We start from the raw sequence: 57,671 nt of genomic DNA, 5'->3' as shown, positions 1-57,671 counted from the left end.
GCAGAGGCTTATGATCATGGCGTCAACTTCTTCGGTACTGCCGATGGTTATCAAAACGGCGAAAGCGAAAAGATGGTTGGCGCTTTTGTCAAACAACATCCGGATGTTCATTTTACGACCAAAATCGGCCGCAAAGAGGAGCCACTGACGGCCAAGCATTTTGACCCTGACCATGTGCGCCGTTATGTCGATGAATCACTGCAAATTATGAGCCTGGACAGCTTGGATATTGTTTTGTTACACTGCCCGCCAATGCAAGTCTACTAGCCGGAAACTTTCTTTGCGCTCGATGCTTTGCAAAAAGCCGGCAAGATTCGGCATTATGGTGTCAGCATTGAACGATCTGAGGAAGGCATCAAAGCCTTGGACTATGACACGGCGGTGGTGGAAGTCATTTTCAACATGTTCCGCTTGCGCCCGGCTGAAACGTTCTTCCCGCTGGCTAAGCAGCATAATGTTGGCATTCTCGCCCGTTTTCCATTGGTAAGTGGCTTGTTGACAGGCAAGTTTGATGAAAATACCAAGTTTGCGCCAACTGATCAACGCGCTAACAACCGCCATGGCGAACACTTTAGCAAAGGCGAAACCTTCTCCGGCGTTGATTATCTGACCGGCGTGAAAGCTGCGCGCGAGCTTAAAGAACGTCTTGGTTCAGACAATCTTGCCGCGACCGCCCTGCGTTTTATCCTGATGTATGACGCAGTTTCAGCCGTCATCCCCGGTGCCAGCAATCCGACCCAGATCGAACGCAATACCGTCGCCGCCGATGAGCTTGCACTAACACCTGAACAAATGGCGGTCGTCAAAGATGTTTATGATCGCCTCATCAAAAATCCGGTTGGGTATGAATGGTAAAATTGCCAGGGGTCTGATTAAGGTTGTCAAAACCACTGTCCCACCGATTTATATAGATGTAAGAGGACTTTTACAAGTTGTCCGGGTGTGATCAAGGCCAGATCACCCATTACCCAGACAACAACAGCTTCGTGCATCACGCCAATCGCTGCCGGCAGCTTTCTTCCGCAACAGCGCTATTGCAACCTAACGATTTGTTGCATTGCTAACAAATCAAATTATTCAAACAATCAATAAAACAACCCCATTTTGCTGGACGAAATGGGGTTGTTTTGCGTGCTACTTATTCAGTTAACAAACGCTCAGTCGCTTTGCCGCCACCGCGAATCCATGAGCAGGCGGGCCGTGAATAATCCCAGCGGTAAAAACATAATGATGAGTGCCGCGCGAGTCATCCATTCGGCACCGACCCCAATATTGTTGAGGCCGATATTATACACAGCGCGATAAATATACAGGCCTGGCACCATGATCACGATTGAAGGCACCGTCAGCGAAATGCGCGGATAGCCATCGACGCGATTAATCGCCGACGCAATTAGGCCTGCCACCAAGGCACCGATAAATGCTGCAGCAGCTGGCGGAATCGTGTTTAAGTCAACCAACTCAAGACGTAATGTGTTGGCCACGGCGCCAATCAAGCCTGCCTGCACCGCCATGCGTCGCGGACTATTGAACATCACAGAGAAACCGAACACCCCGCAGAAACTGGCTATGAGTCGGAAAACCAGCAGCAACACCGGATTAAGGCCTAAATTAACAAAATTCTCCGGACGTAAATGCACCACCATGGCCACTAACCAACCAACCAGCGACGCAACAATCGTGATCATCAACGCATACAACAATCGCTCCATGCCTGAACGCATATCCTGTTTAGAAATATCCAGCATACTGGTAATAAACGGAAAACCCGGAATCACGAACAGCATGGCGCCGATATACCCGGCTTCATGCCGCGCTGCAATCCCCAAGCTCATTTCCAAACCACGGAAAACGATAAAGTACACCAAACAGGCAACCGCGACGCTGACGCCAATACATGCCAGCAAGGTCCAATTACGCCGAATCATGATCTCACGTAGCCAGTTACCGATACCCGCACCGACAAAACAACAAATCATCTCACTCGGACCGCCTCCAAGCAGGAAAACGAAGGCACAACAGGCAAAAGCCGCTGCAAGACCTGCTCGAAGCGGATCATAGTTGCCAGACATTTTCTGAATCTGATCAAGCCTGTGATGAATATCTCGTACCGTTTCTTTAGCATACTGCGCATCAAACTCACGTACGAACCGTTCCAACGCATCCAACTTGTCCGTATTCACACCACTTTTCGGCAATGACAACACCTCGGAATAAGTGTGGTTATTGCTAAAACAGGTATACGACAACGAAATCAAACCAATGTCAGCCGAACACGACATCCTTAAGGCCCGCGCCACAGTGTTCATTGCTTCTCGAACGCGCCACGCCCCTGTTCCGCATGCCAACAACATAATGCCAACCCGGCCAACCAGTGATGCTCGCTCCTCCAGCGTGGCATGATCCGCCTGGCGTTCTTCGCTGACGATGACGTCATACCAAGGAATCTGCATATGATGTTTTTCTGAAAGCGGTGGATTCCCTTGCGCCGCCTGATCATTTTTTGACGTCATAACTTGTGCCAATCCTTCTTTTCATAGGAATATTTCGGTTTGAAAAATGAAACGAAACATTCATTATTTTAGCACAACTTCTGCTGATTTAATCCAAAAAGATTGGCACACTTGTCACTGCCGATTAAACATTTTATCCGCAAAATACTGCCAATAAGTCTTTGTTCCAGTAATGACGCTTGCTTCACCGCCGATACCATAATAAAGTGATCGACGCTGTGCTTTGGACAGATGCACCCGCGCCTGTACTTTAAAGAAGTTGCCGGTTTTAGGATTCACAGTCGGGGCCACGTCAACGGCATAAATTCGACCCGTCACGGCCATCGGTGTCGGCACGTTTCTGGCAATCCGCAAGCGAACGGTTTGTCCACGTTTCAAGCTCATGACTTCCGCTGGTGAAACCGCCAGCTTCAAATCAGCTTCTTGTTGCTTGGCCAAGTCCGGCAGAATCTGGGCCAAAACGGTGCCGGTCGGGATATACTTGTTGCCACTTAAAGCTGCCTCAAGATGTAGAACACCGCTAGCTGGGGCTTTGACCTGATATTGCTGGCGTCCGTCTTTAAGTGCCGTCAGTTTTGCTTCGCCTTCTTGAATGCCTTGTTGAATTTTCACTTGCTCCGCAGCAATGGTTTGCTGCAGCTCACTTTGCAACGAAGCCAGTTTTGCCTCGTTTTGACCCGTTTGCTGTGCCGAACCATCGGCTTGCTTCTGATTCGCACGTTGCGTGTTCAGTGAAGCCAGTGTCTCTTTTTCGGTTGCCAGCAGATTTTGCAGCTGGGATTGATACTGGCCCTTCAAACTGGCGAGATTGGCGGCATCCATATTTTTGACTTCAGCTTGATATTGCACATAAAGATAATGGTAAACATGATCGGCTTTTAACGGCTGATCAGTGCGGATAGCCTGTTGGGCGTCGCGAATCGCTGCTATTTTCGCTTCACTCGCCTGCATACTTGTCCGCAGCAACTGGTCGATTTCTTTGTTCTTAGCATCCGCTACACTTTGGGTTGCATGAACAACATCTGATTCCAGCTCAAAAACCCGCCGTTGATTGAGATAATCACGTACTTGTTGTTGGTAGCCGTACTTGTCCGCACTTTTAAACAGATCCTTATTGGCAGTAACACTCTGATTGAGGGTCTCCAACTGCGCTTTTTGATCCTTCAAAGTTGCCAATTGCTGCGTCAACACCTTCAACTGGGCAGGATTGGCGACATCGTGATAAACCAACAACGTGTCGCCTCGCCTGACCCGCCTGCCTTCCTTCATGTGATTCGTCACAATCCGATTTGCGGCTGTGCCTTGAATCTTCACCGCAGCTTTGACCGGCGCAATCTCGGCAACCGTCCGAACCGTCACCTCCCTTTTAGCAAATACCAAGAACAGTAACAGCAGCAAAAACAGAACCGCTGTCGGCAGAATGATCAGGGTTGAAAAGTTACGGTAGCGATGGTTATAAAACTCGGTTGTCGCTAATTTTTTTAGATCAATCATCGCCCCGCCTCCTCATTCACTCACCAGCCGCGCATAATAGCCTTGTTTGGCCAGCAGTTCTGCGTGATTGCCTTGCTCGACAATTTCGCCATGATTCATGACGACAATCTGTTCGGTTTTGGCCGCAATTGTGAGTCGATGGGCAACAAAAATAATGGTTCGATCTTCCATCGCCAACAACCGATCCACAATCCGCCGCTCCGTGATGGTATCCAGACTGCTAGTCGACTCATCAAAAATCAGCACTTTGGCCGGCGATAACAACGCCCGTGCAATCGCCAAGCGCTGCTTCTGACCGCCTGATAAAATGCTCCCGCTTTCCGTGAGCTTGGTCTGCCACATTTGCGGCAAATTCATAATATCCGTGGCAATCTCCGCAACGGCACATGCGTCTTCAAGTTGCGCCTGCGTCAAATCGGCACGACTGCCTAACGTTAAGTTTTCCATCACCGATCCGGAAAAAATAAACGGCTCTTGCGGCACATACTCGATATATTGCCGCAGCGTCGTGAGCGCCACATCATTAATCTGCGCGCCATTAAAGGTGATTTTTCCCTTGCCTGTATCGATCGGGTAAAAGCCGACTAATAATTTGGCCAACGTTGACTTGCCTGACCCACTCATCCCAACAATCGTGTATTTAGCGTTTGCGGGCACTTCAAGATGGACATGCTTCAAAATATCCTGACCAAACCCGTATTTAAAGGAAACATCATGCACGTTGATGGCACCATCGATCAGGCGGCGATCGGTCAGATGGCGCTGTTCTTTAAACTCAGATTCAACCAAATAAACCTCATTCAGCCGATTATTCGCCACCTTGGCCATTTGTAATTTAGGTTGCAAGTTAATGATACTTTCTAACGGATTGGTGAAATATGACAGCAAGGCATTGAACGTCAGCATCTGCCCCAAGCTCATCTTGTTCGCCATCACCAGACTCGCCCCAATCCACAACACCACCACATTCAAGACGAGTTTCAGCAACCCTTTGATAGCTTGTTGAAGCTGGTCGGCTTTCGTGTAATTGAATGACTTTTTTAAATACGTGACGAATTCACGGTCAACCCGCTCATAACTGACTTTTTCGCCTGTCAGCGACTTAATGGTCTCAATACCGTTTAGATCCTCAATAATTGATGAACTCAAAATGGCATTGCTTTCCATTGTCTCTTGATTCAGCCGATTGAAAGGACGTTGAAACGCGAAAACAATCACCAAGTAACAAGGCACCGCAATTAAGGACACCAGGAACAACGTGGTATTTTGAATGCCTAGAACAATGCCTAAAATAAGCACGATCCAAACGTCAAGAAACAGGGTCATGATCGTATTCGCCAAGGCATCGATAATTTTATTGGCATCCGAAAACCGCGACACAATCTCCCCTGTCCGGCGTGTTGCAAAAAAAGACATGGGTAATTCATACAGATGCCGAACGTAACCCAAAATAACGTCAATCGACAACCGCTGGCCTAAAACCGCCATCAAAAAGTTCTGACCATACGTCAAAACAGATTGAAGAATGTAAGCGAGAATCAGCCCACTGGCGATCATGCCCAAGGTTGTCCGCATGGCACTGGGAATATAGGTATCAATAATCGATTGCAAAAAATACGACCCGACAATACTAATCACCGTGAGCAACAAAGCCGCAACAATAATATTGGCAATGATCACTTTTTGCCGCGCAAGTAACGGCACGAAGGCAAACAAGCTGTCTTTGTCCTCTTTGCGCGGTTGATATTGTGGTTCAGGAGCAATAAAGATAGCCACCCCCGACCACTCCTTGGCAAACTCATCTTTTGAAAGCCAGGTCATTGCGACTGAAGGGTCAGGATCACCGATTAAGATATAATCCTTCGTCGCCTTAAACACGACATAATAATGCAACAACTCGCCACGCTTCAAAACATGCACCAAGATCGGATATGGCGCATCATTTAAATCAAACAACGTCATATCCGCCTTAACTGCCTTGGTTTCAAAATGAAGTTCCTGGGCGGCCCGAACAATGCCTAATGCTGTTGTTCCTTCCTGATCCGTCTTGGCTAATTGCCGTAAATGCGCAAGGGAATAGTCGGACCTATGAAACTTCAGTAACATATTAAGCGCCGCAACGCCGCAATCACGCTCATCCACCTGAGGCGTGTAATGACGTTTGTAGTATGTTGCTTGGCCTAGTTTGAATTTGTATTTGAACATCCACGGCCTCCCCTTATTGGATTTCAGATTGTAAAGACTGCAACGTCAACAGTTCGCAGAGAGATGCGACAAGTTTGCTCGGAGCTGAACCTTTTTCATAGAACTATAAAGTTAAGCATCTTAACTGCCACAAAAACAAATCTATGGTAATATGACTCTGCTACGAATCAATAGCATTCCAAGATAAATAATTTAATATTAAACAAAAATCACAATTTGCTTTTTATTTAATAAATAACGGTTTATCTGAGGCTTGCCTGTTTTTTTAAGGAGCAGATCAGCTTCTCGCACGACCTTTTCCCTATACTTCAATGCTTCCCCTGAAGAAGATCGGTTAGCCATCCCCTTAAACTTACAAATGCCTCTCCCACAATGCGATGATCTCCTCCGCGTATTTGTGCCAAGCTGAGATCTGAAATATTTGTTTTCTTCTGATCATTCTTCTTTTCAGTCATGTTAATTTCCCCCTATGACAACTTATCTTTGATAACACAAGACTACCATACATAACGTCTCTATTGTTCAACCAAAAATTAACGTCGTATTTTGGCCAATTAACGTCGTGTGATGACACGAACGCAAAAATAATTTGGCCTATTCTCAAGAAAATGGGAGTTTTTGATATGGTCATCCTTCAAAGTCATATATACTTTTTTATGAATTTGCCAACCTTTGTTTTTGGTATTGGCATTCTTTCTCATATCTTCTTTGGCCACATTCGTCCGCTATATGTCGCTTTATGGTCAATCACTGGCTCAACTCTCTCTTTGGCCACATTCGTCCGCTATATGTCGCTTTATGGTCAATCACTGGCTCAACTCTCTCTTTGGCCTTATCAACTTATGGAGAAATTGGTTTTTTCTTAATGTATGCGTGGTATATGTCCAGAACCAATGCAAGTTCTGACAAGTTTTGGATTTTCATATTTATGGAAGTTAATCTTATTATCATCACGATTCAAGCCTGCGTCATAAAAGCTTTTGCTGCAGCTGGTTCAAAACATCTGGCCTCAATTAGCGTGTGCACCGCGTTTCTCCTCACTTCAACATTTGCCGCAATTGTGATATGGCTTATAACCAAAAAGAAAAAACAACTTGACCAGTTTCGGACACTCATTAGAGAACAAAATCATCTACAGAAATCAATTATTCTTTACACGGGTGCCACATGCGTTTCGCTCTATTGCTTCGAGGCGATATCTAACCTAGTCAATATAGATGTCATGTTAGACTTGCTTCTCCTTGGTATCTATACGCTTTCAGTCATCATCAACCTATATTCACTTTTCTTGATTCTGAAGTCGTTTAGCTACTACGTCGAACTCACCTGGATCAAGCGGGCCGAGGCCTCTCAGCGGGCGTACTACACCACGTTGAGCCAACAGCAAAAAAACACGAACAAACTTCTACACGACTACAAAAATCTGTTAGCATCGCTTCAACTGTCTCTGCAGCAATCATCTGCGGCCATTTCACCGGATACCCAAGCCATCCTTTCGCGGGCACAAGCATCGCTAAATCAAGCAGAATTAGGCAAAAGTTCCTTCACATCAATTAAAAGTGATCCTTTAAAAAGCTTGCTTTATTTAAAATGGGCTGAATCAATGAATCACAATGTCATCATGAATGTCCAAACTGAGGGAGTCATTCACCCTCTAGAAAGTGCCCTTGGTTTTGCCATTATCAGAGCGCTTGGCATTTTGATCGACAATGCTCTAGAGGAAACGGTCAGAATTAAACATCATCGCTTCGACGTCACGTTAATTGCCTTAAAGCAAGGCCTAGAAGTCAGCGTCATGAACGATGTCGGTTCTGACTTCAATCCGACAGATCTTGAAAAGAAAGACTTTACGACTAAGGGCGACGGACATGGCAATGGCTTGTCCATCATCAATGAACTCATGCAACAAAACAAAAATATCCTTATCAGAAAATCGGTTATTAACCAACAGCTGAAAATCACTTTATTCATAGGAGATTCCTAATATGATCACTAATCGTACAACCTTGAAAATCTTCATTTTGGAAGACGATGCTGCCTTCCTTAGGTTCATCGAAAAAACGCTCAGAAACTACATTATGATTGAAGAATTGCATGCGGAAATTAAAATTGCCACCCAATCTGCTACAGAGCTGCTAAACGCCATTGATCTGCAGCAAATTAATGACAGCTTCTTTCTGCTGGACATTGATATTCCCGGATCCTCTATCAATGGCATTGATATTGCCAACATTGTCCGGAAACATTCCCTATATGCAGACATCATGTTCATTACCAGCCACACCGAACAAGCACTGGCCATTCTATCCCAGAAGATTCTGCCTTTAGACTTAGTGGATAAAAGTGTGCCTGCAGAAGTTGAAACGCGGCTGCGTACCAATCTTGTTCAAGGGATAAAGCGATTACGGTCACGTCAACTCGAATCCCCACGGCTATTCAGCTACCAGATTGGAGCCAATCTCTTTTCACTTCCCCTAGACGACGTGCTGTACATTCAAACCGTGCTTGGTACACCTAGCACGCTCGAATTGCACGCCAAACATGAAACCACGACTTTCCCGGGAAACTTAAAAGAAGTTGCAAGTCGATATCCAACCTTATTTCGGTGCCATCGAAGTTTTCTGATTAATCCCCTTCACGTTCATAAATTGAACGCTTCTGGTCGGTTCGTTTACATGGACAATCAGGATAAGCTTGACGTCAGTATTCGTAAAGTTTCGGCTTTACGCAGACTCATGGCAGCGGCTAATCGTTCACATGCTGAGGCTAACAATCTGGCGGATGACGCTTAAAAAAACGCCCGTCACCCTCGCGGCAAGTGTACAAAACGCCCAGAAATTCTTCCATTTTCGAAGGAATTTCTGAGCCTTTAGAAAGCTTGTTGATTTGAGCTGACGTTTCGCCGATTCTCGGGCTATTGGTCGCTGATTCAAAGAACAGCTGAAAAAAGCATATTAAGGAATACAACAGCCGTTCATTCACTTGCGATCCAATTATAGTTGCCTAATTGTTTGTACTCAAAGACAGCATCCCAAAGTGTTTTTTCTGCCTCACTGAAAGAAATACCGTCAGACAATTTGATAACCGGTACTGTGTTGAAAAAATATTGAAGCTTGTTGTGGAATGCAAGACCATCGCATGTTTTCAACACTTCTAATTCTCGGTCAACAAACAGTGCTGTTTCAGAGTTTTTATGACACATGCTCAACTTAATGGCTAGCTTCTCCATTGCAACAATTATCTCATCTTTAGATGGCATTTTTCTGCTCCTACTCGCAGTTGCGTGATTCTGCTGCCTTTATAAACACACTTTTAAATATGGTCATTTCTTGTTGTTTCGTTGTCGATCATACGCTCTTGTCATTGTGAACAGTTTTCTCAAAAAATCGTACGAATTGGATAGAATTGCAATGAGGATAATCGCATGCACCTGCCAACTCGCATCATTAGACATGATCCACAGTAGTGTGAACAAACAAATCTGGACTATCCACATAAAAAGCGGCTGTCTAAGTCGTTTATGATCAAATACAGCCATTTTTCGCATACATATAAGTGAATTCACCTTCGATTTCGCCAATAACTGCTCGTGCAACAGTGCCCACAAACCCAAAGAGAATCCGAGATATGGACCGGAAAGGAAACCCTAACAGCTCTTGCTTCTGCAGTGCCAGAGCCACATTTTCCTGAACGGTTATCATCCCGTCTCTCTTAAGAGCACGCCGATTATAAACCCGTTACGGGCTTTTTCTACAATGTTTAAAGCCGTCAATTTCCTAGTAAGTGTAATTTGCCGGAATGCCTAAAAGTGTGCTTAATAACGCGCATCACCATTGCAAGGGTTGCCCAAACTAATTGCAAAAACACTTCTCAAGCCTTTGAACTCTTTCGCTAATTATCGTCAGTGCTTTAAGTTCATCATTGAGTCGGAAAAAGTGTGGACTTTCAAGACCCGAAATTCAAGACAATTTGCGGTCATAAAGCTTTAAGCATAGGTAATAAACCAGATTGCATTTAAAACGTAAGCACGTATAAAAGATATTTCGTTATCACTATCGAGGTACTTATCATTCCAAACTCGATAATGTCCGTTTTTTTTGCTGAGTGTATATACAAGAACCCCTAATAGATACACCAATACAAAAATAACTAAAAGTAAAGTTTTTGTCATATTCATACGTACTTTCATCTCTAAATTTAGCGGTGTCCACGAATAAGTTGTCCGCCGACATCAAATCCCGCAGACACTGCACACCCACCTATGGCGTTTCCTCCGAAAGCAACACCTAGCAAAGCGCCTTTAGCGCATGAACCGATCACCGTTCCCCAATTGAATCCGCCAGTAATCGAACCTAACTTCTCATCATCTAAAGCTTTAAAACCGAGATTAACAACTTTGCACATATCAAAATATCCTCCTAAAATTAATGCTTATCCAACAACAATCCACCAATACAAACTGCACCGCCACCGATCGCGCCTAGATGAGCGCCGAGAAATGCTCCCGCTGCGGTCCCAATACCGACAGTAAAAGCAGTGCCAGCAACACCACCTTTAATAGCTCCAATGGCTGCACTGCCACCAATTGCCTTTAGACAATCCGAGCCAGAATACCCACCAAAAATAGCTGTTAGTTGTTCCTCAGAAAGAATTTGATTCTTCATAATTGATTTTCTACTTTATTTTGTAATTGTCATAATTATACACAGCTGATGCAACTTTATTTAATTCATTAATTGTGTGCTTTGCCCCAGCAAATCCAGCAACAACATTTTGACCGTGCACAACTGCAATAGTTGGCGTAGCAACAATAGTGAGATCCTTTAGATGAGACACTGCAGCTTGAACATCAGGATTGTCTTGATGTAATTCCAGTTGATGCAGGTCTAAATAATAAATTGTGGGTTTCAGTGTTGTCTGATCCTCATATTGTTTAATTACTGGAGAGAAAATTCGACACCATGCACACCCCTCTTTACCCAGATACAGAAGGAAAGGTACGTTGCTCTTTACCTTTTTATTAAATTCTGCGGCTGTCAAAGATGTGGTTCCATTTACATTGAATTGGTATTCGCTCTCACTTGGAATCATAATGGAACCAACATTAACATGTTCAGCTGCATTTACAGTTGTAGCTGAGTACGGCAGGCTAAGGATAACTATTGTTCCAAGCGAAAAGCCCTAAAAAACAATTTTGAACTTTTTTAAAAGTTGATACATTACATTTCCCTTCACTTTACTGTGCCAAAGAAGAAACTAGCTATACCCTCTTGCATATAGATCTAGGAGCCGTCAGCAAACTACACAAATCTTAACAATGTTTTAATCCCAATGCGTAAGAGAACTCAATTTTACAATCAGAAATACTCATTAATTCAATGGGAAACTGCAGACTTAGATTCACATCATTAATATCTGCAAGAAATTTTGTTTTTTGTGCATTCGACCATGATATGTCAAGAAATGTGCTAATTAACTTTGAACTACCCATATCAACAAAAATGCATAATTTCACCAATAGCACCAGTTTACGCCATTTTACACTTACCAAATACCGTCTTAATGTTTATGGTGAAAGCATTAATAGTAAGAAGGATCAATGTTCGACAAATCAACAGCTCTGCAGATCCAACAAATTTAGGCCAGTACTAGATCCACATTCTCTCAATATGACTTTGTTACGGCCTCTGCCAGCCTTGTTTAAAACCATCAATCAGCTGGTCAGCATGATTAAATGCATCTGTCGCCAGAATACCAAGAATCGTTGCTACCGGAATCGCGAACGGTAAGAAGCCACCTTTAATCTGGCAAAGTTCGGAATCTTTTAAGTTGGTCATGACGCTCATCCTTTCTTTTGACTCATCCTATGGCAGGTTTTCTTTTCGTTTGAGCTCGTTGAGTACATCGATGCTAAGGCTCATTGCAGGTGCTGCAAAACCACCTTGAGCCCAGCTTCGAGCAATCGCGCCAAGTCCCATGCCAATGTAAGTCCAAAAATTATCAGTGCTGCCACCACTAATCTGTTCCAAGCGGCTATCATCCAACGTTACGAATTGTTGCATGGCGTTTCCTCCGTTTCTTCGACCTATTCGCAGCCGATATATTTAAACTTTTCGGGCGCTAGCTTCCCTAAACACAATATACGATAGGCTTGAGTTCATCTGATCAATTAATTTTAAACGTCGGTATTTTTGAACTTTTCGTAGTGGTTTTAACCAAACACGACAAAATTCAACGAAAAAAGCCGATTTTGTGACGTTTATTTTTTGCTTGAATCATCTTTAGTCGCCGCCAGAGCATTGAGATAGCGGTGATTAATTCGATAGCCCAGTAACGCCGTGCTGGAATTAATCGCCACTTTCAACGGATATGTTGTTGGCGATAATGCTTCACTCAACCTTTTCAGGCAGGCAACTCCTATAAGTGCCTAAAAGTTAAGGAAAAATACGACTGTGTTGACAACTATGTGGGCAACAATCGATGCACTGATATCTGCCTTACCGCGATTACAGAAACTGAAAATCAACGCCATTAAAAAATACAGGATGATGAGTGGAGAAAGATATCCATGTAGCAAGGAAAAGCCAAGTGACGAAATGATGAGTCCTACCCCTGATCCGTTAAAGATCCTTTTGTTCAAAATGCCTCTAAACAAAACTTCTTCCCAAACCGCTCCACAAACACATGCGTATAGCGGAATAAACGATACCATGTTGGGACTCAATTGCGAACCTTGGATATTTGGAAACAGTTCAGAGAAGAACACCTCTAGGATTAGGACGAGTAAGCCGCCAAGCAATCCGATGAATATTTTCGAGAGCGAAGGCCTTAAATAAGATGCTGCATTGAGATACTTATATGAAACAACCATATAAAAGAAAGTGAGCACATACCAAATAACCAAAAAAATCGGATTATCCGGACGAATAAAGCCAATACCCCATAGCGCTACTTGCGGCAAAACTAGCCCAAACCATATTGGAAATCTTAAATTATTTACTGGCCCATGAGAATCTATCCTTGGATTCAACAACTCTTCACCTTCCATAAAAAAGCGTTCACATGTCGGCAGCCGGCATTGCGAACGCTTTTGTGGGTAAAAGCTTTCAAATTAGCTCTTCATTTTTCATCTTAGTATTTCCCTTTTTCTCGGCTTTAAAAATACCGTGATATAAAAATGAAATCCAAGTAAGATGAATCCGACGATCAAGCCAAAAGTTCCTAGATATTTGAAAAGATAAAACGGCACAATAAACATCGGCACTGCTAGTATTCGCGGAATCCCCACAGAAATGAATCTTCGCATCGAGAACAGCGCGAATGCAAAAAGCGACAGTCCGATCAGGAGCGATAACGGAGCAAGCAGTACGCCAATGGTATTGGCAACTAGCGCACAGATAAAATAAAGCAAAAACTCTGTCACAGCAACCTGTAGAAAGACACGCTTGCCGATCGGTAATCGCAAGTTCGCAAACGACCACATGCTACGCCAGTTTTTTAAATACCCGTTCAAGATTTCCATAAAAAATTCCCCAATCTAGCATTTATTCAGCAGAATATTACCGGTTCGTGACTGAACTTGGCAATTCGGCCGCTAACTCTCCTGTAAAATTGGATGAACAATTGGCAACCCGTATCTTTTCCCTGGCACATGGATTGGTTCTATTAAGGTCTTATTCCATAGTGGATCGTCAAATTTCATGAACGCATTGCCGCCCACAACTTTCTCAAGTGTATGCTGTGTTAGCGCATGAAATTGTTCACTGTTCAGTTTAGTCATTTAAATCATCCTTTCAAAAATCATAAAAGGGTTAATAAACATTAATTCTTATAAAGAGTTTTATGCCAATCGATTAAGACTATCCCGCTAACAACAAGGAAAATCATGACTATGGAAGGCCACTCAATTCGATTTGTCAAGAAGAAAAGCAAAGAAAGAAGCAGCCATATTCCTGTGCGTATCGCAAATCCCCGCTTATCGTTATTCAGCATGGATGAAATAAAGCTTTTGACCAGCTTGTTATCTTTAAAAACTAACAAAGCCGCAAGAAATGCAATCGATAAAGCATAATAAACATTCATAATTCTTCACACTCTCTCAAATTGCTTGGAAATTATTCATCAATAAGACGAATTTAAAATTCTTTAACAAATGTTAATCACGTATTTGAGTTTTAATTGAACGTGCTGGCTATTGATTGTTGTTAGGGCAGTACGCATTCGAGCAAACTTGATGTTCGCCAAAGTTCAAAGAGTCGCTTCTACAATTCATAGGCATAAATATGGCAATATATTGTAGCTGAAGTGGGATACAAGAATATCGCTATAAATCAAATTTTTAAATACCAAGCTGATTTGGAATCCCATTCATCATACGTGATTGGCACATTTTATAAAGTTAGTCCAAGCCGGATACTAATCAGCATACGTTAACTGAATGGGTTGAGGGTATCAATCACACCACGGAAAAAATTAGGAACGACAATGTCATTTCTCTTAATATCCGTATCATATATCGGAACCTGTCCCATACCGGTTTGATAAGTCCACCCAACAATCTTTCTACCGCCCATAACTTCAGCTAAATTCTTGGCAGACAACTGTCCAAATTCAGTGTTCATAAGAATATTCCGTCTCCTTAATATGGCTTAGTGCTTTAAAACCCATTTGAGAGCACGGGCTCCAGATACAGGCACAAAGAACTTTATAATATTACCAACAAGGACCCCGCCCTTATAAGCCTGGTCTGCATAATCACCCGATTTGCCACCTCTTATGCGAGATAGATCAGTGTTACTTAGAACAAATATCTTTTTATTCGACATAATTACCTTCCTTTTTTGATTCAACGTAGGTACAACAATGATAATTGACACCACTAACCAGCCAGTATAATTCAAGCTAATCTTTCCGCTGAAGAATTTTTATATCTTCAAATCCTAAACTAACTTGTCTTACAGTTTCTGGAAAGCTTCAGGTCGCTAGCTACCCTAAACACAATATACAACCCAAGGCGGACTTAGAGCTTTATATTTTTTAAACGTTGAAAATTAACATTTTTTCGTCGTCTTTTTTTCAAAAAACACCAAAAAACGACGAAAAAATCAGTTTTCACTGCGTTTACTTTATGACCGTGCTAATTGCCTGAAATTTTCAAACCTAGTCCATCTTCACAAGACATAGCTGCCGTAAAAGCCTAGAGCGAATAAAATCTAAGTTTGGCTGTTTGCTTCGATCGTCCGAAACTTGCCATACTAATCGGAATTCCTGCCCGGTCAGTCTCCCTCATTAGTAGTTCTAAACCGATCCTTAATCATTCCAATCCTTATTGGGGATGAGCTTTCTTTGACAGTTATGTGTTACGTCGACTGCGCGTATCTATACACTTTAATAAATAATCCCATATATTTAATTAACATTGTCTTGTGGTTAGATTCACTATACAGGCATGTTCATTCTTCCTTGTTGTGCTATTATACCCGTTGAGGAGCGACTGGCAGATTAAAGCCATGCATTATAATTATATTTGTTAGCAGCAACGTTAGAAAAGCCACTTTAAAGGTTTTAAGATGTTGTTTTTATATTTGAACTGCAGTCGGTGTTGATAAATAATTCAACGGTACATTTTGTCGGTTTACTTTTGAGAAGGAATGAAACAAGCTACCAGCCACTGTGGCCGCAGGAGGATCACATATGTCGAATCAAAACCTACTTCATGTTTACATTCTAGAGAATGACCCGGATTATCTCGCTTTTCTCTGTAACACGGTAAGACGTCATATTTCATTTGAAGAATGGCCTGCAAAAATTGAGATTACAACCACATCACCAGACGCATTAATTTCAAATATTGATCAACAAACTGCGAACGATAGCATTTTCTTCCTCGGCTTTGGCTTTACAAATTCATCCAAGGATGGTGTCGATGTCGCACTTGCGATTAGGAAAAGATCATTATACGCAGATATCATCTTCATTACTGGTCACATTGAGAAAGCATTAACGATTCTGTCTCATAAGATTGCCCCATTGGATCTGATCACAAAAGACAGTTTGGCTGCCGTAGATTCTCTCGTTCGAGATGACATTGCATACTCTCTTCAACGCCTTAGAGCTCGAAAGCTAATATCTCCAAGATTATTTAGCTATAGGAAAGGCTCAAAAATAATTTCGTTCTCGCTGAATGAAATCATCTATATACAAACGATCTCAGGAAAGAATCGAGCATTAGAACTTCACTTGGAGAGTGAAACAATCCACTTCTCGAGCAGCCTGAAAGACTTAACACTGAAATATCCTACTTTGTTTCGTTGTCACAAAAGTATTCTTCTCAACCCCTTACACGTCGTCAGTCTAAATACTTCAGAGCGATTTGCCTACATGGATAATCATGAGAGACTTGAAGTTAGTTTCCGCAAAATGGTGACATTGCGCCAGATTTTGCGGTAATCTATGGCATCTTCTGACTAATCGATAGATGTTACTTTGTCAGTATTGTCGTATTTTCAGACTTTTTCGCGATTTTCTGTTTGTAAAACAACGACGGTCTGAGCACATTAATCACTCGCATCAAACAACCGATGGCAGCAACAAGACACGAAAAGTACCACAGTCAATGAATTTCTTCGACTGTGGTACGCCACTGATTGGTCCGATACCATTCTATAATAGGCTGGTATTAGCCCCTTATTTTCTTTAGCCGCCGATAAGTGATCATCTCGGCACAAATAACCAGAAACATCCCACTGATCAATAAAAGGCTTTTTGTTGATAGAATCTGATTAACACCGCTCAGCTTAGCGAGGGTGACAAATCCGATCAATAAAAGTAAATTCAAAGGCAAGAGTACCCGATATTTTTTGGGGATCATCTCATTTTGTATAACTCATTGACAGCTTCTTTAAATGACGAATATCCATCGTTTGATTCACTGAGCTATACGTTCACCACCTCCTAGTGTCTTCATAATACCGTAAAAACAGAGCGATGAATTAAAAAGATTTAAACGTATGATTTTAACCAATTAACGTCAAATCGAGGCCAAAATAAGCTTTGATTCTTGCAAATCTTTCCTAATAAGAAACATTTTTCCCGTGGATCATCTAATAAAGACCACTCGTTTCAAATCTCAGGTAAAGCTCGAAGGAACATATTGTGTTGACGGCTCAACCTTATTTCTGACTCAAAAATTCATAAAGATACCCATTCACAACTTTATTCCGCTGATGCAACTGACTATGCTGCGCCCGATATCGTATTTCATGTTCCGCATATTCTTTGACCTGATCAGCCACAAGGTATCTTAGTGACTTGGCCGAGCCAATTGGTACTCGGCCATCGGAGCCGTCACCAAGATTGCCAAAGAGATTGAGCACCTCGGCTGTTTTTGGGAAAAATGGCGGTCGCGGTAAAAGTCGGCGTATTGCTTCGATATCTTCTGAAGCTGCCCCTTCGAATTTTTGGTGACTGTTTTACCGCTATTGGCTCCCATTCCCGGAATGGCGTTAAACGGGCCACCAACGGCCGCAAATTTTTTCAAACTTGGCATACCCGTCTTATTCGCTTGCGTTGCCCAGTATGTCCATGCCAATGAACCGGCAGAATGGCCAACCGCATTAAACTGCCTGACGCCATAACGAGTCTTCAGTTGTTTGAGAATTTTGCCTAGTGCAGACGCATCTTCCGGATTGCCACTCTCAAAAACAACCGCAATTAACGGATGCTTCACATTTGGCCGCCATTTTCCCTTGACCGCCAACCGGCCATCCCTCTTAATCAGATAATAAAGTACTTCCTGATAGCCGGCATACTGACTAAGCCCGTCAATCATTCCTTTTTCAGAGGCATAGCTGCCGCCAAAACCATGGACAAATAAAGTCGGCACTTGATTGGTCTTACCTGTTTGACCTTGTGCAACTGAAGATTGGCGATTTATTTGAAGTCCAAACCAACCAGCCGTCATCATGAAAAAAATCAGTGCGATTTTAGCGAAAAACTTCATGGCCTTACTCCTTGTCTACTTAGGCAATGGGGTTAACTACTTGGACTACCATTGTATCACGCCACGTTTTTTCTTTTAACTGTTTTGCCTCGTCCGCTGTTAAGGCACCCTCTTTCCTGAAACTCGGCTTCTAAGCGGTTCATCAAATTCCGCCTAAACAGCCTTCATTGAAAAGTAGATTCACCATCCTCAATTTCTAAACTTTCCATAGGATCGAAAAAGCCACTTTGTCCAAACCCAATCTGTGCGCTGGATTTGGATAAAGTGGTTATTTGTAACGATTTGTTTCGATTAAACGCGGTCTGAGCCCTTAGCCAGATCAGCAAGGCTGGTATTTTTCAACACCTTCAGCATCGCTTCTTCGGCTTGGTTCAATACCTTTGAGCTAGCATCAAGCCAGCGCTCAACCCTTGTTCCATTGACAAAAGCACTTGGATCCACTGCTTCATGAATTTTAAATAGCGGTGTTCTGCCTTCAATGGCGATCAAGATATCGTAAATGGTAATCGCGTCAGCAGGTTTGGCCAATCGCAGTCCACCATTGAGACCGGTTTTGGAGCTCAAGATGCCATTCTTTTTAAGTGTTGCCGATATTTTCTTAATGCTGGGCACCGGGATATTCAACATTTCGGAAATCTTTTGGATCGACAAATATTCGTCACGCTGATCTTGTGACTTCGCATCGACATAGGCAGCAATGTCGAGCGCTTGCGAAAATGCAACGGAAAAGGCCATCGAATATACCCTCCAATTAATCGATTAAGTATATTCCATTATACCAATTATCTGATCAAGCGCTGCGCTTTTCTGCGGGAATGATCAAAGTCAGCACGAGGACAATGCCGACAAGGGTCATCCCGACGCCGATTAACATGGCCTGACCAAAAACATCGGCGATATTCGTCAGCCTTCCGGTCGTTGCCGCAAAAACAGCCAGTCCCAAAGCACCGCCGAATTGACGCGCTGTGTTGTAGACGCCTGATGCGGCACCTGATATCTGCGGCCGAATTCTAGCTAAGCCTGAGGTGGCTAATGTCGCGAAAGCCAGCGCAAACCCAACAGCAAATCCCAGTGTTCCGAGCAACAGTAACCAATAATTGGCAAAGCGTGAGACAACTACGAGTTCTGCCAGAGAAAGTGAAACAACCACGAATCCGAAAAGCATGACACTCGAATTATGCCAGCGATCGACGAATGTTCGGGCCCTAACTGCCACAATGAACAGTAAGATTGCCATTGGCACCATACCAAGCGCTGTCATGAACGGTGTCAGTCCAAGCGCTTTTTGCATAAACTGCGGCGTATAGAACCAAAAGCCGATCGCCGCGGCACTAAATAACAGTGAGCTGACGTAAGATGCCATCCGTTCCTTATCCGCAAAAATCTCCAATGGCATTGTCGGATGAGCAACACGCCCTTGGCTGATAATAAATGCGCCCCATAACACCAATGAAATCAACAATGTCACTACTGGCCAAGGACTGCCATCAAGACCATATGAAATCGAGGTCATCGCCAAAACTGATAAAATTGTGCCAATCCAGTCAATCTTCCCGGTTTGGCGCTTGGCACTAGGTAAATATCGCGCTGCAACAATCACCATCAGCAACGCAATCGGTCCATTAATGTAAAAACCGACCCGCCATGAAGCAAAAGTGGCAAAAAAACCACCGATCACCAAACCGACTGCTGCGCCAGCGCCAATAACAGACGCATAATAGCCAATTGCCCGCTGGCGGGCTTTTCCTTGAAAGGTATCGGTCAAGAGCGCGAGACAATTCGGAGCAAGTATTGCGGCACCAATCCCCTGAATCGCGCGAAAACCGATCATAATCGGCGCATTGGTTGCCGCTCCGACAACAAGACTACCGATGCCAAAAATGATTAAGCTTGCAATAAAAAGCGGCTTACGTCCATAAATATCGCCTAATTTCCCGCCTACAAGCATGAAACCTGCATAAGTCAAGGCATATGCAACCTGCACCCATGACAAGGCATTGGCATTCAACTGTAACTGCGCCGCCATCTTAACCGTTCCTGTATAAACAATCGAGGTATCAAGCACCCCAAGAAAAGCACCAATCAGTGCCAGTCCTAAAATGATACGCTGTGTGATCGACATGACGTTAGTTTTGATCGGCTTGGATTCAGTCAAGTCCGTATCTTCAAGTGATTCATCAGCTACCAGCCTATCTGCAGCCGCAACTTCTTTGTCTTCTGTTTTAGTCATATGCAATTCTCCCTTTCTTGGTTCAATTAGTATATTCCGTATATACTAATATTGCAAATTTTTTTGTGTGAAAATAGCCGCGGACTGCTCCACGGCCAGTTGTAGCAATGATTTATTTAGGTAAGATTGTCATTTTCGATGATTCTCCAGTCAGCTTACCCTGGAGCTCACACCAGTATTAATGGCCACCCCAAACTATCGGCATGGCACCTAATCCCGCTGCCAGCGCCTGTTTTCGATAACGGGCGGCATCAACCTCGCTTATGGCGACATCTTTCTTAATGAAGTTGAAAATGTCCACCAGCCCTTTTGGCATCGTATGATGAATGAGATAATACTTTGAAATATCGTGGGACAACTGGGTCACCGCAGTCACATAAGCTTTGTCATCATCGCCTTCATCAAGTTTCTTGGCATTGATTTTGATTAGCGCCTGTAAATCTGCCTGTGCTTTGATCGTTGGACTCGAATAAGCCTTGCTTAACAAGTCTAATAAGGTTTCACGTTTGTCTGGCATCTTGCACTTCCTCACGAAAATCGGCTTGCGTAGTTTCACTTTTCTGAAATCTTGTATACTTTCCAAGTACTCATAGGATGCGCCGAGAGGTTAATGATTGCAAGTACAAACTCAGCGTTGTTAAACAGGCGCGAGATATTAATTTTAAACGCAGCAAAATCTTCTTTTTTCGTCGTCAATTGACATTTTAAAGACTTCACACGACGAAAATTGTCAAATTACCTACGTTAAAATTTTTTGATCCCCGAAATCAAGCTGACATCGTATACTGGGTGTAAAGAAGTCTGGAGGACCTTTAAAATGATCATAACCGCAGATATGGTACTAAGAGTTATTACATGGATCAGCGCCATTGCCTTGGTTCTGTATATTGTTGCTGCTGCCTTCAAATTGTTGCCTTCAGCTGAGTTGGTCGTCCCGATGCTATCGTTATCAACCCTGATTTCGTATTTTGCCTCATCAATCGATGAAGAATGAAAAAAATCAGCACACAGTTACTTAACGTTTAAGAATTGATGCACGGCTGCAAACGTCCTCTTTGCTAAGAGATTACAACGAACCAAAAAGTCCGACAAGATTTTGACACTTCGTCAAATTTTGTCGGACTTTTTAACGAGCCACATAAAATTAAAATACTTCCGTTGCGTGCCTTAACACGCTGGCTGATGTTTACGGCAAATCATTGCCTGCCGCAAAGTAAATGTTGTACCACTCCTGCCGCGTCAGCGTGATGTCCGCGCCGGCTGCACTTTCCTTAATATGCTCAGGGTTCATGGAGCCAAGGATAACCTGGACACCGACTGGATGGCGCAAGAGCCAGGCAACGGCGATGGCATTTTTATTGGTGTGGTAGTGGTCAGCGACTTTTTGCAGCTCATCGTTCAGATCCTTGTACTTCAGACTGTCGATGAAGGTACCTTCAAACATTCCGTATTGGAAAGGTGACCATGCCTGCAGTGTCATCTGTTTGCGCTGGAGATAAGGCAACAGACTGCCATCATGGTCAATGGACCGGTCATCTTCCATGTTCGTGTGCATGCCTGCGTTGACCATGCCAGTATGGGCGACCGAGAATTGCACTTGATCGATTAACAGATGCTGGTGAATGCCGTTTTGTAGTAAGGCAATTTGCTCGGGATTAAAGTTTGAAACGCCGAAGTGGCGAACTTTGCCGCTTTGCTGCAACTCGTCAAATGCCGCCGCGACATCGTCCACTTCCATTAATGGATCCGGCCGGTGCAATAACACTGAATCGAGATAGTCGATTTGCAGGCGCTCCAAGATCTTATCAACTGCGCCCAGCAAGTGTTCCTTTGAAAAGTCATAGCGTCGGCCAAAGACAAGACTGCCATGTGAACGGTCTGGGTCAACCACGATACCGATCTTCGACTGAATATATAGTTGATCGCGGTTAACGCCGGATTGCTTCAAGGCTTCACCGAAAACTTCTTCCGACTTGCCTTGACCATAAATATCCGCGGAATCAATAAAGTTGATGCCGTCATTGTACGCACTATCTAAAACGATCGCAGCTTTTTCTGGCGAAAGTACATTCATGCGCATGATGCCCAGTGCCACGCTTGAAGCCTGCCAGTTAGAACCGCCTAATCGCACTTGTTTCATGTCTTAAAAACCCCTTTCAATGCAAACTTAACCATTGTGATATCATCCATCACAACCGTAACCGTCTCTAGTTTAGCCCCTAAAGTCCACTTTAGGTCAAGCCATTATTAGAATTTCAATATAACGACTTGTCATCATCTTTTTCGCGCGGTAATTTAAATATATAGTCACTTATTTTTTATCAGCAAAAGTTCCTTATTAGGAGGTTAATTTCATGACTGTTAAAGATAAAGTTGTTGTCATCACCGGTGCATCAAGCGGCATTGGTGCCGCGACCACTCAAGTATTGGCGCAAGCCGGTGCCAAGCTGGTGATTGGTGCGCGGCGCACGGAGCGGCTCGCCGAATTGGCTAAGCCTTTTGGCGATCAGGTTCGTTATCAAGCAACCGATGTCACCGACCAGCAACAAGTTAAAGCATTAGTTGATTTGGCCATTAACACCTTTGGCCACGTCGATGTACTCTATAACAACGCCGGCCTCATGCCGCTGTCGGAATTGTCTGAGTTAAAGGTCGACGAATGGGAGCGGATGATCGACGTCAACATCAAGGGCGTCCTTTACGGGATCGCTGCCGTTTTGCCGCATATGATTGCCCAACATAGCGGCCAGATTATTACTACAGATTCTGTTGCCGGCCACATCGTTCATCCCGGAACCGCGGTTTATTCCGGCACCAAATGGGCGATTCAGGCGATTATGGATGGTTTGCGTCAGGAACAGGCCGCTAATCACATCAAAACCACGATGATCTCACCAGGTGCTGTTAACACCGAGCTGTTCAGCACCATCAGTGATCCTAAACGGCGCGAAGCAGTTGAGTCCGACGAAAAGAATAATGGCCTCAGTGCCACCGATGTCGCCAATGCCGTCTTGTATGCCATTGATCAGCCGGTTAATGTTGCTGTTAACGAGGTTCTGATGCGTCCGGTTACCCAACAGCGTTAAAAAGCACCATTGTCTTTTGTAAAAGGAGCGTCAAATGTCAGATTATTCTTTTTTGAAACCATTCACTTTTAAACATCAAGCAATCCAATTGAAAAATCGGATTGTGATTCCGCCAATGACCACGCGCCTGTCGTTTGAAGATGGTACGGTCACCAGTGATGAAATTCGCTACTATCAAGAACGTGCTGGCGGTGTGGGGCTTTTTATTACCGGAACCGCCAACGTTAATCCGCTGGGTAAGGGCTTTGAAGGTGAATTAAGTGTTGCGGACGATCGGTTCATCCCCGGCCTCAGTAAACTAGCCGCGGCCATGAAAACCGGTGGTACTAAAGCCATTCTGCAGATTTTCAGTGCCGGCCGCATGAGCAGCAGCAAGATTTTGCGCGGTGAACAACCTGTCAGTGCCAGTGCTGTCGCCGCCCCACGTCCCGGTTATGAAACGCCGCGCGCACTCACGACTGCTGAGATCGACGCAACCATTCTTGATTTTGGTCAGGCGGTGCGGCGCGCGATTCTTGCCGGATTTGATGGAGTGGAACTGCATGGCGCCAATACGTATTTGATTCAGCAGTTCTTTTCTCCGCACTCCAATCGGCGAACCGATGGATGGGGCGGCGACCGGGACAAGCGGATGCGGTTCCCGCTGGCTGTCGTTCATGAAGCCGAAAAAGTCATAGCAGCAACGACTGACCAACCATTTTTGTTGGGCTACCGGATTTCACCCGAGGAATTGGAAGATCCAGGCATTACCTTGGATGATACGCTAGCCCTTATTGACGCCTTGAAAACGACCAAGATTGACTATTTGCATGTTTCCCAGTCAGATGTATGGCGAACCTCGCTACGTCACCCCGACAATCCGGCAATCGTCAACGAGGTGATTCGTGACCATGTTGCTGGTGCTTTCCCAATCATTGTGGTCGGCGATGTCAAAACCCCTGCCGATGCGGAAAAAGCAGCAAAGGCATTTGATCTCGTTGCAATCGGCCACGAGCTAATTCGTGAACCACATTGGGTACAAAAGGTGTTGGCCCACGACGAAAAGGCGATCCGCTATCAGATCGCCCCTGATGATCTTGATGAACTGGGGATTGCCCCGACCTTCCTCGACTTCATCGAAAGTATTTCCGGCGGTGCAAAAGGTGTGCCTTTAACAACCGCACAACCTGATAAGCATTAAGCTGCTAAAATTTAAGTTCATCATGTGAGTCGAGCCGTAATAGCTCGGCTTTTTTCCTGTTGTACTCGTCTTGCGTAATCACCCCTGTATCAAGCAAATTCTTGTAGGCTTTCAACTTGGCGATGGTCGCCTGTTCATCTGCTTGTGCCTGCGCCGTTTTGGCTGCTTCGGCCGCAGCTTCCTGCTGTTTGCGGTGGAAATAAAAATAAGCAGCAACGCCCAACACAATAATAGCTAAAAAGATGTACCAAAATTGAATCAATATGGCGATCACGACAAGAATGGCAAAGAAGCCAAAGCAACCTATTTTTTGATTTTTCATATTTTCTCCTATACCGTGGCTAATACGCAGCAAGGATCAAATGCCGGCCATTTTAGCAGGATCAACCCACGCATCGAATTGCTTGCTCGTGACATAACCGGTTTTAAGCGCTGCTGTTTTAAGATCCGTGCCTTCCCGTTCCGCTAATTGTGCAATTGTGGCGCTTTTTTCATAGCCGATATGCGGCGTAAGCGCGGTGACAGTCATGAGCGAGTTTGCCACTAGCGCCTTCATTCGCGGTTCATTGACCTTCAAACCGGTAACCAACTTACGCGTAAAACTCGTCACCGTTTGGGTCAGTAACGTTGTGGACTCAAGGAAAGTGCTAATGATAAGCGGTTTATAGACATTTAATTCAAAATTACCTTGGGAAGCCGCCATGGCAATTGTGGTATCGTTACCCAACACGCGCACAGCCGCCATCGTTAACGCCTCTGCCTGCGTGGGATTGATTTTCCCCGGCATAATCGAACTGCCTGGTTCATTTGCAGGAATAATCAGCTCGCCATAGCCTGCGCGCGGACCACTCGCCAAGAAACGGATGTCGTTGGCGATTTTCAAAAGATCGGCAGCCAAGGTTCTGATACCGCCGTGGACCAGACTGATTTCGGAGTGCGCCGCCAATGCCGCGAATTTGTTCGTTTGCGCCGTCAAGGGAAGTCCGTAAATATCACTTAACCGCCCGGCGACAATTCGACCAAAGTTTGGTGCTGCATTTATCCCTGTTCCCACAGCCGTTCCGCCAATTGCTAAACGAAAAAGCGCTGGCTGCAGTTGCTTGAGCGCCGTTTGGTCGTGGTCAAGCATGGCTGCCCAGCCGCTGACTTCCTGGCCAAATGTCATCGGGGTTGCATCCTGCAAGTGGGTACGCCCGATTTTAACCGTTTTGGCATAGTCATCAGCCTTGGTTTGCAGAGCTGCGTGCAACTCGGCCACCGCCGCCAGCAACTTATTCACCGCTAAAGCCGCCGTGATATTCATCGCCGTTGGAAAGGTATCGTTTGAACTTTGGCTACGATTGACATCATCGTTGGGTAGAATCGGTAAATTCGGGTTGAGTTTTGCCGCCTGATGACTGACGACTTCATTCACATTCATATTCGTCTGCGTTCCGGAACCGGTTTGGTAAACATGCAAAGGAAAATCAGGTCGCAACCGCGCATCTGGTAGCGCTAATAAGCTATCCACAGCTCGGGTGATCAATTGACCTTTGGGCGCAGGCAAAACATCTGCAGCCACGTTGGCGCGTGCCGCCGCTTTTTTAATTTGCAGGAGAGCTTTGATAACTGGTAACGGCATCAGCGGCCCAGCCTGAAAATTATGGCGGCTGCGTTCGGTTTGCGGCCCCCATAATGCGTTTACCGGAATATCAACCGGCCCTAAAGTGTCTGATTCAGTGCGTGTTTTCGTCATCCTTACCCCCGTCTGTGCGGTTTCTGTTGCGCTGTTATTCCTATTTTACACGATCCTTCTGTTGAACGAACCCGACAAACCAAAAAAGTACGTTTTAGAAGAAGGTTTCCCACGACTTCGAGCGTACTTTTTGAAAGCATGTCATATCAATGCAGTAAAGCCGCAACAAGCTGAGCCGCATCATTTTTGAGTTCAAGCGACGGCGATGACAAAACGGACAAATAATAATGAAGCGGATCGGCTTGCGGTGTCGGCATCCCGGCGTGTAACCAACGGCTGACCAAAGCTGGATCAGTTGACCATGTTTGAATCATGACCGAGCGACGGTTAGCTGGATCAGGACACGATCCAGCGATTTTCATCGCCAATTCCGCTTTCAATAAACGGTCGTACGCTTGCTGCGAAACGGCATATATCAAAGGCCGCCGACTACCAAACATTGCCGCTTGCACCATCACCACACCATCTGTATTCAGCGGAAAATTCTTACTGTCAACCCCGCTAAATTTCAACAATTCGGCAAACATATTCGCGTCATAAGTGCGACTGGCGCGTACCGGAGATGCCATGATGCCGTTAAACTGCTTAAAAATCTGCCATGGTGTCGCGGCTAAATGATAATGCTTGTGCGTCTGTTGCTGATCGGACAGCAAGGCACCACAAGCCTGAAGTTCCCATCGTGCCCTTTTTAAGGTTGTTCGGTTTTTAATGCCGGTTAATGGAGCAAAGATTTCAAAAAAACTTTTACCGCCGCGAAAAACTGTTCGCTGATTAGACTGACTGCTTGTGTCTAAATAATCGGCATACATCAGTCCAATCAACAAATCTGTTGCATGTTGCGATAGCATCCCAGTCTCTTCACCAGTATCAACGCTCACACCTATTTCTTTTGACGATTCCATGCCATCCCCACTTTCATTCCATATCATCCAAAAAGCCGCCTTGATCATGCTGAGCTGATCGAGGCGGCTTCAAGAAAAATGCAACAATGCTGACAACTATCTCTACTATCTTTTGGTATCAGTCTGTCGACCCACCCAGTTGAAGTTCGGAGTGTGTATGGCGTTAGCGTAATGGTTGGGCTTTAACCATCACAGCCAAACGCCATTTTCGAGCAGGTAAACATGTTAATGTGATTTGACGACTTGAGGGCGCGTATGCTCCAGCCCAAGAACAGCAAATAACCAAGGATCGTAACCCACTGACTCTTCGATTCCATCACAACTCATAATCAAAGATATGACGAGACTATTGTACGTTATCACTTGCCTTCGCCTCTTTTGCATCGGCTACAGCTTCTAGATGAGCTTCATACCGTTTATTGCCTTTGTAAAGATCCCAGATGGTCCAAGCTAATAGTAGAAGCACCGCAACGATCAAGGCAAATGCAATATCGTTAGCAATGGCAGTTTGCTTAGCTGTTGGATTGTCTCCGAAGAATCCGGCAATTGAATCCGGCAGGCCCTTAAGATTTAAATAAGTCAAGCCAACAACAGAGATCCACCCAAGCACTTTGATCCAGCCACTGTTCTTAAACCGCTCGCCCATTTCGACTTTACTGTTGGTAAACATTAACAACGGTAACATTGAGAACGGAAGCGCGAAAGCCAAGAAGACCTGCGAATTATTCATCAAGTCATTTAGCGCCTCATGTTGCTGAATCGGCGTTTCTTTGGCTGTCAACATCACACAAAAGATAACCGGGATAACCGAAATAATCCGAGTAACCAGCCGCCGTGCCCACAGTGGCATCTTCATGTGAACGAAGCCTTCCATAATGACTTGACCAGTTAACGTGCCGGTAATAGTTGAATTTTGGCCTGACGCCAACAAAGCAACCGCAAACAGGATAGATAAAATACCAGACTTAGCAACAGCAATCAAAACGCCATTGCTCAGTGTCGAGGAATCTGACAATGCTTGAAACAAACCGAAGAAGGAAGGGTCTTTAACTGCGCCGCTCTTAAATACCGCAACCCCCATAATCAGCAACAAGCAGTTAACGACAAACGCAAATGACAACTGGATATTAGAATCCCACGCGGAAAACTTAACTGCCTGTGCGACATCATCCGGATCTTTGTGGTTGATTTTCCGAGTTTGAGAAATCGCACTATGCAGATATAGGTTATGCGGCATGACCGTGGCACCGATAATACCCAAAGCTCCTTGAATCGGAGTCATGCCATTTACGGAAGGTGAGCTGGCAAAAGTTTCACCTGTTGGAATGAAGCCTTTTAATAATGCTCCCATGTTCGGATCCGATAATGCGACTTGATAAACGAACACAAACAAAATGACGAGAATAAGTGCAACAACAAGGGCTTCGATCTTGCGGAACCCAATCTTTGTCAATAACAGCAATACCAAAACATCAAGGACCGTAATTAATACCGAAATGACTAATGGAATGTGAAACAGTAGATAAAGCGCGATGGCAGCGCCAATAACCTCGGCGATATCAGTCGCCATGATCGCTAACTCTGTCAAAATCCATAAAACAATCCCTAATGTCTTCGATGTTCTTGCTCGAATTGCTTGAGCAAGATCCATTTGACTCACAATGCCAAGTTTAGCTGCCATGTATTGCAGTAACATCGCAATCAAACTTGACATTAGGATAACGGAAATCAATAAGTACTGGAAGTTTTGTCCACCAGTGATGGAAGTGGACCAATTACCTGGATCCATGTAACCAACGGCAACCAACGCCCCTGGTCCGGAATAAGCAAATAGCGTGCGCCAAAAGCCTTTTCCGTGTGGCACCTCAATCGTACCGTTAATTTCTTCCAATGAAGGCCCATTCGCGTATTGGATGAGCTTCATTGAATGTTTCTTCTTGTGATCATCACTCACAATATGTCTCCCCCTCTTGAAGTCACTCGCTGGTGCAGGAGAATGCGCCGGTAAGTGCTTTTTCTAAACGCGTTCACTGGCGCAGAAATCTACGTGTAAGGATCTTGGTCGCAATGGCCTAAGCCCGGGCCATCACGCCCAAGGCCACTTACACTCCGACTTCTAAACGCCCCAGCTCACGCTCTTTTGAAAAAAGTTAAGTCCCTGGGGAACAAGGCCTTTTAGGTCTCCCTAACTTAATCCTTTATTAGGATATACCTTGAAGCTGACATCGTCAACTATTTTATGAAAATAATTTGTATTTTCAGCGAACAAATTGTAACTTGTTAACCTATTATCGTTACTTACTGAATGTCGACATGGCGGCAATTCAGAGCGATATCGCGCCCAGCTTGCTTTCAGAAAACAATTTTATGCAATTTAAATGGGCCAGATTCGGGCGTGAAAAAGATGAAAATTTTCCGTGTATTAATTCACTTATACAAATTTATTGCAACTGGTTTAGGCATCCCATATGATAAGGATAGTAACAGAAAATTTATATCACGAAATGAGGAATTACGTATGGAAGAAGTCCCTGACGCGCAACCGCCAGCCACAGCGCACAGTATCAAGGATCTGCAGCAGCAGTTGCAGGTCCCATCCCTCGACCACGGTCTCTCAAAAGCTGAGGCCGCTAAACGTTTAAAAGCCAATGGTCCGAACGCCATTGAATCGCATCCGACGCCTAAATGGCTGATTTTTCTGCGACAGTTTAACAACCTGATCATTTATATTTTGATGATTGCCGCGATTTTGACCACCATTATTGGCGATGTTACCGATACTTCTGTCATTGTTTTGGTGATTATCGTCAACGCGATCATCGGCTATTACCAGGAAAGCAATGCCAGCGATTCGCTTGAGAAAATCAAGAAAATGCTGGCGCCTGAAGCCACCGTCTATCGGGACGGTGAACGTCTTGACATTCCTAGCGCTAATTTGGTGGTGGGCGATGTCGTGTTTCTAGAAGCCGGTGATAATGTGCCTGCCGATTTGCGTCTCGTTGATATCGATAACCTCACCATTCAAGAAGCCGTTTTGACTGGTGAGGCTAATTCTGTCATTAAGACCATCGCCACGTTGCCAGCTGATACACCGCTTGCCGATCAAAGCAATATGGCTTTTGCTTCAACAGCCGTTGCAGGCGGTAGTGGCATCGGTATCGTGGTCGCCACCGGCCATAACACGGAATTTGGTAAAATCTCCCAAGCTGTTTCCGATGTCCGCAAAGGCCGCTCACCGATGATGCGTGAAATTGACGGCATCGGGAAGGGCATTTCGTATGCGATCATTGCCGCTGCGGTTCTGCTCTTCATCTTCGGTTTGATCATTGGGAAGTACAGTCTGCCTGTTTTGGCACTCGCTATTGTCACGATGGTCGTTGGCTCGATGCCAGAAGGCTTGCCGGCCACCACTTCCGTCATCTTGGCCATGGGCGTTTCCAATATGGCCAAAAAGCAGCATGTCATCGTCAAGACACTGCCGGCTGCCGAAACTTTAGGCTCCGTTGATGTCATCTGTACCGACAAGACCGGCACGCTGACCAAAAACGAAATGACCATCACCACTGTTGTCACGCCCCAAGCTACCTATGAGGTCAGTGGTTCGGGTTACACGCCCAAAGGTAGCTTTACGCTTGCGGGCAAACCGATTCAGCCAACCTCTCATCCAGATTTAGTTGCTTTGCTAACGGCCGGTTTTGAAGCAAACGACACCGAGCTGCATCAAGAAGACGGTCGGTATGTGATCAACGGCGAACCCACTGATGGTGCTTTTCTCACTGCTTATTACAAAGTATTCAAAAGGGATCCGAACAGTACAGAACGCGATTTAATGCCATTTGACTCAAACAATCGCTACATGGCGAAACTGGCAGAATGCGCTGACGGAAAAACCCGCTTATTCGTGAAAGGATCGCCAGATAAGTTGTTGCCTTTGGTCACAGCTGCTCACCCGGATTTCGACACGGATCACTTTTTAAAGTTAACCAGTCAATTCAGTGTCCAAGGCCAGCGTGTGATCGCCGTTGCTGAAAGTGTCGTTTCACCTGACACAACCGAGATCACCCCAGCCCTGTTAGCGCAAGGACTTGATTTTCTGGGACTCACAGCGATCATTGACCCGCCGCGTGAATCGGTCATCTCCGCAATTAAGCAAATGCGACGTGCTGGCGTTAAAGTCAAAATGATCACTGGTGATCACCCTGAAACAGCCCTAGCGATTGCGCAGAAACTGGCCATGGCCGATTCCCCGAAAGCCATGACTGGCACCCAGTTAGCCGCGCTATCAGATGAACAACAACAACAAGCGATTCTGGACACCGATGTTTTTGCCCGAACCACGCCAAAAGACAAGCTGACGATTGTGACCGCCTTACAGGATGCCGGCAACGTCACTGCCATGGTGGGCGATGGTGTTAATGATGCACCGGCCCTTAAAAAATCAGATGTCGGCGTTGCCATGGGTCAATCCGGAACCGATGTTGCCAAAGATGCGGCTGACATGGTTCTGACGGACGATCGCTTTGCCCGCATGGAAACCGCAATTGCACAAGGCCGGCGGATTTACCAAAATATCAAGAAAAGTATTTTGTTCCTGCTGCCGACATCGTTTGCGGAAGGCTTGGTGATCGTATTCACCATTTTGACGCAACAAGCCATGCCATTGCGTGCCAGTCAACTATTGTGGATTAACATGGTCAGCGCGATTACCATTCAGTTTGCCTTCATCTTCGAGCCCGCCGAAGCCGGCACCATGGATCGTCCGCCACGAAAGAAGAATGCTTCGATGATGCACAAGCATGATATTTTCCAAATTGCGTATGTGGCCATGTTGATCGCCGGTATCGCGTTATGGGCTTTTGATTGGTTGACTGCCAATCATTTGACCGATCGTGTGACTGCCAGTACGATGATGGTCAACATGATTGTCTTGGGTAAAATCTTTTACCTCTTCAACATCCGCACTAATACTCTGGCGTTATCTAAGAATCTCTTCAGCAATCCCATGGCATTTGCCATCATCGCGATCATGCTGGCTTTGCAGTGCTTCTTGACTTACGTACCGTTTATGCAGGACATTTTCCAAACCGCCTCTATGTCTTGGCGCGAATGGGGCTTGGCAATTGCTGCCGGGTCCATCATCCTAATCGTCACGGAAATCGATAAAATCATTCGCATTCGTTGGAACCGGCTACATGGACACGGCACCTTCCCTTCAGTTTCCGAAACCAAAGAATAATGTTCGGTTTGCCTAATTTTTTTCTTTTCTTTTTTCGATAACAATGGTAATAATATAAGTAAGGTTTCCCTAACAAACCTTATGCGTATTCAGAAGGCCCGACAAGTTGGTTACTTATCCCCCGACTTGTCGGGTTTTTTGAGTAGCGCTGGTTTTTTCTTTGCCAATGGCAGTGTGAACCTCGTCAACAAAGAATCACCACAAAGTATTTCAGGCAATCCTAAATTTAGCCTTTTAAATAGAAATACAGCTGGTATACTGGAGGTGAAAAGAAGAGGAGCTGATCGTTTTGAAATTGTACCAAGGTCTCACGCAAGTCCAAATCAACGAAGAATTTGCTGGTGAAGCAAGTGGCTATAAGATTACCACGACCCTTGATCAACCGCTGAACTACGAGCCAACGATTTTGTATCAATATTTGGATACCGTTTTAAGGCCAGGCAGTCGGCATGACCAAAATAATTTGCGTTATGTGACCGACCCGGCGTTCATCGGTGAAAATTTCGATTATCAAAGCGTTCCTTTCACCTCGCATATGACTGATTTTGATGAAAAAATGGCATTTGCACGCAAACTGGTTGCCGACCTCAACCGTCATTTGTCAGTCAACATTAAACCGGCCGATGCGGAAATCGAGTTGGTTTTTGTTGATTGAAGCAACCGCGTTACCTCCTTTCCTAGTCGCATGACGGCTTCTCTCCTGATCACTGCAGCTAAGTCATTCAGTCAAGCTGCTTAGTTGCAGTAAAGCGCCGCCTAACTTTTTCGGGTTAGGCGGCGCTTTGTTTGCGCTTGTATTAGTATATTCAGTGCCATGCTAAACACGCCGCAATCTCCGACCAGATGAAGGTTGTGGCGCGAAGCTAGAGCGGAGACGGCCGAGCTGCACCTCGCCTACGATTGCGCTGCTTTGGCATTAATGCTTCAGGAGTTCTACCAAAATATCTGTGAGGATACAAAAACGCGAGCAACAACTCATTTTGAAATTATTGTTCACATTATGTCGTGCTTATAAATTCTGACTGGCCACTTACTTATCTGACTTCATTGTTTCTTCGCAACCGACTTCGGCAATGTCAGCGCCAGCAGCAAGCCCACAAGCCCCACGCCCGCAAATACAGCAAAGGTCACAGCGAAGCCGCCAGCATCGCTGTGCAGCGTGGCTTGCATGTTATCCAACAGGACGGTTGCAAACATGACGCCCGCCGAACCGAACAGCTGTCTGGCTGTTGTGGTAACAGCCGTGCCATCTGCCACCAAGTCGTTCGGCAAGGCGTTTGCACCGGCTGTTACTGATGGCATCATCACAAACGCATTACCGGCTTCCGTTGCCATCGTCAACATGATAGCGACTATTAATGGTAGTTGATGGGCAAAAATAGCCAGTAAGCCAAAGCCACCCGTAATCAGAACCATCCCGATCATCGCAACTAAGCGCGGTCCAAAGCGATCAAGTAACCGACCGCTAACCGGGTTAAGTAGGCTTAGTAAAACTGCCGCCGGAACCAGTGACAATCCTGAAACCAGTGGCGATAGACCTAGCAACGTCTGAAAGTAAAGTGGCATCAGAATCGTGGTGACAATTAAGCCAATATAGGAAATACCGGTTAAAAACACCGCTTTGGTAAACATTCCGGTCGCAAACACCCGCAATTGGAGCATCGGTGACTGGCGGTTCAACTGCCGGACTACAAAAATGCCTGCCGCTAAAATACCTAAAATCAACAGACCAACAATACCCGCATGTAGACCTTGCTTTGACCAAGCGCTCAAAGCGTACAGCAAAATCGGAAAGCTTGCGGACAGAACAAAAGAAACCCAGTCCAATCGCGTGGGTTCCATCGGCATTACGGAAGCAATCGTCACGGTTGAAACCGCCAGAACCAGCAACGAAACAATTAGGAAGAACAAAAACAGTGCCTGCCATGGAAACCATGTCAACAGTACGCCAGAAATAATCGGACCGACTGCTAACGCTGACCCCATCACCAAGCCGGCTGTCCCCATCACTTTACCACGTTCTGAATGCGGTGTAATCGTCAACAAAACCGTCTGAAAGCTAGGAAAAATAATGCCGACAGCAACGGCTTCAAGCAGCCGCCCGATCATCAAAACGGTAAAATTCGGCGCCCAGATACATAGCCCAGTCCCGATCGCAAAGATCAGTTCAATCGCTTGAAATAACCGTTGAAATGGAACATTGTGTAGCAGCCACGGACTGACCGGAATCATCAACGTCATCACCAGCATGAAGCCGGTTGTCAACCACGCAACCGTGTCAGCACCTAAACCAAATGCTTTCATAAACGCCGGATACGCAGTACTCAAAGAAGATTGCGAAATTGACATTGAGAACGTGCCTGTCAGCAACGTTGCCACGAACGCGCCTCGATGTCTTATCGTTGAAACACTCATAACATCATCGATTTCTATTTAGTATGGTTGGAACTTTACATTTTCATACCCATTTTTTCATAGGACTGCATACCGCCCATCCATAATTCAGATGGTTTGACACCGCGCTCTTTGGCCAACGCCTTCATCAACGTATCCATGTCCATCAACTTATATTCCTGTTTCGGTTTACTTGGATCAAAAGTTTCAATTTGCGCCATCATGCCGCCATCTTCATGTTCGAGAATGTGGCAGTGATACATGTAAACCCCAGGCAAGTCAAACCGAACCAGTAGCCGAACCGTTTCACCCGGGTTGACACCAATCGTATCTTTGTAGCCATGCTCGTTTGGATAAGGTGCGTGGCCGTTGCGTGACAAGACTAAGAATTGGGTGCCATGCACATGGAACGGATGAACCATGCCCGGTGCTTCATTGCTGTTGGTGACATCCCAATACTGGGCTCTGCCAATCGGTTGGGTAGCGTCAATCCGCTGCATTTCAAACTTCTTACCGTCAATAGCGACACTTTCATCCATTCCTTGCATGACCACGTGCCGAATTGGCAAAGCAGGATCAACTGCCGGTGCATTCACAGTGAATAGCTTATCTGGCAGCCGGCTGTGATCCGGCTTAAATGCATGAATCCGGAATTTCAAGATTGGCACGTCATCCGTGAACAGGGTCACCTCGTCGCCCTCATGATATTGACCAAAATCGACGATGACCTCGTCTCGCTCGGCACAAGTCATCATCAAATGGGTCAATGAAACTGGCTCAGGCAATAATGAACCATCTCCGCCAATTTGGGTAAATGGCAAATCATCGGAAAAATGCAGACGCCATTCACGACGATTGGCCCCGTTCAAAAAGCGTAACCGAACTTTTTGCGTCGTGACGTCAAAATAAGGATTAACCGTCCCGTTGATCATAACAGTCGGGCCGGCAACCCCATCAGGATCATAATCAGCACGGTAATCCCACTGATTATTCTCATGAAAGCGCCGATCCTGCAAAATGACCGGAATATCATCCACGCCATAGTTCCGTGGCAGTGGCAGACTCTCCTCATGGTCATCTTTGACAATGACCATCGCCGCTAGTCCATGCCATACCTGCTCCGCCGTTTCCGGGCACGGATGGGCGTGCAACCAGAGCGTTGTAGCTGGTTGATCCAGTGTGAAATCAATTTGCTTACTTTCACCTGGATAAACCGGCGCATGGCAGCCACCATCCACATAAGGACCACTCACATCGGCCCCATGCCAATGAAAGGTTGTCACTTCTGGCAACGCATTTTTCAACGTCACGTGAACATGCTGACCACGGCGATAAACAATGGTCTGCCCCAACAAGCTGGCATTGTATCCCCACGTCTTGGTCTTGGGTCCCGGCAACAGTTGCGTCTCGCCCGCTTCTGCCGTGACTGTGTAATAAACATCAGTTGCCGTTTCTTTGTCAGGCTTCAACAAAGGCGGTACGTTCAAGGGTTTGGCTGGCGCATCGCTTACCTCAAGCGGCACATAGCCGCCATCGTGCAAGTCAAACGCCGGCTCATCAAAGAAATAGTCGGTATAGGTTTTCATCATCGGTCCCCCCTTAATTTGAATTTTAGCACTTTTTAGGGTTGCCATAAATACAATCTAGAATTAATCTAAACTAGGCGCGTATCCATCAGCGCCGTTTGGGGAACTTTTTTTGAAAAAGGAGGAAATGAACATGCAAACAATGTCAAAGTCAATGGGCTGGTTCATGCTGGCCCTCAATGTCGTGTTGCTGGTGCTAATTGCTACCATGCACAACATGGCTGCGATGTGGTTAATGGGTATTATCATGTCGCTTGATGCCATCTCGGGGTTAATCTCAGCCTATCACGCTGACCGCGAAACGCATCATCAAGGCCACGCTCCGCAACATTAATGTGCCCAACCAGGTGTCCGATTTCGGCCATCGATGAACCCCTCGATCAGTTATATATGTTGACACATACATATGTTAAATGTATCATGTGTTAGCAATCAAGATGAACAAGGGGGGATGAGCATGCAGCCACTTTCCATTACTGAAAAGCATGATATGACCGCAGCCATTCGGGTTGAATACTTCTCGACGGCTTGGATGGCTTTTGAATTCATCATCGGTTTATGGTCAGGTCTTCAAGCCGGTTCGATTCTATTAATCGCGTTTGGGCTAGATAGTTTTCTTGAAATCATTTCGGGAGCAACCTTAATCTGGCGACTTAAAAAAGAAAACAGCGGTGCACCCGCGGCAGTTGTAGCCGCGGCTGAACGGCGCTCGAGTCTTGTGGTCGGCAGCGTTTTGCTACTGCTGAGTCTTTATGTAGTCTGTGTTTCCGGCTTCAACCTTGTGACCCATGCTGCCGCTGAAAGCAGCTTTAGCGGGATTGGAATTGCCATTGCCTCTGTGTTGCTAATGCCGATTCTGACGTTGAAAAAACGCCATCTTGGCCAAAAGCTGGCTTCTGCAGCATTAGTCGAAGACGGCATGTGCAACATCACCTGTGCGTATATGGCCGCTACGGTTTTGCTTGGCAGTTTGTTAACTTGGCTGCTTAATTGGTGGTGGGCTGATTCAGTGGCTGCCTTGATTCTGGTTTACTTTGTTGCGAGTGAAGGTTGGGAAAGCCTACAAACCGGATTAGACCGTGATTGAATTCACGGTTCATTACCACCTCGAATCAAAATGACCTTAAAGTAACATGCCTTGAATGTTAAGACATCTTGCTTTAAGGTCGTTTTATATTCAAAAAACAATCCGCGAAACCCATTTCAGAAAAGAGCGATGACATTTATGACTGCCAACTCGTTAAAATTAGTCGAATCAGCTAAGCTTGCCGAAGCCGAACGTATTTTTAAGCTGCTGAGCAACCCGATCCGACTACAGATGTTGAAGTTACTCGAACAGCAAGAACTCAACGTCAGCAAGCTTGGCGACTTATTGGGGCTCGAACAATCGATCGTCTCCCATCAGCTGGCACTCCTGCGTAAGCATCAGCTGGTCAGCGCCAAACGAGTGGGCAAGGCGAATTACTACCGCTTGGACGATCCTCACATTATCACGGTGATCGACGCCATGCTCGCCCACGCCGACCACGTCGCCCGTGGTAAACGACATGGTGAGTAACAACACGCGTAGCAAGGCCCCCTTATGCCAACTAAACAGCGCCACCCGCAGATTCCTTTACGAAAATCCGCGAGCAGCGCTGTTTTTGATGTGAATCCGGCCAATTACTAGGCGACTTCACACATGAGCATGTCTCTGTACTTTATCAAAGGCTTCGGGCACTACCCCGCCAAGCCATCGTGGATCTTGTCGAGATTCCACTTCATCATCGTATAATACGTGTCGCCTTGCTTGCCTTTAGCCGCAAGGGAGTCGGTGAAGATCTTGGAATAGATCGAAAGTCCGGTTTCTTTAGCTACCTTGTTCATCGACTTCGGTGATACCGATGTTTCGACGAATAAATGTTTAACTTCTGACGACCGGATCTTAGCCAAAACCGTTTGCATTTGTTCTGGCGTCCCTTGAGCTTCGGTGTTGATTTCCCAGATATAGGCTGGAGTCACGTGATAAGCCTTGGAGAAGTACTTAAAGGCGCCCTCGGATGTTACCAAAACACGTTGCTTTTCCGGAATGTCCAGGAACCGTGATTGCGCCGTTTTATGCAGCTTTTGTAACTTGGCAACATACTGATCACTGTTTTTCTGATAGTAATCAGCATTCTTGGCATCTTTTTCCTTAAGCACTTTGGTGATGGTCTTAACGTATTGAATCCCGTTAGCCAAATCCAGCCACGCATGCGGATCTTCTTCCTTGACGTTGGTCGTCAAATGCTCTGGCGTAACGCCAGCACTTGCGGAAAAGACATCCTTGCCAAACGCCTTGTGTGAGGTTTTTACCAGTTTCTTAAACCAGCCATTACCACCGGTTTCAAGATTCAAACCATTATGGAAGACAAGGTTGGCTTCGCTTGTGGCTGCCACATCAGTCGGTCGCGGTTCGTATTCATGGGGATCCGTCCCGCGTTTCACAATACTATAAAGCTCAATCCGTTCACCACCAACATTTTGGACCATGTCTTCGAGAATCGAGTTGGTTGTCACGACGCGTAACTTTTGCCCCGTGCTAGCCGCATCTTTTTGCGCATTGCTGCGGCTATTGACGAACCAAAATACGCCACCGATCATAACAATTAACGCGCCAACTGTGATTAAAATCTTTTTCATCGAACAATCTCCTCCGCTGTCTGAGTCGCCGCGGCTTCCTTGGTCCGCTGACGCTTGCTAAAACTAAAGAATGCCTGTTTTGGCGAGAAAATAAATGAGATAGCGAATAAGACGGCGGCTACGAGCACGATGGCCGGACCGGATGCCCAGTTTAAGGTAAAGCTGAAATACAGGCCGGTGATGGATGAGATGACACCCACACTAGCCGACATGACAAGCATGGTTTCGAGGCGGTCGGTCCACAAGAAAGCTGTTGCAGCCGGAGTAATCAGCATCGCAACCACCAAAATGATGCCGACTGTCTGCAGGGCCGATACCGTCACCAGAGTCAAAACGAGCATTAAGGCATAGTGAATTGCTGTAGTGTTCAAGCCATACGTCTTGGCGAAGGTGTTATCAAAGGACGTGATCAACAGTTCCTTATAGAATAGAACCACGAACATGACAACAATGCCTAAGACGATCGCGGTGGTCATGATGTCGCTATCGCTAACTGCCAGAATATTCCCGAATAAAATATGGTGTAAATTCGTAGCGCTTTCTGCCATTGAAATCAGTATGAATCCCAAAGCATAAAACGCACTGAACACAACGCCAATCGAGGTATCAGTTTTAATCTTGCTGTTAGCTGCCACAAAACCGATTAACAAGGCGGCGATAATGCCAAACACCGAAGCGCCGATCATCACGTTGACGCCCAGCATATAGGCAACCGCCACACCCGGCAGCACCGCATGGGAAATCGCATCGCCCATCAACGACATACCGCGCAGAATAATGAAGCTACCAATCAATCCGGACATGATACCGACCATAATCGCGGTCACTAATGCGCTTTGCAGAAAGTCATACTTGCCTAAAGCGTTAAAAAATTCAATCAATGAGTTCATGCACTCGCCCCCTCCTTAGTTGCAAACAGTACATTGGAAAGGTCCGCCGAGAATGCCCGTTCAATATTCCGGGCCGTATAAACTTCTTCAACCGGTCCTTCAGCAATAATGCCGTGGTTCATCACGACAAGTTCGTCAAAATAATTCGAAACTTTATTCAAATCGTGATGCACGACGATTAACGTCTTACCGGCATCCCGCCACTGGTTCAAAATCGTCATGATCTCCTGCTCACTCTTCATGTCAATCCCGACAAACGGTTCGTCAAGAATCATGATATCTGCTTGCTGAACAATGGCTCGTGCGACAAAGACCCGTTGCAACTGACCACCGGACAACTGACTGATTTGGCGTTTGGTAAACGCCTCCAATCCCACTTGTTCAAGCGCATCATAAGCTGCCTGACGTTCTTTTTTCCCAGGACTCTTCAACAAGCCCAAGCGCCCATAAGTTCCAGTCAGCACCAGATCCAGAACATTAATCGGAAATGTCAGATCCAGATCCTTGCGCTGCTCAACATAAGCGATGGCTTGCTGGACTTCTTTAAGCGTCTTGCCAGAAAAGTCCACTGCTCCTGATTGTACTTTGATCAATCCCAGTATGGCTTTGATCAGGGTCGATTTACCTGCTCCGTTAGGCCCAATGATCCCGGTGATCTTGCCTGCGTTAAAATGAACGGCAACATCAGCAAACACCGGTGTGTCAGCGTAGGCAACGGTCAGGTTCTTGACTGTTAACATAAGAACCTCCAATTTTAGGGTGACCTAATTTGCTTCCACTCTTAGCTTACAGAAAACCAAGCCTACTGACAAGTGTTTTTTAAGGTATACTTAAAAAACATTGGCAACCCATTTAAAGTTATAATCAGTTAACCAAATTACTTCTTGGCAATCACTGATCAAGCTGCACTAATAGACAATGAAATCGAATACATATGCTTGCTACTATTACCTGTAAAAAAAAGTTCCATGAGCAATCGCACTGATTGTTCATAGAACTATGTTTATAGGTATGTTATTTTAAGCATTTTCAATAATCAATACCGTAACTAAAGACCACGCTCTTTTCAGCGGTGTCTGCCAACCCTACCAACTGGCTTTTCGCACACCTGGAATCTGCCCTTTGTGCGCCATCTCGCGAAAATTAAGCCGTGAAAGGCCGAACTTGCGCATATACGCATGTGGGCGCCCATCCAATGCATCACGATGGTGCAAGCGAACGGGACTTGAATCGCGCGGCAATTTGCTAAGCCCAATGTAATCACCTTTTGCTTTAAGTTTCGCACGTTTAACCGCATACTGTTGAACTAATTTTTGCTGCCGTTTGATCGTGGCAATTTTTGACATTTTAGCCATTCACTGACCTCATCCTATTCTTCTATGTTAAAGCATACCTGCCACCTAACGTCGCTGGTTTTCGTAAATTGACAAGCGTATACTGCTGTTTATCGATTCTTTTGTCTGTTGCGTTTCGCCTCGTGCAAAATCTTCAAGGCACGCTTGCGGGTTTTAATGTTTGGACTTTTCATGCGGCGCCGCGAACTTGCCAAATCAGTTTTCTCCAAAACTTTTCAGCTCCTTTTAATCGTAATCATTACGCTTAAATAACGAAGTTAACCTTATCATGCCGGTCTTTTTGCTGTCAATGAAATTTTGGCGCCAATTGCTTTCGTATTAAAATTTAAAAATTTTGCTTGTCAATTTGCTGCACTTGCATTATGGTTTAAAACGTAATGATTACGTTTTGGAAGGAAGCGGGTATTTATGATGAAGCGATTACTTGCAGGTATCAGTGTCGCATTGCTGGCAATTTTCGCCGTAGCATGCAGCAGTAATGGTGCCACAAAGCAATCCAGTTCTAGCAACGGCAAAATTCAGGTTGTTGCTAGCGTCGATTTTTATGGTGAGGTCGCCAAAGCGGTTGGCGGGAATAAAGTTTCGGTTCAGTCGATTATCGACAATCCGGCGGTGGATCCGCATGATTATGAACCGACCACTAAAGTCGGCAAGTCAGTTGCAGAATCCGATTTAGTGATTGCCAGCGGTATCGGCTATGACGGCTGGATGGACAAGGTTGTCAAGTCAGAAAACAAGTCGAAAAATTACTTAAAGGTTGCTGACGATCTGATGGGCAAAAAGGAAGGCGACAACGAACATATTTGGTATGATCCGCGAACCATGCCAAAGTTGGCCAATGCCTTGGCTGATAGATTTGCCAAGAAAGACCCGGCTGATAAAGCCAAGTTCAAAGCCAATGCAAAGAAGTATATTGCCTCTTTAGACAATCTCAACGCTTTAATCAACAAGCTAAAGACCAATGCAAACGGCAAACTCGTTGATGTTTCCGAGCCTGTTTTCGGCTATGCGCTGGATTACCTTGGCTATAAAGTCAACGATGAACACTTCTCCAGATCTACCGAAGACGGCACCGATTACAGTGCCAAGGATATCCACGGTATCGAAACTGATATTAAAGAAAAGAAGATCGCCTTCTTCGTTAATAACATCCAGGCATCTTCCAAGACGGTGTCACGTTTGGTCAAATTGGCTGAACAAAACCATGTCCCAGTCTTAAACGTAACCGAAACCCTGCCAAAAGGTAAAAACTACCGGACTTGGATGACCAGCCAGTATGAACAGCTTGAAAGAATTCAGAATCAGGCATCATCCAGCGATACATCAGTAAGCAAATAACCTATTCCTGGCCACGAGGGTTTGCCACACTTTTTCTCCTCTACTTTTAATTTCGGCAAGACACATCCCCCTGTCGAATTCGTCAATCGCTTAGCTTTGATTACATGACAAACCATAGCTCCGGGTCAAAAGCACCGGACACCTCCGGCCAGACGGAAAGCACGCATTTTGTTGCGTGCTTTTTTTACGCTCTCGACGACGACACTTGTTCAAGCCGCCTGCTTCCAAATCAACAGTGCTACAATGAAATTAATTTAAAAACTAGAAAGGAAGATAAGCATGGCAAATATCATAATTCTAGGCGCCCACGGACAAATTGCAACGCTAGTACGCGGACGCCTGTTGCGCGAAACCCAGCATCATCTTAACTTGTTTTTGCGTCACGCCGAACGCCTAAAAAGCGTTGATCATCAGCGGGAAACGATTTATGAAGGCGACGCCACCGACACGCCATTGCTGACGAAAGATATGAATGGTAGTGATCTCGTTTATGCCAATTTAGGCGGCAATGACATTGAAGAACAGGCTAATTCCGTTGTCAACGCGATGAACGCTAATCATATCAAGCGACTGATCTGGATTTCGACGTTAGGTATTTACGATGAAGTTCCAGGTGCTTTTGGTCGCTGGAACCACAAAATGCTTGACGGCGGTTACCTGGAAACTTATGCTGCTGCGGCTAAGGTCATTGAATGCTCCAAGTTAGCTTACACGATTATCCGCCCAGCATGGCTTTCAAATAAGGATGTCATGAGTTATGAGCTGACCCAAAAAGGCGAACCCTTTAAAGGCACCGAAGTATCGCGGCGTAGTGTTGCCGACCTAGTCTTCAAACTCATCAATCATCCCGATCAACACATCGGTGAGTCGCTTGGCGTTGACCAACCCAACACACAAGGTGATAAGCCTTCCTTCTACTAATATGAACATCCAGTTGCGCGCTTTCCTTTAAGATTCTGATAACCGCAAAATACCCTTCTGACATTATTTTGCTTGCTTCATCGATATCGTTAGGCCACGCTATAAAACGTCATGATTACGATTAAAGGGGTTTATTTATGTTGAAACGGTTATTGACAGTCGTGAGCCTGCTCATGCCCGCACCAGTTGTCGTCGCTTGCGAAGAATTGTAACATCTGCAATCTTTTTGTAAACTTTTTGCAATGAATACGTTTCCATTTGCCCTAGACCGATTGCAATCCTTTGACATAGCACCTACAATGGAATTGTAAACAGGAGCAACCAAAGGGGAGATGTTTTATATGTCACTATTCAAGCATACTTTTAAACGCGTTGAGCATTTGATCGCCACACCACGCGATCCCCACGAAGAAGAACAAGCTCGTTTGCGGGCTGACTTGTTCTACACAAACCTCAGTAGCCTACAACCCAAAACAAATGCAAGATTTTGATTGGTGGTTACCATAGTTCCGGCTGTCTCGACATTAGTTGAGGCGGCTTTTTTATTTCTGAACCAGCCTGATTAGACTTCGGACAAGGTCAATCCTGCCGCCACTGCCAGTATTCCTAGCAACACACTACCCAGACCATAAACTACCACCAATCGCCATTGATGGTTCCTCAGCAAAATAAATGTGTCTGTCGTGAAAGTTGAGAATGTTGTAAATCCGCCACAGAAACCAGTCAATAACAGCGGTCGAAAAGCCGACAACACTGGCAATCCCACCAAAAGACCAGCTAAAAATGCACCCAAAACATTAATGACCAGCGTTGCGAATGGCTTACCCGGCCATAAAGTTCGCCCTAACACGGTCAGACTGTAGCGACACACCGCTCCAAACCCTGTCCCGATTCCAATCAGTATTATCATAAAGCACCACGATCCTTTCCAACCGTGAATTTGGCGACTAACACGCCTGCCACTACAGCGAGCATCCCACCCAAAAGATTCACGCTCAGCATCAGGATAGCCGCAAACACATTTGTTCTAACCAGACTTACGAAATCCAACATAAGCGTGGAAAATGTTGTGAAACCGCCAATCAAGCCAGTCCCGATTGCTAACAGCAACCATTCAGGTAAATCAAACTTCATGTTCCAACCATAAGTGGTCAATGCCAACAAGAAGCTCCCTAGCAAATTCACGATCGTCGTTCCCATCATTGTTGCTTGATTAGTTGTTAATGTGCTAATCCAATAACGCAAAATACCACCGAAAAACCCGCCAACAAAAATACCTACTAGCCAACCAACCCGTACTTGTTCTCGCTGCATCATAAACTGTCCATTCTCCTTTTCGTGCGTCTCCTGCCAGCTTTCTATCACGCATACATAAAAAGACACCTACCCTGTCATTTCCAAGGTAGGTGTCATCAACTAAACGTATAGGCGAACACCATCGCCATTCAATTCAAAAAAATTATAGCAAACTTTTCCCCACGAAAAAACCCGCATTCATTCGTGCCGTCCCTCCTTTACCCGCTCAACAAGCATCTGACGTCAGTCACAACCAAACTCTGGCGAAGAACTGGCACATATATCGGTAATGCCGTTGCCCTTCGCAGTCCCCAGTTGATCATTGATACTCACGATGATGACACGACAGTTGTGGTTGTCTTCGCTCGCGGCAATGAACCGATTTTTGCTCAAAGCTTTGACGTATACGTTAACGGCCGCTGTCTCGGTGTGGGTTCCGCGCGCCAGCAAGAACACGATTACGGCACGGACCACACGGCAATTTACTATATTGTTTACGATGCTACTGACTACCTGAAAAATAGCAAGGGCGTCGATAACTTCGCTGAAAAAGTCGGGTTGGTCACCAACGATGGCTTGGTTGACTGGCCGATTTCGGAGCGTGACGGGTTTGTTGAAGGTACCTACAATACGCCGTTCAATGCGATTTTCTACGGTGCTTATTCGACAATGGCCAAAATCGACAAAGTCCTTCATCACGATGACGACGCCGCCCACTATCAAGATCGGGCCGCAACGATCAAGGAAAATTTGATCGCCAAGTTGTACGATGACGCAACCGGTCGCTTTTTTGATTCACTGAATGCCGATCAGCAAATCAACCGTCACACCTCGCACCACGCCTCCGCTTACGCACTTTGCTATGGCGTTTATACCGACCAGGCGATGGCGGATCGTCTAAGCCAGTTTGTCGCTAACGATGGCCAATTTGTCGGCAGCATCTACTTTATTTACTTCATGCTCAAAGACCTGTTCGAATCCGGCCACGCAGCCGATGCCATTACGTTGCTCACAGATCCAAACGACCAAAAGGATCACAAATCATTTGCCGCGATTCTTGACAGTCTAAAAGCCACCATCGCCCCAGAAGCCAGGAGCAATTTCTACAAACCCAACCCCACCCTGTCTCATCCATGGGGCGCCACCCCGGGATTAACCATCGTCCAAGGCATTTTAGGCATCATGCCGATCGAACCAGGCTTTTCAACGTTCAGAATCAAAGTTCGCCCCGGCAAACTGACGCACCTGAATCTCACGACCCCATCCGTAAAAGGCCTCATCACCGTGCATTATCAGCAGGAAGCAGATAACCGAATCTTAGAAGTTGCTGTCCCAATGAATGCATAAGCACAGGTCGAATTGCCAGCCCAAGCGCAACATGTAGCTGTGCAGGATCAATTCGGAAAGGATTGGACGACTGCCGTCCAGCACGATGATCAGAAATTAACCATCCCTGCCGGCAGTTATCGGATTACTTATCAACAAGGTACTGTGGGTAAGTGATGCGCATATTTCCGAAAAACACTTGAATTAAAAAGAAGACACCGAATCTCGAGTTTGAGATTCAGGTGTCTTTTTTGGTTCTTGGTGCAAAAAGAATGAAATGTGGCTCAGGGGACGACTGCTGAGGGTGTTTACAGATTCTTGCGCAAGTTCTTCAAAAATTTCGCGCAAAATACCAAAGTATAACAAGCTGAATAAAGGTGAAAGAGAAATCATATGCCAATGCCCACTTACTATTTTCCGTTGTAAGGAAATACGCAGCAAAATTGGCAGTAATCAACAGAACATTGATAATCCAGATTAACCCTTTCGTTCTTTTGTCAAGCTTTCCTTTAGATGTTTTAAGAATCCAGATGATGACGAGCGTTGTGAAGACGATTTGGGTTGCGTCATCAATTCTCATGTGATCCCCTCCAGCCAGCGATGATTAGTCGTGCCAAACACCAATCACCCAGTTATCAAGCCAACTATGCTGGCGCGTCCGCCAGCTTATCCCGACCTGAGTTCAACCAATTGGTAACTTGACTTGCTGACCAGTTTGACGTATCACTGTTCGGATTATTTTGTTCTGCTGAAATACTCGTGCTAGATGAAGCAAGAGCCAAAGAAGATGCCCCAACGAGAACAATACCAATTAATATGCTCTTCATTTCTTTTCTTTCCTATTCTAGAAAGACAAGGGGTTACTAGAAATAAATCGATTGACGCCGGCCGAGCATCTTAAATCAGAAGAACATGAGAGCAAATTCGTTTCGCCTTCACAAATGTAATTTAAATCCAGATCGATATAAAAGTCAAATATTTCGAACGCTTTTATGTCCTGAATTTGCAAGTGTTTTTCTTAACAATAGCCTTGAAGCCCGAATGAGCGTTGATGTTATTTTTCAAGAATTTATTTTCCAATAATTTGATATTTTAGCTTTAAAACCTGAACTTACCTTCAGAATAATTGACTTATCTTATTCTTTTACAACAAACTCTATCAACCTTTCGACGCGGTTTATATGCCCTGTAAGCACACCATTGAAGGCCGCGGTCTCTGTGCCTACATAAAAATGCCCTGAAATTCTAGACTATTCAGAATTTCAGGGCATTTTAGTTTGAAGTTGGTATCATGATCCGTCTTTTTGCTAGATTCCTAGAAAACCACGTTAAAGATTGTCAGATGAACTTTCTTGCCTCTTTGGGATTCTGTGCGATTATCTGAATAAGTCTACGGGTGGGGCCTGTTGGATGACTCTTACCAGACTCCCATGCTTCAACAGTTCTTGGCGAGGCTGCGATAATTTGCGCAAAAGCACGTTGCGTGGCCGGAATTTGTTTCCGTATATTTTTGATTTCCTCGGCTGAGTAATTAGGCGGCGTTGGGATTTTCCGAGTGTGGAATACAAAGCCGAGGTCATTCCCATTTAATAGTGCATCAAGTTCGTTGATGCCTCGCTGAACCTTACTACTTGATTTTACATTGTTGCTCATTTAAAAACGCTCCTTCAACTTTCTGATTACCTTTCTCAGATCATTTTTCTCTCGTGTAGTAATGTTGGCCTTGTCACCCTTTGCAAACACGGTCAAAAAATACACTTGATTTTAATCTACCAACCATCACGCCAACCTTTGCCGCATGCCGCCGGAAAACCCACCTAAGCGCGCATGGGCGGCACCCTGCAAATGCATTTGCGCCAACAATGCTTTAATTTGGCGGTCGGCCTTGGTGGTTGGTAATCCTTTGAGTGCTGACAAATATTGCAAATACTCCATTGCAGTCAACTGAGGATTAATCGGGACGGTCTGCGGCATATAACCTAACACCCGCCGCATTTTGCCAGGATGTCGTAAAATGCTTTGATCATTCAACAACACATCGCCAGCTGTAGGTCGCAGTAACGTCGCCAAAATCTTCATAAATGTTGACTTGCCGGCACCATTTGGCCCGATCAAGCCAATCGCCGCGATGCCAAGTCCCACATAACTCAATGCCACCATGGGATGGGCCAACAGGAATAGTCCAGCGAAGATCGAAAAGGCGCCGACACCCAAACCCAAACCGGTCGTACCAGCTAGCACGAGCAAAATCGATAAGCTGACAGCCGCAATCACGATCAAGAGCGCCAAGACAATCGCGAACAGCGCAATGCCAACCGGAATCGTCATCAGTGCTGACAAAATAGCCAACACAATCGTCTTGATCTGGCGGGCATTTGCTTTAGGCGAGGCCGCTGCACCGGAAGCCGCACTGCTTTTGATGGCATAATCCGCTAAAATCTGGCGACCAAGTTACTATGGTGTCCCGAGCGCTTTGGTAATTGCATCACCATCCGTTAACCCGCCATCCGCGACATAATCCTGAAAAAAGGCAATGGCTTCTGCCCGATCATCAGGCTGGTTTAGCAAGACAAAAATAACGCGAGTGGCAGTTTATTGCCAGGTAAAAAAGGGTTCCGATAACTGGTCACCACAAATATTTGCCTTTTTATAATTCTTTTTTGTAGACGCTTTCATAAAACGTGAAGTAAAATGACGAAAACATCATATTGTTGGGCAGAATGTGTGGTTATCATGCTTGGAGCAGAGACATGATCCGCAATTTAAGGGGGTTATCATGAAAAAAGTCGTCAGTGTCTTTCTTTCATTAATGGTTTTTCTCGCAGCTTTATTTGTCATTAATATTTTCCAGACCAAAGATCAGATCAGAGTTGAAAACATTGAGTCAACCCCTGCCTCATTTAAGATCTACCTTTCAAATACCGATAAAAGTGCGCAAGCAACCCTGAACTTTTTTGAACGCGTTGCCAAAACCCAATACGCTTCAATCATTCGGACTGATTTTCCGAACCAAACAGTCTTAAAATCAGCGGTTGTTGATCGGTCAAGCTTTCCTTACACCAACTTTTTTCAGGATCCCAAGCGCATCAATCTTTTCGAAAAACTCAACACGACCTATACGCAAACCGCTTCATCAAAGGAACAGCCGCATATTCCGGTTTTCGGAAAGAGCATCAACATTCAGCTTCAAAGCATGGCAGCTTATTTCAGGAACGGTGACAAATCGGCAAACGGCATCTATACGATCATTCCGGCTGCTGATAGTTCCAAAAATGCCATCATCAAAGAATTCGTGGCTTTTTTCAACGTCTCGGAGTCAGAACTGCTGACGCCAAAGACGCAATCTGAAAAGGAATATGTGAATCGGGATTTGTTGATATACGCCGCTGCCTTTAGCGTTTTAGCGTTGCTGTCTTTATTGGGCGTGCTTGCCTTGGCACTAAGCCGCATCAAGCCGATTGGGGTTTGGAAAATTGCCGGCCTGTCCACTCGTGATATTCTGCTTCAACTTTATCGACTGCCCATTATCACGACGGTTGCATCGAGTGTGCTCGTCTTGATGGCTTGCTATTTTTACTTTGACTATTTTCCCAAGGGTTTCTGGACATTGTTGGGTGCCTCACAGATAGCTGTTCTGTTGATTTTTGTGCTTGCCATCCTCATTGTCCTTGTATTGATCCGCAGTATTAAAGTCGTTCAATTTCTTAAAAATGCGATTAGCTTCAAACTCGGGACTGCTCTCCTTGCCGTTTTGAAAGCTGTGATGATTATTTTGACCACTGTTCTCTTGATTGGCAGTCTTGCCAACATCAAAGACATCGTGGCCGCGACGAAGCGCTACAATCAGATAGCTGAAGTGGGGAAAAAGCTCACCATTAACTCGTTAGGATTTGAAGGCGAAGCGCTGAAAAACTTCGAGCTGAACAACGGCAAAAACGAAGCCAGGCTCGGCGCCGTTTTCTCGCAGTTGGACACGCAACTTGGCGCTGATTTCATATCCGGAGGCACCGTGTATCCGCGGCGAAATTTGACTAGGTACCCCGCAGCAAGTACCTTCAAACTCCAAGACGCCTATCAAGTCGTTCGGGTTAATCAAAATGCCCTGCGTTCACTTAATCTTTCTGCTAAAAAGCATTTGTCTAACCAGTTTTTGGTTCCAATATCCCGCAAAAATGATCGGCACATCAAGCTTTTGAGCCAGCTACTCGCCTACGATCGACTATCCGAAACTGAACAAAAGAAAACGACGCCTGACCAGTTAAAAGTCGCTATCCAGTACTACATGCCGACTACTAAAAAGGCTAAATACTTCTCCAGTGATGGCAAATGGCACGCCACTTCGAACCCCATTTTTGAAGTGATCAACCCGCAAAAACTCGATTACAAGAGTCAAAATCAATTGCTAACTGCAGACGTTTCAAACCCGCTGAGAATCACGAACACCAAACAAAACCGGCAAAAACTCAAGGCCATGACAAATGCGCAAAAGCTCGGCGGCATCGAATTGCGCTTTGCCACTATCGGCGCGATCTTAAACAACGAGACCGATTCTTCGCGCCTAGGCTTACAGATTTCTGCAGGCCTGCTGATCATCACCTTCCTGATCTCACTTATCGTCTCTGCCTTTGCCAGCTTTTTGTACTTCGAAACGCACAAGTTCAAATTATCGGTTCTGCGCGTGCTAGGCATCAAGTTGGTTGATCGCTACCAACAGATTATCGGCTTCCTTCTTCTAATGTACGTGACGCAAATCATCGTCGCATTTATGCTTCAGAAATCAGCGCTCGCCATCGTTGTTGGCCTCCTTTTGGCCGCTTGCGATCTACTCGTCTCTTTCGCCATGCTTTATCACGAAGAAAACAAAAATATCGTCCAGGTTCTTAAGGGGGAATAAGCCATGATCGACTTGACAAATGTCACCAAAACGTTCGCTTCTAAAACGATTTTCGATGACCTCAATCTCCACATTGATACAGGTGAAATGGTGGCGATCATGGGGCCAAGCGGTTCAGGCAAATCAACTTTGCTGAACATCATCGGGTTGATTGACGATTTTTCCTCAGGTACCTATGAATTCGATGGCGTCAAAAATATTAAGCCAAATAGCCGCCAAGCCAATCGCACCATCCGTGAGAAAATAAGCTATATCTTCCAAAACTTTGCCCTAATCGATGACGAAACGGTCGGGCAAAACCTGGCAATTGCCCAGAAATACCTCAAGCTGAATAAAGCGCAACGTCAAAAACAAATTGACGTTGCGCTTCAAACGGTCGGACTGAGTGGCTACGCTGACCGCAAAATATTCGAGTTATCCGGTGGTGAACAACAACGTGTGGCTGTCGCCCGCTGCCTCATCAAGCCCAGCAAGCTCATCCTTGCCGACGAACCAACTGGGTCACTGGACGGCAACAATCGCAGCCTCATTTTAAACGAACTCAAGAACATTAATCGGCTAGGGAAAACCGTGATTATCGTAACCCACGATCCGCTGGTGGCCAGAGAATGCTCCCGCACGATCGCGATTGGGTCTTCATCAGAGAATTAGTTGAAGATGTTCGGGTTTGGCCGAAGAAATTTGCTACTACCGAAGCGGTGGGGTGTTATCGTAACGTGGGTTAATTTAATTATCCCCGAGCCCACCGCTTTTTTACTTAATCGGCAAGGACGGTGACAATCATAAGAGTCCTCTATAAAGGCAAACCAGCCACTGTTTGGGAAATCCGTCAAACCAGTGAGCGTCCTGATTGGGTAGAGGATGCTTTAACTAAAAATCAAATCTATTGGTTAGATGCAAACGCGTTCGCATTTTAATGACAGCGTTGAAACTGCCAACCATTAAGAAATAAACTTTACTGCCAATGACGCTGATACTGGATTTGGCGTCTACATATATGAGCATACAGGCGACTTTAATAACCAATAGGAATTTTTTGAACGGCGTCATTTTCCGGCCAAACGCAAACTAACCTTTAATCATGGCTCATTGAAGCCTTTTATTTACTTGGAATCGTTGTAACAGCTTGGCGATTCTGGGAAAATTTTTGAATGGAAACCGGCAATTGGCCGTTAAAGTACTGCTTGCCGATGCTGGCAGCTTGACTGAAGAAGTTCTTGACGTCCGACTGAAAAGCATTGGAATCATTCCCTTGCAGGCTCTTCAAGGCATCGGTGGCGGTCTGGCTGTATGTAATCAGCGCCTTGGTCAGGTCAGCATTGGTATTTTTAGTGCCAATTCCGGACGCTGGCTGATTGTTCTGTAGTTCCAAGGTGACTTTGTCTAAATCGCCACCCCCCTTTTTAGCCGACGCCATAATGTCTTTTTGGTCGTCTTTCACCGTGATCTTGGTTAAGGTTTGGATCACAGTATCCGAGATCTTGGTATAGCGTTTCTGAAGCGCCTTTTGGTCAAACTTATTGGCTGTCACCATCGTCGAAGATTTTTTAGCCGACGAATCTGATGATTTTGACTGACAGCCGGCAATGCCGACAATCGTCACCATAAGAGCCAATAAACTCATTAATTTTCGCACGTTGCATTCCTCCAGTAGGTCGTTATTTTGCATGCCAGATAGTGTCCCTAGGTCAATAACTACAATACCATTTTCCATAGCTCCCAGCCAGCCAAGCCGCGCAACGATTGGGCCGCCGCAGCGCTATGGAAAAAGCTGGCAACGCCTTACACAAAAAAGCCAAAGAACACTTATGTAATCATTATTTGGCAACTTTCTTCGCTGTCTGTGAACAGAGAAATATTTTGCGTCTCTCAAAGTGAATGGTAAAAGTCAACAGCACTGACAGCTATAACATGACCGTGATTCAGAACGCACTTCTACGTCCTCTTTTGGATTGGATATCTCTTGAAACGCCAGTCAAGATGAAAAAAATCGAAAAGAATTTTCAACTTTAGAGTAATTAATATTCAACAATAAAATTCTTTTTTAAATCGGTTCTTTGCTGTAAAATAAGCACATGGGATTTTGCCTGTTTCTCATTATTTAATTGTACTTAAAAGAACGCTTTTATTCGGCTAATTGTCATCACGCCGGATAGCCAGACAATGTCGCTGCTTGAAGACAAAGTTTTGTCAGAACCTCTTGAGGTTAAAAACAACAAGTTTAATAATTCGTGCATCGGTCATGTAATTATGCTTTATAATACGATTGAGGTTAGGCGATGTGTCGACCAGAATCAGCGATCTGGACGAAAATGATGACGGACTGGCACAAGCGAACAAGACAATTAGCAGGTGGGAATAATGCTTCAATTGTTTAGTAGAAAAAGAAAACTTAATTCATGGGGTGGTTTAAAAATGAGTATTTTTGGAAAAAAGGGGCGGAATCAATTTCTACGCAATCAGCCAAACAAGCTCCAACAGGAAAGTGAACAAAATTCGAACGCGACGACAGGAGCCGGCTATGCTGGTCTGTTTTCGTCTGCTTCAACTGTTAAGCCCAAGCAAGAAGTCACTTCCAAACAGCGTACACTTCCGGAAACCGGGGCGAGAACCGCGATGACGGATCGCCCGATTGCCAATTTGCATTCTGCTACTGCATCTACCACAACGACGACTATTACCAAGTCGACATCTTCATCGTTGACGCAATCCGCCTCAGCATCAACCTCCGACGCCCAAGCCGCCTCAAGTACCCATGTGGCAACTTCTGCAACTAAGTCACAAGAAGCCGATAAGCCGGTAACGACAAAGCCAAAACAGAATGAGCAGAAATCAGGAGATGTATCGAATCCCCCAACACAAGCCGAAGCAACAAACATTACCGCAAATTCGGCTAAAATTGACAATGCCAAGAATACCTTGAAACAAGCAATTTCTACATACAATGAGGCACGGCGAACGCTTCAAACGAATATGTTTGCTAAACGTGCCGATTTGCAGGCCGCTTTAACTCAAAATAAGTTGACATTAGCCCAAACACAACGCGACATCAAAGCCATGCAAAAACGCATGGCCCAAAATGATGGTAGCGAGTTAGTTCCTGTGCAAAAGACAATCAGTGATTTACAAAATCAAGCCAATAAAATCGCAATCCAGCTCAAGTCCAAACAGGGCACCCTTGATGATCTCAACCGCCAACGCCGATCCTTAGAAAAGCAAGCGCAAATGGTCCTTGAGCAGGGTAAGAAATTCAAGCAAGATGAAGAGGAAATCATGTCTGCTTTTTCCGGTCTCAAAGATCCAGAAAAAGTTCTCGCTTTTGCCGATGCTCATCGTAAGCAAATTGATGACATTAAGGCCGGTGAAAAAAAGCTAACCGCAACGCAGATCAGCTTGAAGAAGCAGCTTGAAGATAATATCAATGAAATTAACCAAGCTAAAGATGAAATCGCCAAAATCAATAGCGATCAAAATGCCAACGGCCAAGCCATCACCAATGCGCAACGCAAGCTTGATACAATGAAAGCTAAAGTGGCCAATGATCGGGCTGACGACAAAGCCCAATTAGACAAACTTGAGCATCAACAGGCCGATTTAACAGACGAGTCTAAACGTTTGTATGACCAATTGCATACGCTCAGTGATGGCATCACCGCATGGTTGAACTTCTCGGAGCCAGTTCATACTTTGAGTGAAGCTGACTATGCGCCGTTAATTCTGGATATTGATTCGTTCTCTGCACATGATTCTGATGCGCTGGCTCCATTAAGTGACATGTTACAATCAATGCCAAAGAAGCAGGTCGGTATTTTCACGACCTATTTCAACATTGATTTGGTTCCGACCATTGATGCTTGGTCAATGGCTAACAACTTCAATCCAGATGAAGTACAAATTATCAACTGCCTTTATCAATTGCAAAATGCTGGCGAGGGCACCGAAAACGCGGCAACACTCCCTGCCAATATCCAAAATCGGCAATGGAATGCAACCCACACGGCCGAAACCATTACCATGCCGGATGGTCAAACCAACATGCATGTCACCTATCAACTCGACGCCCAAAAGAAGCCAACCAAGCTCATTGCAAAGATTGCCTATCGCCAAGGTGACAAAGTTACGAAAGAAAGTTTCTTCCGTAAGAATGGTGTTCTATCGGCCAACACATTCTATGACGCTGCCAACGATATCACACGCAAAGAATTCTATCGTCGTGATGGTTTGCTCGTCGTTTCAGCAACATACCAAGGTCAAAAGTTAAGAGACATTAGCGTCTTCAACGAGACCGGTTTGCAAATCAACTCTTTCGACTCACTTACGGCCCTCAATGTTTGGTGGCTACAAAAGTCATTCCCACAGGAAGGCGCTATGATCGGTAACTTCAAGTCCAAAGCCTACCGTGATTTAACCGCCAAGTCCGACGTCAAGTTAGTGCCGTTTGTCGATGAAGCCGTTGTTGACACGGACGACTTTACTCGCTGGATGGCCGAGCGCAAACAACAGGCATTTATCACCAACAACGTCAACACACAAAGCGCTTTAGCCCAAAAGGCCAAGTTGCCACTTTACGTTAACGTACTCAATCAAGCACCGTTACCAGTTCAACTTTCAATGCCCGTCGATTATTAATCAAGATCTCTATGAAGAGGACTTGACTGCAAGTCGGTCACACAATAAAAACCGGGCTCTGCTCTCATTTGGATGAGCTCACAGCTGCTTCAACTGTGCTTGAAGGCTTGCAAACTTCGGCGAGTCAAAATAAACAAAAGTTGTGTCTGAAAGCGGTACTGTTTGGGATTAGTCATCGCATTGGCCATTGCTAAGGCTTTATCATACAGACTTTTATCACTGTCACTTTAAGTTGGGGCTTCAAAAGCTTAATACCTGAATAATTCCTATAACTATAAAGAAACTGCGTAACTTCATGTGACTGGTATATGAAGGTGCCGACACAAGGACTGTTAAAAATTTAACCGTTACGCGTTTTTGCCGGCGTTAACATTTTTTATTCATTCAAGCCAACCAGATTTAATTATGACTGGCCGGAAATCCCGTGACTTTAGTCATGGGATGGATAGGCCCTCTCTCAACGCCCTTTAGGGCGCTTTTTCAGTTCGTTGTATTTTTGGTTGTTGATGTAATTCTCAACAGCGTCCTTGCTCATGTTGCCAAGTGTACTCATGTAGTAGCTGGGTGACCATAAATGCCCACCCCAATCTTGAGAATCGCGAATTTCCGGATGCCGTTTAAGAAAGATAAAGGCACTTCTGCCCTTGAGCGCTTTGATGGCACTGGTTGGTGCCTTGCTTGGCGGAAAACTGATCAATACATGGACATGATCAGGCATGACTTCGATTTTTTCGATCAAAATCTCATTATCATCGGCAACCTTTTGCAAAATGACCTTCATTTCGTCTGTCAGTTTCCTAGTTACAAAAGTTTGATGGCGATATTTCGTGACCCAGATCAAATGGTAATGAAAATTATAGATATAACGTCTGGTATAAACCGCGTCTTGGATTTTTTCTTGAGTCATAAAAGTCACCTCAATTGTTGTCATCATTGGCCAATGCTACAATACCATTATAGCAAGAAAAGAGGTGAGATTAAATGAAGTCAATGGCACAATTAGAATATCATTATGGACTGAAGATTCGCATCTACCCAAGTGACCGCCAAAAGCAATTGATTAAGCTTAACAGCGATGCCAGTCGCTTCGTCTATAACGAGATGGTGGCGATCGGTAAAGAACTCTGGCAATTAAAACAAGTCAAGCTGCCAATTGATACGGTTCAAGCTCGAATCAAGCAGCTTGAATTACGGCAAAATGCCAAGCAGATGTCCAATCATTTCCAATTCTTAGAAGACAAGCGCATTGACAGTCTGGCTAAGGCTAACTCTATCCGGAACTACCGCAAGGCATGGAAAGCCTTTCGGAAGGTTCATGGTACTGGCGTCCCAAAATTCCACCGTAAAAGCTATGCGTGGCGCTATCAAACTAATTGCCAATATATCAAGCAGAAAACGGCGCAGCTAACCAATGGGACCGTCTGCTTTGAAGACCTCAAGCACGTCTTAGTGCCTAAGTTAGGTCGGCTACGCATTAAAGGCTCCCACAAACGATTGCTGAGTCGGCAAGCAGAAACTCGCATTGGCACGGTCACGATTACTAAGGACGCTGCGGACCGTTTCTTTTTATCCATGCAGCTGGGTTCTGATACACCGTTCATCACGAAGCCTGCCAAAACCAATCGGCAAACCGGCATTGACCTCAACACGAAAAACTTCTTGACGACCAGTGATGGCAAAGTTGTCGCAAATCCGCGCTACTATCGAACGATTAAGGGACGACTGGCTAAGGCCCAACGTGTTTTGTCGCGCCGTGCCCGAAGGGCAAAGAAAGAGCATCGACCGTTACGTAACAGTAA

Annotated in this window: 56 protein-coding genes, 3 pseudogenes and 1 riboswitch (1 of these 60 running past the window's edge); of the genes and pseudogenes, 21 read left to right on the top strand and 38 right to left on the bottom strand. The window is 45.2% G+C overall.

What is annotated here, in order from left to right:
• A pseudogene (locus tag BVJ53_RS09830) lies at positions 1-855 on the top strand (aldo/keto reductase); it begins 120 nt to the left of the window's first position.
• 302 nt (positions 856-1,157) lie between these two features.
• Here the strand turns inward: BVJ53_RS09830 and BVJ53_RS09825 are convergent.
• The 4 genes from BVJ53_RS09825 to BVJ53_RS14975 form a co-directional block, all read right to left on the bottom strand.
• A complete protein-coding gene (locus BVJ53_RS09825) occupies positions 1,158-2,513 on the bottom strand; it encodes a threonine/serine exporter family protein (protein ID WP_129302257.1) in 1,356 nt (451 codons plus the stop codon).
• Between the two features lie 114 nt (positions 2,514-2,627).
• A complete protein-coding gene (locus tag BVJ53_RS09820; RefSeq protein WP_129302256.1) occupies positions 2,628-4,007 on the bottom strand; it encodes a bacteriocin secretion accessory protein in 1,380 nt (459 codons plus the stop codon).
• Between the two features lie 12 nt (positions 4,008-4,019).
• A complete protein-coding gene (locus BVJ53_RS09815; protein ID WP_129302255.1) occupies positions 4,020-6,212 on the bottom strand; it encodes a peptide cleavage/export ABC transporter in 2,193 nt (730 codons plus the stop codon).
• A 308-nt stretch (positions 6,213-6,520) separates the two neighbouring features.
• On the bottom strand, positions 6,521-6,667 hold the full coding sequence (locus tag BVJ53_RS14975) for a bacteriocin-like peptide, LSEI_2386 family (protein ID WP_158280525.1): 147 nt from the start codon (positions 6,665-6,667) through the stop codon (positions 6,521-6,523).
• A 168-nt stretch (positions 6,668-6,835) separates the two neighbouring features.
• Here BVJ53_RS14975 and BVJ53_RS15150 point away from each other — a divergent pair, with 168 nt between their 5' ends.
• The 3 genes from BVJ53_RS15150 (at position 6,836) to BVJ53_RS09805 (ending at position 9,004) form a co-directional block, all read left to right on the top strand.
• The gene (locus tag BVJ53_RS15150; protein ID WP_167470190.1) at positions 6,836-7,078 is read left to right on the top strand and encodes a hypothetical protein; all 243 of its coding nucleotides are present in this window, start codon (positions 6,836-6,838) and stop codon (positions 7,076-7,078) included.
• A 62-nt stretch (positions 7,079-7,140) separates the two neighbouring features.
• Positions 7,141-8,196, top strand: coding sequence for a GHKL domain-containing protein (locus BVJ53_RS09810; RefSeq protein ID WP_238150163.1), 1,056 nt, complete (start codon positions 7,141-7,143; stop codon positions 8,194-8,196).
• A 1-nt stretch (position 8,197) separates the two neighbouring features.
• Positions 8,198-9,004 carry a response regulator transcription factor gene (locus BVJ53_RS09805; RefSeq protein ID WP_129302254.1) on the top strand — a complete coding sequence of 269 codons (807 nt, stop codon included), beginning with the start codon at positions 8,198-8,200 and terminating at the stop codon, positions 9,002-9,004.
• 182 nt (positions 9,005-9,186) lie between these two features.
• Here the strand turns inward: BVJ53_RS09805 and BVJ53_RS09800 are convergent, their stop codons facing one another.
• The 10 genes from BVJ53_RS09800 to BVJ53_RS15590 all read right to left on the bottom strand — a co-directional run bounded on the left by BVJ53_RS09800 (position 9,187) and on the right by BVJ53_RS15590 (position 13,992).
• Positions 9,187-9,471: a hypothetical protein gene (locus BVJ53_RS09800; protein WP_129302253.1), complete on the bottom strand. Its 285-nt coding sequence runs from the start codon at positions 9,469-9,471 to the stop codon at positions 9,187-9,189.
• A gap of 938 nt (positions 9,472-10,409) precedes the next feature.
• Positions 10,410-10,616: a TmhB bacteriocin enhancer peptide gene (locus tag BVJ53_RS09790; protein ID WP_129302252.1), complete on the bottom strand. Its 207-nt coding sequence runs from the start codon at positions 10,614-10,616 to the stop codon at positions 10,410-10,412.
• A gap of 20 nt (positions 10,617-10,636) precedes the next feature.
• Positions 10,637-10,876 (bottom strand): Blp family class II bacteriocin, encoded by a 240-nt coding sequence (locus BVJ53_RS09785; protein ID WP_129302251.1) that lies wholly within the window; start codon positions 10,874-10,876, stop codon positions 10,637-10,639.
• 10 nt (positions 10,877-10,886) lie between these two features.
• Entirely contained in the window at positions 10,887-11,252 is a 366-nt protein-coding gene (locus BVJ53_RS09780) for a thioredoxin domain-containing protein (RefSeq protein WP_158280576.1), read from the bottom strand.
• 638 nt (positions 11,253-11,890) lie between these two features.
• Positions 11,891-12,049 carry a bacteriocin leader domain-containing protein gene (locus BVJ53_RS09775; RefSeq protein ID WP_129302249.1) on the bottom strand — a complete coding sequence of 53 codons (159 nt, stop codon included), beginning with the start codon at positions 12,047-12,049 and terminating at the stop codon, positions 11,891-11,893.
• Positions 12,050-12,076: 27 nt separating this feature from the next.
• Positions 12,077-12,274, bottom strand: coding sequence for a ComC/BlpC family leader-containing pheromone/bacteriocin (locus tag BVJ53_RS09770; RefSeq protein WP_129302248.1), 198 nt, complete (start codon positions 12,272-12,274; stop codon positions 12,077-12,079).
• A 197-nt stretch (positions 12,275-12,471) separates the two neighbouring features.
• A complete protein-coding gene (locus tag BVJ53_RS14970) occupies positions 12,472-12,609 on the bottom strand; it encodes a hypothetical protein (RefSeq protein WP_158280575.1) in 138 nt (45 codons plus the stop codon).
• Between the two features lie 30 nt (positions 12,610-12,639).
• A complete protein-coding gene (locus BVJ53_RS09765) occupies positions 12,640-13,260 on the bottom strand; it encodes a CPBP family intramembrane glutamic endopeptidase (RefSeq protein WP_129302247.1) in 621 nt (206 codons plus the stop codon).
• 78 nt (positions 13,261-13,338) lie between these two features.
• Positions 13,339-13,734: a hypothetical protein gene (locus tag BVJ53_RS09760; protein ID WP_129302246.1), complete on the bottom strand. Its 396-nt coding sequence runs from the start codon at positions 13,732-13,734 to the stop codon at positions 13,339-13,341.
• 72 nt (positions 13,735-13,806) lie between these two features.
• Positions 13,807-13,992, bottom strand: coding sequence for a ComC/BlpC family leader-containing pheromone/bacteriocin (locus BVJ53_RS15590; RefSeq protein WP_047105477.1), 186 nt, complete (start codon positions 13,990-13,992; stop codon positions 13,807-13,809).
• Between the two features lie 105 nt (positions 13,993-14,097).
• Here BVJ53_RS15590 and BVJ53_RS14965 point away from each other — a divergent pair, with 105 nt between their 5' ends.
• Entirely contained in the window at positions 14,098-14,283 is a 186-nt protein-coding gene (locus tag BVJ53_RS14965) for a hypothetical protein (RefSeq protein WP_158280540.1), read from the top strand.
• A 358-nt stretch (positions 14,284-14,641) separates the two neighbouring features.
• Here BVJ53_RS14965 and BVJ53_RS09745 read toward each other — a convergent pair whose 3' ends face one another.
• Positions 14,642-14,833: a hypothetical protein gene (locus tag BVJ53_RS09745; protein WP_129302244.1), complete on the bottom strand. Its 192-nt coding sequence runs from the start codon at positions 14,831-14,833 to the stop codon at positions 14,642-14,644.
• Positions 14,834-15,905: 1,072 nt separating this feature from the next.
• Between BVJ53_RS09745 and BVJ53_RS09740 the strand changes: the two genes are divergently transcribed.
• A complete protein-coding gene (locus BVJ53_RS09740; RefSeq protein WP_129302243.1) occupies positions 15,906-16,661 on the top strand; it encodes a response regulator transcription factor in 756 nt (251 codons plus the stop codon).
• A 722-nt stretch (positions 16,662-17,383) separates the two neighbouring features.
• On the opposite strand, the pseudogene BVJ53_RS09735 reads toward BVJ53_RS09740, so the two are convergent.
• From BVJ53_RS09735 to BVJ53_RS09720, 4 genes and pseudogenes are all read right to left on the bottom strand, one after another.
• Positions 17,384-18,213 (bottom strand): annotated as a pseudogene (locus BVJ53_RS09735) (alpha/beta hydrolase).
• A gap of 291 nt (positions 18,214-18,504) precedes the next feature.
• On the bottom strand, positions 18,505-18,948 hold the full coding sequence (locus BVJ53_RS09730) for an RrF2 family transcriptional regulator (protein WP_129302242.1): 444 nt from the start codon (positions 18,946-18,948) through the stop codon (positions 18,505-18,507).
• A 55-nt stretch (positions 18,949-19,003) separates the two neighbouring features.
• Positions 19,004-20,443 (bottom strand): MFS transporter, encoded by a 1,440-nt coding sequence (locus BVJ53_RS09725; RefSeq protein WP_129302241.1) that lies wholly within the window; start codon positions 20,441-20,443, stop codon positions 19,004-19,006.
• A 178-nt stretch (positions 20,444-20,621) separates the two neighbouring features.
• Positions 20,622-20,960: a bacteriocin immunity protein gene (locus tag BVJ53_RS09720; RefSeq protein WP_010492390.1), complete on the bottom strand. Its 339-nt coding sequence runs from the start codon at positions 20,958-20,960 to the stop codon at positions 20,622-20,624.
• Between the two features lie 300 nt (positions 20,961-21,260).
• On the opposite strand from BVJ53_RS09720, the gene BVJ53_RS14960 reads away from it, so the two are divergent.
• Positions 21,261-21,437, top strand: a complete 177-nt coding sequence (locus BVJ53_RS14960) for a hypothetical protein (RefSeq protein WP_158280538.1) — start codon at positions 21,261-21,263, stop codon at positions 21,435-21,437.
• 192 nt (positions 21,438-21,629) lie between these two features.
• On the opposite strand, the gene BVJ53_RS09715 is transcribed toward BVJ53_RS14960, so the two are convergent.
• Positions 21,630-22,583 (bottom strand): aldo/keto reductase, encoded by a 954-nt coding sequence (locus BVJ53_RS09715; RefSeq protein WP_129302240.1) that lies wholly within the window; start codon positions 22,581-22,583, stop codon positions 21,630-21,632.
• Between the two features lie 214 nt (positions 22,584-22,797).
• Here BVJ53_RS09715 and BVJ53_RS09710 point away from each other — a divergent pair, with 214 nt between their 5' ends.
• Both BVJ53_RS09710 and BVJ53_RS09705 read left to right on the top strand, forming a co-directional pair.
• On the top strand, positions 22,798-23,529 hold the full coding sequence (locus BVJ53_RS09710) for an SDR family oxidoreductase (RefSeq protein ID WP_129302239.1): 732 nt from the start codon (positions 22,798-22,800) through the stop codon (positions 23,527-23,529).
• Positions 23,530-23,563: 34 nt separating this feature from the next.
• Positions 23,564-24,709, top strand: coding sequence for an NADH-dependent flavin oxidoreductase (locus tag BVJ53_RS09705; RefSeq protein ID WP_129302238.1), 1,146 nt, complete (start codon positions 23,564-23,566; stop codon positions 24,707-24,709).
• Positions 24,710-24,713: 4 nt separating this feature from the next.
• On the opposite strand, the gene BVJ53_RS09700 is transcribed toward BVJ53_RS09705, so the two are convergent.
• The 4 genes from BVJ53_RS09700 to BVJ53_RS09685 form a co-directional block, all read right to left on the bottom strand.
• Complete coding sequence (locus BVJ53_RS09700; RefSeq protein WP_129302237.1) at positions 24,714-25,031, bottom strand: SHOCT domain-containing protein; 318 nt, start codon at positions 25,029-25,031, stop codon at positions 24,714-24,716.
• A 36-nt stretch (positions 25,032-25,067) separates the two neighbouring features.
• Positions 25,068-26,444, bottom strand: a complete 1,377-nt coding sequence (locus BVJ53_RS09695) for a class II fumarate hydratase (protein ID WP_129302236.1) — start codon at positions 26,442-26,444, stop codon at positions 25,068-25,070.
• A 146-nt stretch (positions 26,445-26,590) separates the two neighbouring features.
• On the bottom strand, positions 26,591-27,346 hold the full coding sequence (locus BVJ53_RS09690; protein ID WP_129302282.1) for a hypothetical protein: 756 nt from the start codon (positions 27,344-27,346) through the stop codon (positions 26,591-26,593).
• 346 nt (positions 27,347-27,692) lie between these two features.
• Complete coding sequence (locus tag BVJ53_RS09685; RefSeq protein ID WP_129302235.1) at positions 27,693-29,300, bottom strand: Nramp family divalent metal transporter; 1,608 nt, start codon at positions 29,298-29,300, stop codon at positions 27,693-27,695.
• Between the two features lie 564 nt (positions 29,301-29,864).
• Here BVJ53_RS09685 and BVJ53_RS09680 point away from each other — a divergent pair.
• Together BVJ53_RS09680 and BVJ53_RS09675 are read left to right on the top strand one after the other, a co-directional pair.
• Positions 29,865-32,582, top strand: a complete 2,718-nt coding sequence (locus BVJ53_RS09680) for an HAD-IC family P-type ATPase (RefSeq protein WP_129302234.1) — start codon at positions 29,865-29,867, stop codon at positions 32,580-32,582.
• Between the two features lie 289 nt (positions 32,583-32,871).
• On the top strand, positions 32,872-33,237 hold the full coding sequence (locus tag BVJ53_RS09675; RefSeq protein ID WP_129302233.1) for a hypothetical protein: 366 nt from the start codon (positions 32,872-32,874) through the stop codon (positions 33,235-33,237).
• A gap of 389 nt (positions 33,238-33,626) precedes the next feature.
• On the opposite strand, the gene BVJ53_RS09670 is transcribed toward BVJ53_RS09675, so the two are convergent.
• Together BVJ53_RS09670 and BVJ53_RS09665 are read right to left on the bottom strand one after the other, a co-directional pair.
• Positions 33,627-34,997 (bottom strand): MFS transporter, encoded by a 1,371-nt coding sequence (locus tag BVJ53_RS09670; protein WP_129302232.1) that lies wholly within the window; start codon positions 34,995-34,997, stop codon positions 33,627-33,629.
• 35 nt (positions 34,998-35,032) lie between these two features.
• Positions 35,033-36,562, bottom strand: a complete 1,530-nt coding sequence (locus BVJ53_RS09665; RefSeq protein WP_129302281.1) for a multicopper oxidase family protein — start codon at positions 36,560-36,562, stop codon at positions 35,033-35,035.
• Positions 36,563-36,695: 133 nt separating this feature from the next.
• On the opposite strand from BVJ53_RS09665, the gene BVJ53_RS09660 reads away from it, so the two are divergent.
• From BVJ53_RS09660 to BVJ53_RS09650, 3 genes are all read left to right on the top strand, one after another.
• Positions 36,696-36,896, top strand: a complete 201-nt coding sequence (locus BVJ53_RS09660; protein WP_010492431.1) for a hypothetical protein — start codon at positions 36,696-36,698, stop codon at positions 36,894-36,896.
• A gap of 123 nt (positions 36,897-37,019) precedes the next feature.
• Complete coding sequence (locus tag BVJ53_RS09655; protein ID WP_129302231.1) at positions 37,020-37,649, top strand: cation transporter; 630 nt, start codon at positions 37,020-37,022, stop codon at positions 37,647-37,649.
• 138 nt (positions 37,650-37,787) lie between these two features.
• Positions 37,788-38,120, top strand: coding sequence for an ArsR/SmtB family transcription factor (locus BVJ53_RS09650; protein WP_047105461.1), 333 nt, complete (start codon positions 37,788-37,790; stop codon positions 38,118-38,120).
• 161 nt (positions 38,121-38,281) lie between these two features.
• Here the strand turns inward: BVJ53_RS09650 and BVJ53_RS09645 are convergent, their stop codons facing one another.
• The 5 genes from BVJ53_RS09645 to BVJ53_RS09625 all read right to left on the bottom strand — a co-directional run bounded on the left by BVJ53_RS09645 (position 38,282) and on the right by BVJ53_RS09625 (position 41,677).
• Entirely contained in the window at positions 38,282-39,223 is a 942-nt protein-coding gene (locus tag BVJ53_RS09645) for a metal ABC transporter solute-binding protein, Zn/Mn family (RefSeq protein ID WP_129302230.1), read from the bottom strand.
• Positions 39,220-40,113 carry a metal ABC transporter permease gene (locus BVJ53_RS09640; RefSeq protein WP_129302229.1) on the bottom strand — a complete coding sequence of 298 codons (894 nt, stop codon included), beginning with the start codon at positions 40,111-40,113 and terminating at the stop codon, positions 39,220-39,222. Before BVJ53_RS09640 ends, BVJ53_RS09645 begins: the two co-directional genes overlap by 4 nt.
• Positions 40,110-40,853, bottom strand: coding sequence for a metal ABC transporter ATP-binding protein (locus BVJ53_RS09635; protein ID WP_129302228.1), 744 nt, complete (start codon positions 40,851-40,853; stop codon positions 40,110-40,112). Before BVJ53_RS09635 ends, BVJ53_RS09640 begins: the two co-directional genes overlap by 4 nt.
• Positions 40,854-41,198: 345 nt before the next feature.
• A complete protein-coding gene (gene rpsN, locus BVJ53_RS09630; RefSeq protein ID WP_129302227.1) occupies positions 41,199-41,468 on the bottom strand; it encodes a 30S ribosomal protein S14 in 270 nt (89 codons plus the stop codon).
• A gap of 89 nt (positions 41,469-41,557) precedes the next feature.
• A complete protein-coding gene (locus BVJ53_RS09625) occupies positions 41,558-41,677 on the bottom strand; it encodes a putative metal homeostasis protein (RefSeq protein WP_129302226.1) in 120 nt (39 codons plus the stop codon).
• Positions 41,678-41,876: 199 nt separating this feature from the next.
• Here BVJ53_RS09625 and BVJ53_RS09620 point away from each other — a divergent pair, with 199 nt between their 5' ends.
• A complete protein-coding gene (locus BVJ53_RS09620; RefSeq protein WP_129302225.1) occupies positions 41,877-42,806 on the top strand; it encodes a metal ABC transporter solute-binding protein, Zn/Mn family in 930 nt (309 codons plus the stop codon).
• A 279-nt stretch (positions 42,807-43,085) separates the two neighbouring features.
• Positions 43,086-43,727 (top strand): SDR family oxidoreductase, encoded by a 642-nt coding sequence (locus tag BVJ53_RS09615; protein WP_129302224.1) that lies wholly within the window; start codon positions 43,086-43,088, stop codon positions 43,725-43,727.
• Between the two features lie 562 nt (positions 43,728-44,289).
• Here BVJ53_RS09615 and BVJ53_RS09605 read toward each other — a convergent pair.
• Both BVJ53_RS09605 and BVJ53_RS09600 read right to left on the bottom strand, forming a co-directional pair.
• Positions 44,290-44,637 (bottom strand): fluoride efflux transporter FluC, encoded by a 348-nt coding sequence (locus BVJ53_RS09605; protein WP_129302222.1) that lies wholly within the window; start codon positions 44,635-44,637, stop codon positions 44,290-44,292.
• Complete coding sequence (locus tag BVJ53_RS09600) at positions 44,634-45,044, bottom strand: fluoride efflux transporter FluC (protein ID WP_129302221.1); 411 nt, start codon at positions 45,042-45,044, stop codon at positions 44,634-44,636. Before BVJ53_RS09600 ends, BVJ53_RS09605 begins: the two co-directional genes overlap by 4 nt.
• 79 nt (positions 45,045-45,123) lie before the next feature.
• A riboswitch (Fluoride riboswitch) is annotated at positions 45,124-45,179 on the bottom strand.
• A 348-nt stretch (positions 45,180-45,527) separates the two neighbouring features.
• Here BVJ53_RS09600 and BVJ53_RS09595 point away from each other — a divergent pair.
• Positions 45,528-46,526: pseudogene (locus BVJ53_RS09595) on the top strand (alpha-L-rhamnosidase C-terminal domain-containing protein); the annotation flags it as partial.
• A 154-nt stretch (positions 46,527-46,680) separates the two neighbouring features.
• Here BVJ53_RS09595 and BVJ53_RS09590 read toward each other — a convergent pair.
• The 3 genes from BVJ53_RS09590 to BVJ53_RS09570 form a co-directional block, all read right to left on the bottom strand.
• Positions 46,681-46,929 (bottom strand): hypothetical protein, encoded by a 249-nt coding sequence (locus BVJ53_RS09590; RefSeq protein WP_129302220.1) that lies wholly within the window; start codon positions 46,927-46,929, stop codon positions 46,681-46,683.
• Between the two features lie 758 nt (positions 46,930-47,687).
• Positions 47,688-48,002: a helix-turn-helix domain-containing protein gene (locus BVJ53_RS09580; RefSeq protein WP_129302218.1), complete on the bottom strand. Its 315-nt coding sequence runs from the start codon at positions 48,000-48,002 to the stop codon at positions 47,688-47,690.
• Positions 48,003-48,128: 126 nt separating this feature from the next.
• Positions 48,129-48,698: an ATP-binding cassette domain-containing protein gene (locus BVJ53_RS09570; protein WP_238150161.1), complete on the bottom strand. Its 570-nt coding sequence runs from the start codon at positions 48,696-48,698 to the stop codon at positions 48,129-48,131.
• Positions 48,699-49,125: 427 nt separating this feature from the next.
• Between BVJ53_RS09570 and BVJ53_RS09565 the strand changes: the two genes are divergently transcribed.
• Entirely contained in the window at positions 49,126-51,243 is a 2,118-nt protein-coding gene (locus BVJ53_RS09565; protein ID WP_129302216.1) for a DUF1430 domain-containing protein, read from the top strand.
• A 3-nt stretch (positions 51,244-51,246) separates the two neighbouring features.
• Positions 51,247-51,894 (top strand): ABC transporter ATP-binding protein, encoded by a 648-nt coding sequence (locus BVJ53_RS09560; protein WP_129302215.1) that lies wholly within the window; start codon positions 51,247-51,249, stop codon positions 51,892-51,894.
• A 448-nt stretch (positions 51,895-52,342) separates the two neighbouring features.
• Here the strand turns inward: BVJ53_RS09560 and BVJ53_RS09555 are convergent, their stop codons facing one another.
• On the bottom strand, positions 52,343-52,879 hold the full coding sequence (locus BVJ53_RS09555; RefSeq protein WP_129302214.1) for a hypothetical protein: 537 nt from the start codon (positions 52,877-52,879) through the stop codon (positions 52,343-52,345).
• A gap of 779 nt (positions 52,880-53,658) precedes the next feature.
• On the opposite strand from BVJ53_RS09555, the gene BVJ53_RS09550 reads away from it, so the two are divergent.
• The gene (locus tag BVJ53_RS09550) at positions 53,659-55,872 is read left to right on the top strand and encodes a coiled-coil domain-containing protein (protein ID WP_129302213.1); all 2,214 of its coding nucleotides are present in this window, start codon (positions 53,659-53,661) and stop codon (positions 55,870-55,872) included.
• A gap of 457 nt (positions 55,873-56,329) precedes the next feature.
• On the opposite strand, the gene tnpA is transcribed toward BVJ53_RS09550, so the two are convergent.
• Positions 56,330-56,779, bottom strand: a complete 450-nt coding sequence (gene tnpA, locus BVJ53_RS09545; RefSeq protein ID WP_129302212.1) for an IS200/IS605 family transposase — start codon at positions 56,777-56,779, stop codon at positions 56,330-56,332.
• Between the two features lie 74 nt (positions 56,780-56,853).
• Here tnpA and BVJ53_RS09540 point away from each other — a divergent pair.
• Positions 56,854-57,671, top strand: an 818-nt coding sequence (locus BVJ53_RS09540) for an RNA-guided endonuclease InsQ/TnpB family protein (RefSeq protein ID WP_137295987.1), incomplete at its 3' end; no start/stop codon positions are given.

This window comes from Lacticaseibacillus chiayiensis (assembly GCF_004123795.1).
Classification (GTDB): Bacteria; Bacillota; Bacilli; order Lactobacillales; family Lactobacillaceae; genus Lacticaseibacillus; species Lacticaseibacillus chiayiensis.
Note: the sequence above shows the minus strand (reverse complement) of the source record. Positions and strands in the feature narration are given on the sequence as shown.

What these genes read in the sequence shown, in the direction of transcription:
- BVJ53_RS09825 (WP_129302257.1), bottom strand. Translation starts at nt 2,513, where the DNA reads ATGACGTCAAAAAATGATCAGGCGGCGCAAGGGAATCCACCGCTTTCA.
- BVJ53_RS09820 (WP_129302256.1), bottom strand. Translation starts at nt 4,007, where the DNA reads ATGATTGATCTAAAAAAATTAGCGACAACCGAGTTTTATAACCATCGC.
- BVJ53_RS09815 (WP_129302255.1), bottom strand. Translation starts at nt 6,212, where the DNA reads ATGTTCAAATACAAATTCAAACTAGGCCAAGCAACATACTACAAACGT.
- BVJ53_RS14975 (WP_158280525.1), bottom strand. Translation starts at nt 6,667, where the DNA reads ATGACTGAAAAGAAGAATGATCAGAAGAAAACAAATATTTCAGATCTC.
- BVJ53_RS15150 (WP_167470190.1), top strand. Translation starts at nt 6,836, where the DNA reads ATGGTCATCCTTCAAAGTCATATATACTTTTTTATGAATTTGCCAACC.
- BVJ53_RS09810 (WP_238150163.1), top strand. Translation starts at nt 7,141, where the DNA reads ATGGAAGTTAATCTTATTATCATCACGATTCAAGCCTGCGTCATAAAA.
- BVJ53_RS09805 (WP_129302254.1), top strand. Translation starts at nt 8,198, where the DNA reads ATGATCACTAATCGTACAACCTTGAAAATCTTCATTTTGGAAGACGAT.
- BVJ53_RS09800 (WP_129302253.1), bottom strand. Translation starts at nt 9,471, where the DNA reads ATGCCATCTAAAGATGAGATAATTGTTGCAATGGAGAAGCTAGCCATT.
- BVJ53_RS09790 (WP_129302252.1), bottom strand. Translation starts at nt 10,616, where the DNA reads ATGTGCAAAGTTGTTAATCTCGGTTTTAAAGCTTTAGATGATGAGAAG.
- BVJ53_RS09785 (WP_129302251.1), bottom strand. Translation starts at nt 10,876, where the DNA reads ATGAAGAATCAAATTCTTTCTGAGGAACAACTAACAGCTATTTTTGGT.
- BVJ53_RS09775 (WP_129302249.1), bottom strand. Translation starts at nt 12,049, where the DNA reads ATGACCAACTTAAAAGATTCCGAACTTTGCCAGATTAAAGGTGGCTTC.
- BVJ53_RS09770 (WP_129302248.1), bottom strand. Translation starts at nt 12,274, where the DNA reads ATGCAACAATTCGTAACGTTGGATGATAGCCGCTTGGAACAGATTAGT.
- BVJ53_RS09765 (WP_129302247.1), bottom strand. Translation starts at nt 13,260, where the DNA reads ATGGAAGGTGAAGAGTTGTTGAATCCAAGGATAGATTCTCATGGGCCA.
- BVJ53_RS09760 (WP_129302246.1), bottom strand. Translation starts at nt 13,734, where the DNA reads ATGGAAATCTTGAACGGGTATTTAAAAAACTGGCGTAGCATGTGGTCG.
- BVJ53_RS15590 (WP_047105477.1), bottom strand. Translation starts at nt 13,992, where the DNA reads ATGACTAAACTGAACAGTGAACAATTTCATGCGCTAACACAGCATACA.
- BVJ53_RS14965 (WP_158280540.1), top strand. Translation starts at nt 14,098, where the DNA reads ATGACTATGGAAGGCCACTCAATTCGATTTGTCAAGAAGAAAAGCAAA.
- BVJ53_RS09745 (WP_129302244.1), bottom strand. Translation starts at nt 14,833, where the DNA reads ATGAACACTGAATTTGGACAGTTGTCTGCCAAGAATTTAGCTGAAGTT.
- BVJ53_RS09740 (WP_129302243.1), top strand. Translation starts at nt 15,906, where the DNA reads ATGTCGAATCAAAACCTACTTCATGTTTACATTCTAGAGAATGACCCG.
- BVJ53_RS09730 (WP_129302242.1), bottom strand. Translation starts at nt 18,948, where the DNA reads ATGGCCTTTTCCGTTGCATTTTCGCAAGCGCTCGACATTGCTGCCTAT.
- BVJ53_RS09725 (WP_129302241.1), bottom strand. Translation starts at nt 20,443, where the DNA reads ATGACTAAAACAGAAGACAAAGAAGTTGCGGCTGCAGATAGGCTGGTA.
- BVJ53_RS09720 (WP_010492390.1), bottom strand. Translation starts at nt 20,960, where the DNA reads ATGCCAGACAAACGTGAAACCTTATTAGACTTGTTAAGCAAGGCTTAT.
- BVJ53_RS14960 (WP_158280538.1), top strand. Translation starts at nt 21,261, where the DNA reads ATGATCATAACCGCAGATATGGTACTAAGAGTTATTACATGGATCAGC.
- BVJ53_RS09715 (WP_129302240.1), bottom strand. Translation starts at nt 22,583, where the DNA reads ATGAAACAAGTGCGATTAGGCGGTTCTAACTGGCAGGCTTCAAGCGTG.
- BVJ53_RS09710 (WP_129302239.1), top strand. Translation starts at nt 22,798, where the DNA reads ATGACTGTTAAAGATAAAGTTGTTGTCATCACCGGTGCATCAAGCGGC.
- BVJ53_RS09705 (WP_129302238.1), top strand. Translation starts at nt 23,564, where the DNA reads ATGTCAGATTATTCTTTTTTGAAACCATTCACTTTTAAACATCAAGCA.
- BVJ53_RS09700 (WP_129302237.1), bottom strand. Translation starts at nt 25,031, where the DNA reads ATGAAAAATCAAAAAATAGGTTGCTTTGGCTTCTTTGCCATTCTTGTC.
- BVJ53_RS09695 (WP_129302236.1), bottom strand. Translation starts at nt 26,444, where the DNA reads ATGACGAAAACACGCACTGAATCAGACACTTTAGGGCCGGTTGATATT.
- BVJ53_RS09690 (WP_129302282.1), bottom strand. Translation starts at nt 27,346, where the DNA reads ATGGAATCGTCAAAAGAAATAGGTGTGAGCGTTGATACTGGTGAAGAG.
- BVJ53_RS09680 (WP_129302234.1), top strand. Translation starts at nt 29,865, where the DNA reads ATGGAAGAAGTCCCTGACGCGCAACCGCCAGCCACAGCGCACAGTATC.
- BVJ53_RS09670 (WP_129302232.1), bottom strand. Translation starts at nt 34,997, where the DNA reads ATGAGTGTTTCAACGATAAGACATCGAGGCGCGTTCGTGGCAACGTTG.
- BVJ53_RS09665 (WP_129302281.1), bottom strand. Translation starts at nt 36,562, where the DNA reads ATGAAAACCTATACCGACTATTTCTTTGATGAGCCGGCGTTTGACTTG.
- BVJ53_RS09660 (WP_010492431.1), top strand. Translation starts at nt 36,696, where the DNA reads ATGCAAACAATGTCAAAGTCAATGGGCTGGTTCATGCTGGCCCTCAAT.
- BVJ53_RS09655 (WP_129302231.1), top strand. Translation starts at nt 37,020, where the DNA reads ATGCAGCCACTTTCCATTACTGAAAAGCATGATATGACCGCAGCCATT.
- BVJ53_RS09650 (WP_047105461.1), top strand. Translation starts at nt 37,788, where the DNA reads ATGACTGCCAACTCGTTAAAATTAGTCGAATCAGCTAAGCTTGCCGAA.
- BVJ53_RS09645 (WP_129302230.1), bottom strand. Translation starts at nt 39,223, where the DNA reads ATGAAAAAGATTTTAATCACAGTTGGCGCGTTAATTGTTATGATCGGT.
- BVJ53_RS09640 (WP_129302229.1), bottom strand. Translation starts at nt 40,113, where the DNA reads ATGAACTCATTGATTGAATTTTTTAACGCTTTAGGCAAGTATGACTTT.
- BVJ53_RS09635 (WP_129302228.1), bottom strand. Translation starts at nt 40,853, where the DNA reads ATGTTAACAGTCAAGAACCTGACCGTTGCCTACGCTGACACACCGGTG.
- rpsN (WP_129302227.1), bottom strand. Translation starts at nt 41,468, where the DNA reads ATGGCTAAAATGTCAAAAATTGCCACGATCAAACGGCAGCAAAAATTA.
- BVJ53_RS09620 (WP_129302225.1), top strand. Translation starts at nt 41,877, where the DNA reads ATGATGAAGCGATTACTTGCAGGTATCAGTGTCGCATTGCTGGCAATT.
- BVJ53_RS09615 (WP_129302224.1), top strand. Translation starts at nt 43,086, where the DNA reads ATGGCAAATATCATAATTCTAGGCGCCCACGGACAAATTGCAACGCTA.
- BVJ53_RS09605 (WP_129302222.1), bottom strand. Translation starts at nt 44,637, where the DNA reads ATGATAATACTGATTGGAATCGGGACAGGGTTTGGAGCGGTGTGTCGC.
- BVJ53_RS09600 (WP_129302221.1), bottom strand. Translation starts at nt 45,044, where the DNA reads ATGATGCAGCGAGAACAAGTACGGGTTGGTTGGCTAGTAGGTATTTTT.
- BVJ53_RS09590 (WP_129302220.1), bottom strand. Translation starts at nt 46,929, where the DNA reads ATGAGAATTGATGACGCAACCCAAATCGTCTTCACAACGCTCGTCATC.
- BVJ53_RS09580 (WP_129302218.1), bottom strand. Translation starts at nt 48,002, where the DNA reads ATGAGCAACAATGTAAAATCAAGTAGTAAGGTTCAGCGAGGCATCAAC.
- BVJ53_RS09565 (WP_129302216.1), top strand. Translation starts at nt 49,126, where the DNA reads ATGAAAAAAGTCGTCAGTGTCTTTCTTTCATTAATGGTTTTTCTCGCA.
- BVJ53_RS09560 (WP_129302215.1), top strand. Translation starts at nt 51,247, where the DNA reads ATGATCGACTTGACAAATGTCACCAAAACGTTCGCTTCTAAAACGATT.
- BVJ53_RS09550 (WP_129302213.1), top strand. Translation starts at nt 53,659, where the DNA reads ATGAGTATTTTTGGAAAAAAGGGGCGGAATCAATTTCTACGCAATCAG.
- tnpA (WP_129302212.1), bottom strand. Translation starts at nt 56,779, where the DNA reads ATGACTCAAGAAAAAATCCAAGACGCGGTTTATACCAGACGTTATATC.